Below are 57,423 nucleotides of genomic sequence, written 5' to 3'. Positions count from 1 at the left end.
GCTGCCGGACAGATTGCAGCTACATTAAAAGTACAAGAAAAAGAGATTTATTTTACCTCCGGTGGAACTGAGTCCAACAACTGGGCGCTAATCGGAACTGCTCTGGCGAACAGACGCCAGGGGAACCATATTATCATCAGTAGTATTGAACATCCGGCCGTATCTGCTCCTGCAGAATTTCTGGAGAGCCAGGGATTTGAAGTGACGAGACTGGGTGTGAATGCACAGGGACAGATTTCTCCGGAAGAACTGAAAGAAGCGATTCGCCCAGAGACGATTCTGGTATCGATAATGTTTGTAAATAACGAAATCGGAGCGGTGGAACCGATTGCAGAGATCGGAGAGCTGATCAAGCAGGTAAATCCGAAAACGTATTTTCATGTGGATGCGATTCAGGCCTACGGAAAGTTCCGGATCCTTCCGAAAAAGATGCATATCGATATGCTTTCCGCGAGCGGACATAAGATTCACGGACCGAAGGGAACCGGATTCTTATATATCAGTGAAAAAATGAAGATCGTTCCGATCATTTACGGTGGTGGACAGCAGAAAGGCATGCGTTCCGGTACGGACAATGTGCCGGGAATTGCAGGACTGGGATTGGCTTCCAAAATGGTTTATGATCATCTGGAAGAAAATGATAAGCATATGCGTGGGCTTCGTACGTATTTCGTCAGAGAACTTGCAAAGATGGATCAGGTCGTGGTACACGGTCCACAGGGAGAAGAAGCGGCACCGCAGATCGTAAGTGCTGCCTTCGTGGGCGTGAGAAGCGAAGTCTTATTACATACCCTGGAAGAAAGAGGTATCTACGTATCCGCCGGAAGTGCCTGCTCTACGCACAAAAGAAGTGGAAGTCCTACACTGACAGCTATTGGACTGCCGAAGAATCAGATGGAAGCAACCGTTCGGTTCAGCTTCTGTGAGACAACCACAAGGGAAGAACTGGATTACACGTTACAGGTGTTAAATGAAGTCATACCGATGCTGCGTCGATATGCGAGACATTAATCACAGCAAGTAGCAGAAGGAGAAAAGAGATGTTTAAAGCATTTTTAGTAAAATATGCGGAAATCGGCATCAAAGGAAAGAACAGATATCTGTTTGAAGATGCACTGATCCGTCAGATGGAATATGTATTGAAACCGGTAGAAGGAACCTTTCATGTAACCAAAGAGCAGGGGAGAATCTATGTGCTGACTGAGGGTGATTTTGATTATGAAGAAGCTCTGGAAGCATTAAAACGGGTATTTGGAATCGCGTATATCTGTCCGGTTGTGATTAAGGAAGATCAGGGTTACGAACAATTGGAAAAAGATGTGGTAGCTTATGTGGATCATGTATATCCGGATAAAAATAAATCATTCAAAATGCATGTCCGTCGTGCAAAGAAGACCTATCCTGGAACATCTATGGAACTGAATGCAGATCTTGGAGGAGCGATTCTGGACGCTTTTCCGGAGATGAAAGTGGATGTCCATAATCCGCAGCTGCTGATCACCGTTGAGATCCGCGAAAAAATCTATATTTACTCCGAGTCTATTCCGGGACCGGGCGGTATGCCGATCGGAACCAACGGAAAAGCGATGCTTCTGTTATCCGGTGGTATTGACTCTCCGGTAGCCGGATATATGATCGCAAAACGTGGCGTAAAGATTGACGCTGTTTATTTCCATGCACCGCCATATACTAGCGAACGTGCAAAACAGAAAGTTGTGGATCTGGCAAAACTGGTGGCAAGATACAGCGGACCGATCAATCTGTATGTGGTTAACTTTACGGATATTCAGCTGTATATCTATGATCAGTGCCCACACGATGAGCTGACGATCATTATGCGCCGGTATATGATGAAGATTGCGGAACGCATCGGAAAAGAGCAGGGATGCCTGGGACTGATCACAGGAGAGAGCATCGGCCAGGTGGCCAGCCAGACCGTGCAGAGTCTTGCTGCAACGAATGAAGTATGTACGATGCCGGTATTCCGTCCGGTGATCGGATTCGACAAACAGGAAATTGTGGATATTTCCCTGAAGATCAATACGTATGAGACATCCATACAGCCATACGAAGACTGCTGTACGATTTTTGTGGCAAAACATCCGGTAACAAAACCGAATATTCAGATGATCAAAAAATCAGAGAAAAAACTGGAAGAGAAGATTGATGAGATGATGGATCAGGCAGTCAATACTGCAGAACGCATTTACATTGAGGCATAAAATCTGACGAAACGCAGAAGTACAATATCATTCCATTCTGACTCGTAACTGCACAAGTGCTGAACAGTTACGAACAGTAAATATAAAAAGGGAGCCTGTTGCAAACAGACTCCCGATTTAAAAATTCAGACTCAGTCAATGATATATGGAGCAAGTACTTTTAATACTTCATCCAGGTTGTTTCCTTCTGCATGAACATTCAGATTGATCGGTTTGGAAAGATCCAGACTGAAGATACCCATAATGGATTTTGCATCGATGACATATCTTCCGGAAACCAGATCAAAATCGAAATCATATTTGGAAATATCGTTTACAAATGCTTTTACTTTGTCAATGGAATTAAGTGAAATACTAACAGTTTTCATGATAACTTCCTCCCGAAAATTCAGATTATTTTTTGGCCGTGCCGGAGGTAAATCTGTCAATAACAGTTCCTGGCAGCACATTTCAGCTAAATTTATCTTACCGTTTTGGATGGTAAAAGTCAAGGTGAAAGCATACAAAGATTCAAAGAAAACGAAAGAATAATTTGGCAGAAAAGAAAGAAGGTAGACAATGAAAGGAAAAGTTGCACTGCATAATCTGGGATGTAAAGTGAACGCATACGAGACAGAAGCAATGCAGCAGATGTTAGAGGCAGCAGGATATGAAATCGTACCCTTTGAACCGGGAGCAGACATCTATGTGATCAATACCTGTACTGTGACCAACATCGCTGACCGTAAATCGAGACAGATGCTTCATAAGGCCAAAAAGATGAATCCGGATGCTATTGTGGTGGCAGCCGGATGTTATGTCCAGGCGGATACAAAAAAAGCAGAAGCAGATGCGTCTATAGATATCATAATCGGGAATAATAAAAAACAGGAACTGATTTCCATACTGGAAAACTATCGATCAGGCCAGCAGAAAACCACGGAATGTGTGGATATCAATCATACAAAAGAATATGAAAAACTGGAGATCGACCGTACCGAAGAACATACAAGAGCATACCTGAAAGTCCAGGACGGCTGCAATCAGTTCTGTACGTATTGTATGATTCCGTATGCAAGGGGAAGGATCCGCAGTAAAAAAACAGAGGATGTTGTAGGGGAAGTGAAACGGCTTGCAGCATCCGGTTGTCAGGAAGTGGTACTGACAGGGATCCATCTGAGTTCTTATGGAAAAGAACGTCCGGAAGAACAGGAGAATCTGCTGACGCTGATTCAGGCAGTGCATGAGGTAGACGGTATCGAGAGGATTCGTCTTGGATCTCTCGAACCGGGGATTATTACGAAAGAATTCGCAAAAGCGATCAGCAGTCTGCCGAAAGTGTGTCCGCATTTTCATCTGTCACTGCAAAGCGGATGTACTGCTACACTGAAGCGAATGAATCGACGGTACACAGCGCAGGAGTACCGGGAAAAATGTGAAATCCTGAGAAAATATTATCCGGCACCGGCACTGACTACCGATGTGATCACAGGATTTCCGGGAGAAACAGAAGAAGAATTTGAGGAAAGCCGCAGTTTTGTGGACAGTATTCATTTTTATGAGACACATATTTTCCCGTATTCGAAGAGAGAAGGAACGAAAGCAGCAGTCATGCCGGATCAGCTTCCGGAACAGATAAAAAAAGAAAGAAGCAGAGTTTTGATCGCTCTCGGACAAGAACGCCAGAGAGAATATATGGAGCAGTTTTTGGGAAAGAAAAAAGAAGTTTTGTTTGAAGAACAACAGAAGATTCAGGGTCAGACCTACTGGACGGGGCATACGATGGAATACCTGAAAGTTGCGGTAATATCAGAAGAAAATCTGGAAAATAAACGTGTTATGGTACAACTGCAAAACATCATCGGTCAGGATCTCATTCTTGCAGAATAGCAAAATTATGTGGAACAAATCGGTGATCCGGCAGAATAACAGTAATCGGCAGAATGTTACAAAACTGATAAATAGCAATGGAAAGTTTAAAAAAACTGTAAACTTGATTGAATTTTTGCATCTTCTGTATTAGAATAGAATAGATATCAAGTATAGTCGAGGACGTGAAAAAATGGCAAATTTAAGCAATACACAGTATTTTAAAGTGAAAACAGAGCCGGAAGTACAGGTGAAAGAAGTCCTGGATGTGGTATACACAGCGATGGAAGAGAAGGGTTATAACCCGGTTAACCAGATTGTAGGTTATATTATGTCCGGAGATCCTACGTATATCACCAGTTACAAGGGTGCCAGAAGTATGATCATGAAAGTGGAACGTGATGAACTGGTAGAAGAACTTCTGAAAGAGTATATTAAAAACAGATCCTGGGAGAATCGCTGATGAGAATTCTAGGACTTGATTACGGCTCAAAGACAGTGGGAGTCGCAGTAAGCGACCCCCTTGGTTTTACTGCCCAGGGTGTGGAAATCATCCGCAGAAAATCAGAAAACAAGATGCGCCAGACGCTGGCAAGAATTGAAGAACTGATTGCACAGTATCAGGTAGAAGAAATCGTACTTGGTTTACCGAAGAATATGAATAATACACTGGGAGACAGGGCTGAGAAATCTCTGGAGCTGAAAGAAACGCTGGAGAGACGAACAGGTCTGCCTGTTGTGATGTGGGATGAGCGGCTGACAACTGTATCTGCCAACCGTGTATTGATGGAGACGGGAGTACGCCGGGAAAACCGGAAAGAACATGTGGATGAAATCGCTGCGGTATTTATTCTGCAGGGGTATCTGGATTATCTTGCGAATAAGAATGAAGAAACAGGACGGTAGAATCATTATGGATAAAATCAAATTTGTGACAGATGAAGGCGAAACAGTGGAATTCTATGTAGAAGAGCAGACCAGGGTGAACGGTACAGATTATCTGCTGGTAACAGACTCCATGGATGATGAAGCTAACGCCTACATCCTGAAAGACTCTTCTGAGGAGACGGATCCGGAAGCGGATTATGTGATGGTGGAAGATGACGTGGAACTGGAAGCCATGTCAAAAGTGTTCAGTCAGATGATGGATGATGTGGATATTGAGATGTAAGCAGTGACGGAGGTGCTATTTGAAAAAAAGTAACGGTGGAAAATTGAAAATCATTCCTCTGGGCGGACTGGAACAGATTGGAATGAACATTACTGCCTTTGAATACGAAGACAGTATTATTGTGGTGGACTGTGGTCTGGCGTTCCCGGAGGACGATATGCTGGGAATCGACCTGGTCATCCCTGATATTACCTATTTGAAAGATAATTATGAAAAAGTGAAGGGTTTTGTGATCACTCACGGACACGAGGATCATATCGGAGCTCTTCCTTATGTTTTGAGAGAAATTAATGCACCGATCTACGCAACCAAGCTGACGATCGGTCTGATAGAAAATAAATTAAAAGAACACAACTTACTTCGTACCACAAAAAGAAAAACCATCAAACACGGACAATCGATCAATCTGGGATGTTTCCGAATCGAATTTATAAAAACAAATCACAGTATTCAGGATGCTTCTGCACTTGCTATTTATTCTCCTGCCGGAATCGTTGTGCATACCGGTGACTTTAAAGTAGATTATACACCGGTATTCGGCGATGCCATTGATCTGCAGCGTTTTGCAGAGATTGGCAAAAAAGGTGTTCTTGCACTGATGTGTGACAGTACCAATGCAGAGAGAAAAGGATTTACCATGTCAGAACGTACCGTGGGAAAAACTTTTGATAATCTGTTTGCAGAGCATAAAAATACAAGAATCATCATTGCGACGTTCGCATCTAACGTAGACCGTGTACAGCAGATCATCAACTCTGCTTACAAATACGGAAGAAAAGTAGTTGTGGAAGGTCGAAGTATGGTCAATGTCATTGGAACAGCGTCTGAACTTGGCTATCTGAATGTGCCGGACAACACACTGATTGATATCGATGAAATGAAAAATTACCCGGATGAGCAGATGGTTCTGATCACAACCGGAAGCCAGGGAGAATCTATGGCAGCTTTGTCCCGTATGGCAGCAAATATTCATAAAAAAGTTTCCATTAAACCAGGTGATACCATTATTTTCAGTTCCAACCCGATTCCGGGTAATGAAAAAGCAGTATCCCGTGTCATCAATGAACTGTCAGCCAAAGGGGCAGATGTTATTTTCCAGGATGTACATGTATCAGGACATGCCTGCCAGGAAGAGATCAAATTGATTTACTCTCTGGTAAAACCGAAATATTCGATTCCGGTTCATGGAGAATTCCGTCATCTGAAAGCACAGGCAGGTATTGCAGAGAGCCTGGGTATTCCGAAAGAAAATATTTTCATCATGCACTCCGGTGATGTGATGGAATTAAATGATGAATCCGCGGAAATTACCGGTAAAGTGCATACCGGAGCAATCCTGGTAGATGGACTTGGTGTCGGTGATGTGGGAAATATCGTACTTCGTGACCGTCAGCATCTGGCAGAAGACGGTATTATGATCGTGGTACTGACACTGGAAAAATACAGTAACCAGCTTCTGGCAGGTCCGGATATTGTATCCCGTGGGTTTGTATATGTGAGAGAGTCCGAAGATCTGATGGGACAGGCAAAGAGTGTTGTAGAAGATGCTATTGATTCCTGCCTGGATCGAAGAATTTCTGACTGGGGAAAAATGAAAGGCGTGATCAAAGATTCTCTTGGTGACTTTTTGTGGAAGAGAACCAAGAGAAAACCGATGATTCTGCCAATTATAATGGAGGCGTAAGATACATGAACAAGATACAGGAATGCGTGGAAAAACTGCTGGAAGTAATCAGAGAGGATTCCGCATATCAGAGGTACCTTGCATGTGAGGAGATGCTGAAATCCAATCCGGAGCTGAAAAAACAGATTGATGAATTCCGTGTAGCTGTCTTTCATATGAACAATGACGATACACAGGAAGATTTGTACGATATTACAGATGAAGTAGAAAACAGATATGAAAAGCTTCGGAAAGTTCCGGAGGTGAATGCATATCTGGAGGCGGAGCTGGATGTCTGTCGGATGCTTCAGCAGGTACTGGAACAGTTTCGAAACGGGATTGATCTGAATATCCCGAATGTATGATCACACTGCCGGACATCCCCGCGTTATATGTGGGAAGGATAAGCAAGGAGTATAGATGGGTAGTAAGAAAAAGAAAAAAGATGCAACGTATCAGGCTGCCGTAAGTGGAGCCAAGGGGGCGATTCGGATTCTGCTCTATGTTTTGCTGATCTGTGGACTGATTTTTGTTGGAAAAACGGCATACAGTTTCGGGTATTTGATCTTCTATCAGGAACCGGAGGCTCATACACAGGCAGATGGGCAGGAGGTAACTGTGATTGTTCATGAAGACGATTCTGTCTATGATGTGGGGGAAACTCTGCAGGAAAAAGGATTGATTGAACGACCGGTTATCTTCTGGGCACAGGAAAAACTCTCCGATTATCGTGGTAAGATCAGGCCTGGTACTTATCTTTTGAATACGCATGAGACGGTTGATGAGATGCTTGCCATCCTGTCAGGGAAAAACACAGAGGGACAGCCGTCTAAGGAAGAAGAAAGCAGTAGTTCTGATGCGGAAGACCCAGAGTCAGGAGAGGAGAGTGCCTCATGATTGTAGACGAACGTATGGTGACTTTTATCAATTCTCTGGACGAAGGTCATACAGAATTCCTGGAACAGCTGGAAAAAGAAGCTAGGGAAGATGCGGTTCCTATTGTAAGAAGGGAAATGCAGAGCTTTTTAAAGTTTCTGATGGCAGCTGCCAGACCGAAACGGATTCTGGAGGTGGGAACTGCAGTTGGGTTTTCTGCTCTTTTGATGTGTGAATATAATCCGGAACCCTGTCAGATCATAACCATCGAAAATTACGAAAAGAGGATCCCGATTGCCCGGGATAATTTTAAAAAAGCGGGTAAAGAGGAGCAGATCGAACTTCTGGAGGGAGATGCAGCAGAGATTCTTCCCACGCTCACCGAACCCTTTGATTTTATTTTTATGGATGCAGCCAAAGGACAGTATCTTCATTTTTTACCGGAAGTGTTGCGACTTTTAAAGAGTGGAGGTCTTTTAGTGTCGGATAATATCTTGCAGGAAGGTGATCTGATTGAGTCACGGTTTGCGGTAGAACGAAGAAACCGGACCATCTATAAGCGGATGCGTGAGTATCTGTACGAATTGAAACACAATGACGAGCTGGTAACTTCCCTGCTCCCACTTGGAGATGGGGTTGCAATCAGCACGAAACGATAGGAGAAAGAATCATGAGAATTCCGGAATTACTTGTTCCGGCCAGCAGCCTGGAAGTACTGCAGGTTGCGGTTATATTTGGTGCGGATGCAGTCTATATCGGAGGCGAGGCTTTCGGTCTGCGTGCAAAAGCAAAGAACTTTTCAAAAGAAGATATGTCAGAAGGGGTACGGTTTGCCCACGAACATGGTGTAAAAGTATACGTCACAGCTAATATTCTGGCACATAATCAGGATCTGGAGGGCGTCCGGAAGTATTTTGAAGAACTCCGGGAAATCGGACCGGATGCACTGATTATTTCGGATCCGGGAGTCTATCAGATCGCAAAAGAAGTATGTCCTGAGATCGAACGTCACATTAGTACTCAGGCAAATAACACCAATTATGGTACATACCAGTTTTGGTATCAGATGGGAGCCAAGCGAGTGGTGACAGCAAGAGAATTGTCGCTGGAAGAGATTCGCGAGATTCGAAGCAGAATTCCTGAAGATATGGAGATCGAGACTTTTATTCATGGAGCGATGTGTATCTCATATTCCGGAAGATGTCTGTTAAGCAATTATCTGACAGGAAGAGATTCCAATCAGGGAGCATGTACTCATCCGTGTCGATGGAAGTACTCTGTTATGGAAGAAAGTCGTCCGGGAGAGTATTTTCCGGTCTATGAAAATGAAAGAGGAACTTTTATTTTCAATTCTAAGGATTTGTGCATGATCGAACATATTCCGGATCTGATCAATGCCGGAATCGACAGCTTTAAGATTGAAGGACGTATGAAGACTGCGTTGTATGTGGCAACAGTTGCCCGGACCTATCGGAAAGCCATCGATGACTATCTGAAAGATCCGGCACTGTATGAGGAAAATATGTCGTGGTATCAGGAACAGATTTCCAACTGTACTTATCGGCAATTTACCACCGGATTCTTTTACGGAAAACCAACTCAGGAAGCACAGATTTATGATAATAATACGTATATTAAAGAATATACTTATCTGGGTATTGTGGGAGAGACAAATGAAGAAGGAAAATATTGTATCTCTCAGAGAAACAAGTTCTCTGTAGGAGAACAGATCGAAGTTATGAAGCCAAATGGCGATAACATCGAAGCGACAGTAAAAAGTATTCAGGATGAAGAAGGCAACCAGATGGAGAGTGCACCACATCCGAAGCAGATTCTTTATATTGATCTGGGAATTAAACTGGATCGATATGATATTTTACGTAGAAAAGAACCGGTCACGGAGCTTTAATACAGCATTTTTTTCAATGCGGGAGACATAGGAACGGCTGATTCCCAGCCGTTTTCCAAGTGCCCGCTGTGTCAATTCTTTTTCACCGAAAAGCCCATAGCGGTATTTAATTACTTCATATTCCAATGGTGAAAGAACTTCCCTCAAACAACCATACAATTGAAGAATTCGTTCCTTATGGATACACTGATCAGTGATATCCTGTTCGTTAGCTTCCACAATATCCAGAAGATGAATCTCGTTCCCTTCTTTGTCTGTACCGATCGGTTCGTACAGGGAAACTTCTCTGGAAAATTTTTTTCGGCTGCGAAGCATCATCAACAATTCATTATCAATACAGCGGGCAGCGTAGGTAGCAAGTCTGCTGCCTTTTGTCATATCATAGGTGGACACGGCTTTGATCAGACCGATCGTTCCTATGGAAATCAAATCATCCAGATCTTCATCAACCCCCTGGTATTTTTTTACAATATGTGCAACCAGTCGCAGATTACGTTCGATCAACACATCTCGGGCAGCCTTATCACCCTGTCGGCATTTACGAAGATAGAAAGTTTCTTCTTGTGTGGTGAGGGGTTTCAGAAAGGTCTTCACATACACACCTCAAAGGGCTTTCTTTCTAATTTATGCCCTGGCGGAAGAATATGTGCTTTTCCCAAAATGTAGAATCAGAGCATATCAAAATATATAATCCCAAAACATACAGAAAATAAAGACAACTATACAGTAACCACTGCCCCGCGAGGTATTTTGCCCCGTAGCTGTGAAGGGGCTGAACAGTTACCAATAAAAAACAAGACGGTGATGGCAGTGCTAACCGTTATTACAGTGATATAACGCAGAGAAAGGAGAGAATATTTTATGTATACAAGTATATTATCGGCAACGATGCAGGGAATCAGGGCGATTCCGGTACAGGTGGAGGTGGATGTGAGTCCCGGGCTTCCCGGATTTTCCATGGTAGGGACAGTGAACAGTCAGGTTCGGGAGGCACAGGATCGGGTCAGAACAGCATTACATAATCTGGAGATACCGGTTCCGCCAAGAAGAATTACCATCAATCTTTCTCCGGCAGATGTACCAAAGGCCGGAACCGGTTTTGATCTTCCGATTACTGCGGCAATCCTGGAATCTCTGGGGCAGCTTCCGAAAGGGGGACTTGAGAGTGTCATGGTAACCGGCGAAGTGGGGTTGGACGGACAGATTAAAAAAGTGAGAGGAGTTCTTGCGATGGTTGAGGAGGCGAGGAAATCAGGATGTCAGGGGTGTATTGTTCCATGGGAAAACCGGAGAGAGGCACAGATGATCCAGGGGATTCGAAGCGTAGGAGTCAGGAATCTGGGAGAGTTTATGCGGACAGTGAGAGAACGGACATGGGAACATCCGGAGAAAGAAAGGGAAAAGATGGAGATTGCACCGGAAATAACAGCAGATTTCAGAGAAATCAAAGGACAGACTGCTGCAAAAAGGGGGGCACTTCTTGCAGCCGCCGGTTTTCATAATATATTACTGATGGGGCCTCCGGGTTCAGGAAAAACAATGGTGGCAAAAAGAATTCCCGGTTTGCTTCCGGCACTGAGTCATGAGGAGGCAATGGAAATTACTTCTATTTATAGTGTGGCAGGATTATTATCTTCAAAAGTCCCCTGGGTATCAAACAGGCCGTTCCGTTCTCCGCATCATACCATATCACCGCAGGCGCTTGCGGGAGGAGGAAAGATACCGATGCCAGGAGAAATCACATTGGCACACAAAGGTGTCTTATTTTTGGATGAACTTCCGGAGATGAAGAGGGAGACACTGGAGATTCTCCGACAGCCGCTTGAGGACGGAGAGATTCATATTGCGCGGGTGGGAGGAAGGTATAGTTTCCCGGCAGAATTTCTTCTGGTGGGTGCGATGAATCCCTGCCCCTGTGGCTACTATCCGGACAGAAACCGCTGCGATTGTGGAGAACATGAGATTAAAAGATATCAGCAGCGGATCAGTCAGGCTTTTCTTGACCGGATGGATATCTGTGTGACTACCAATGCGGCAACTTATGGTGAATTCAGGGGAGAGATACCCGACAGTGACAGTATACAGTGGAGTACAGAAAATATGCGAAAAGAAGTAGAGAGAGCCCGGTTAATACAAAAAGAACGTTTAAAAGAATCCGGAATCTGTTATAACAGCCAGATTCCGCCGGGTGAGATCAGTACATATTGCAAAACAAGTGAAGAAGCAGAAAAAATGTTACAGGGAGCTTTTGAAAAGTTACATCTAAGTGGACGGGCATGTAACCGGATCCTTCGCGTGGCGAGGACAGCAGCGGATCTGGCAGGAAAAGAACAGATTGAAGAAGAAGAGATCGCAGAAGCAATCGGATACCGAAGTTTTGACAAACATTCATGGAAATAGGGGGATAAATGATGAGCGAGAACATAAAAATATATAAGAAAACAGAAGAAGGCTACCCGAAAAATTTATTACAACTTCCGGATGCACCGTCACGGTTATATGTGCTTGGAGAATTACCGGATCCTATGCGGCCGGCGATTGCCATTGTCGGAGCAAGAAACTGTAGTTCTTATGGAAAAAATATGGCATATGAATATGCCAGAATTCTGACTCAAAGAGGAATACAGGTGATCAGTGGACTGGCCAGAGGTGTGGATGCAGCAGCTCATGCGGGAGCCCTGGCAGCAGGGGGAAAAACTTATGGTGTGATGGGATGCGGGGTGGATTTTTGCTATCCTACATCCAGCAGGAAGCTTTACCATGTCATGCAGCAGCAGGGTGGTATTTTGTCCGAATTCGCTCCTGGGACACCACCCCTTTCCTATCATTTTCCACTGCGCAACCGAATCATCAGCGGTCTCTCCGGGGCGATACTTGTGGTTGAGGCAAAAGAGAAAAGTGGTTCTCTGATTACTGCGGATGCCGCACTGGAACAGGGGCGTACGGTTTTCGCTCTTCCGGGGCGTGTAGGTGATCTTTTGAGTGAAGGATGTAACCGGTTAATCTACCAGGGAGCCATCCCGGCATGGAAGCCGGAGATCATTCTGGAAGAGATGGAATGGACGGGAAAGAAGGAAATAATACAGGAGGATTTTACACAGGAGAAAAAAATAGTGCTTGCAAGGGAAGATGATTTGGTGTATAGTTGTCTCGATTTAAACCCAAAAGCCGTGTCACAGTTACAGGACGAGACAGGACTGCCATCCGGAAGTCTGTTGAAGAGTCTATACTATCTGACAGCAAAAGATCTGGCCCGCGAAGTCTGGCAGAATTATTATATTCGCACAGAAAAGAGGTGGGCATAAAAGCACGGCAATACATGTGCTTTTGAAGCACATAATAAAAAATCAGGAGGAAGACATTGGCTAAATATTTAGTGATTGTGGAGTCACCTGCGAAGGTAAAGACGGTAAAAAAGTTCCTTGGGAGCAATTATGAAGTGGCAGCTTCCAACGGACATGTCCGGGATTTGCCGAAAAGTCAGTTGGGCATCGACATAGAGAATGATTATGAACCGAAATATATTACGATTCGGGGAAAGGGAGAATTGCTGGCAAGTCTGAGAAAAGAAGCAAAAAAGGCAGATAAAGTATATCTCGCAACTGACCCGGACCGTGAGGGAGAAGCGATTTCCTGGCATCTGGCAACAGCATTGAAGCTGGATGAAAAAAAGATGCGGAGAATCACTTTTAATGAGATCACCAAAAGCGCAGTGAAAGAGTCGATCAAACATGCCAGAGACATAGATATGAATCTGGTGGATGAACAGCAGACAAGACGAATCCTGGACCGTATGGTTGGTTATAGGATCAGTCCGGTGCTGTGGAAAAAGATCAAACGTGGACTGAGTGCCGGTCGGGTACAGTCTGTTGCGCTGCGGATCATAGCGGACAGAGAGGAAGAAATCAATGCATTTATTCCGGAAGAATACTGGTCACTGGATGCTGTATTTAAAATTCCGGGAGAAAAGAAACCGCTGGTTGCAAAGTTCTACGGAAAAGAAAAAGAGAAGATGACGATTTCCTCCAGAGAAGAAACAGATCGCATCATGGAAGAACTGAAAGGTGTATCTTATCAGGTCAGTGAAGTAAAAAAGGGAGAGAGAGGTAAAAAAGCTCCGCTTCCATTTACTACCAGCACTTTGCAGCAGGAAGCTTCCAAGGCACTGAACTTTTCTACTCAGAAGACAATGCGTCTGGCTCAGCAGCTGTATGAAGGAGTAGATATCAAAGGACAGGGTACCGTTGCTCTGATTTCCTACCTGCGTACCGATTCCACCCGTATCTCGGAAGAAGCAGATGCAATGGCAAGAAGCTTTATCGGCGAACATTACGGAGAATCCTATGTGGCAGTGCGGGAGAGTAAACAAAAAGAAGGAAAGAACATTCAGGATGCACACGAAGCAATCCGTCCGACGGATGTTTCCCGTATGCCGGCCCTTGTAAAAGAATCTCTTTCCAGAGACCAGTTCCGTCTCTATCAGCTGATCTGGAAACGATTTGTGGCAAGCCGTATGCAGCCGGCTATATACGAAACAACATCTGTAAAGATTTCCGGTGGAGAATACCTGTTTACGGTTGCCGCATCCAAGATCAAGTTCGATGGTTTCATGTCCGTTTATGTGCAGGAAGATGAGGAGAAAGCGCAGAACAATACATTGGTACGAAGCATTGACAAAGATACGGTTCTGAATTTTCAGGAATTTGATGAACAGCAGCATTTTACCCAGCCGCCGGCACATTATACGGAGGCTTCCCTGGTAAAAACTATGGAAGAACTGGGAATCGGTCGTCCAAGTACTTATGCACCGACCATCACCACAATTATTGCAAGAAGATATGTGGCAAAAGAGAATAAGAACCTGTATATGACAGAACTGGGTGAGGTGGTCAATCAGATGATGAAAGAAGCCTTTCCAAGTATTGTGGATGTCAACTTTACTGCTACGATGGAAGATCTGCTGGATAAAGTGGGTGACGGAACCGTAGACTGGAAAGTGGTAGTTCGGAACTTCTATCCGGATCTTGATGAATCTGTGAAAGAAGCAGAGAAAAATCTCGAGGAAGTTAAACTGGAAGATGAAGTCACTGATGTAATCTGTGAAAACTGTGGAAGAAACATGGTAATCAAATATGGCCCGCATGGAAGATTCCTGGCATGTCCCGGATTTCCGGATTGCAGAAATACCAAGCCGTATCTGGAAAAGATCGGTGTCAAATGTCCGAAGTGTGGAAAAGAAGTAGTTCTTCGCAAGACCAAGAAAGGCCGGAAATATTACGGCTGCGAGGATAATCCGGAATGTGATTTCATGTCCTGGGCAAAACCGATCAATGAAAAATGTCCGAAATGCGGCGGTTACATGGTAGAAAAGGGAAACAAAAAAGTCTGCGCGGACGAGCAGTGCGGGTATGTGGAAGTAAAAGAAAAATAGTAACTATTCAGTAGCCATTATCCCGCGAGGTGTTTGGCATAAATATGCCAAAATCCCGAGACATACAAGCAAAAATGCCATCACCGAAGGTGATTTTAAATGCATTTTTGCTCGTAACTGTGAAGGTACTGAACAGTTACGAAAAATAAATCTTACTGTGCAACGGAAAATTAAAAGATACAGATTTCGGCAAAGAATCTGTATCTTTTAATTTTCCGTTGCAGTGCATATCAATAATTGGTCCGGTGGACCAATTTTAGTTTTCATGGTTTTGATTAGGCAGATAAAACAGTCACAATAAATGAAAAAATTGAAATATTCAGAAAATATTATTGTTATTTAAAGAATATCATGGTACAATATTATAAAAGTATAAAAAAAACAAAAAATCCAGAAAGGAGTAGAAGATGAGCGTACAGTTATTGGACAAAACCAGAAAAATCAATAAATTACTGCACAATAATAATTCTACAAAAGTAGTGTTCAATGATATCTGCAAAGTAATGATGGAAACATTGGATTCCAATATTCTTGTGATCAGTAAGAAAGGAAAAGTTCTTGGCGTCAGTTTATGCCCGGGAGTAGAAGAAATCACAGAATTGATTGAGGATAAAGTCGGAAGTCATGTAGATCCGCTTCTGAATGACCGGTTTTTAAGCGTCTTGTCCACAAAGGAAAATGTGAATCTTCAGACTCTGGGATTTGAGAGGGATGATATCCAGCAATATTGTGCGATTATCAACCCGATTGATATTGCAGGAGAACGTCTTGGAACTGTATTTATGTACCGGAAAGAACGCCAGTACGATATTGAGGATATTATTGTCAGTGAGTATGGAACGACAGTAGTAGGGTTGGAAATGATGCGCTCCGTAAATGAAGAAAATGCAGAGGAAGCCAGAAAGGTTCACGTTGTAAAAGCAGCGTTCAGCACACTCTCGTTTTCGGAACTGGAAGCGATCATTCATATTTTCGATGAATTGGACGGAGATGAAGGAATCCTTGTGGCAAGTAAGATTGCTGACCGTGTGGGAATTACACGTTCAGTTATTGTAAATGCTCTCAGAAAATTCGAGAGTGCCGGTGTGATCGAATCCAGATCCAGTGGTATGAAGGGAACGTACATCAAAGTGTTGAATGATGTGATCTTTGATGAACTTGAAGAACTGAAAGCGAGAAAAAATCTGAAAGTGACAGAAAAGGACGACTGATACAACAACAGCTGAAAAGAAAAGGACAGAAGAAAGAAGAAAAGGAGAACCTCCTGGTCTTCTTTCTTTTTTGTTGCTTTGCATCTGAGAAAAAATGACAAAATGGAAAAAATATAGAAAAGTGAGAAAATAAGAGAAAAAATGAGTATATATTTAAAAATAAGAGAATATATTAAAAATACCAGCGAAAAGTGAAGTTGCGAAAACAGGGCAAAATTACTAATATAAGACCATCGGTAGCACTCGATACAAACGAGTGCTAATAAAACAGATTATACGCTTAAAGGAGGCAAATAGATATGAAATTAGTACCATTGGGAGACAGAGTTGTATTAAAACAGTTAGTTGCAGAAGAAACCACAAAGTCCGGTATTGTATTACCGGGACAGGCACAGGAAAAACCGCAGCAGGCAGAAGTCGTGGCTGTAGGACCTGGCGGAATGGTTGATGGAAAAGAAGTAAAGATGGAAGTTGCGGTTGGAGACCAGGTTATCTATTCCAAATATGCAGGAACTGAAGTAAAGCTGGACGGAGAAGAATATATCATTGTAAAACAGAATGATATTCTTGCCGTTGTAAAATAATCGATTTTCAGAAAGAAAAAGAGAGATAGAATCAGGAGGAAAAAATCATGGCAAAAGAGATTAAATTTGGAGCAGAAGCCAGAGCAGCTCTGGAGAGAGGTGTAAATCAGCTGGCTGATACAGTAAGAGTTACGCTTGGACCGAAAGGAAGAAATGTTGTACTGGCAAAACCATATGGTGCTCCATTGATTACAAATGATGGTGTTACGATTGCAAAAGAGATCGAACTGGAAGATGGATTTGAAAACATGGGCGCACAGCTGATCCGTGAAGTTGCATCCAAGACCAATGATGTAGCAGGTGATGGTACTACAACAGCAACTGTACTGGCACAGGCTATGGTAAATGCAGGTATGAAGAACCTGGCAGCAGGTGCAAACCCGATTGTTCTGCGAAAAGGCATGAAAAAAGCCACCGATAAAGCGGTAGAAGCAATTGCTTCCATGAGCAAACCGGTAGAAGGAAAAGAACAGATTGCAAAAGTTGCAGCAGTATCTTCCGGAGATGAAGAAGTTGGTAAACTGGTAGCTGATGCGATGGAAAAAGTTTCCAAAGACGGTGTTATCACCATTGAAGAATCCAAGACAATGAAAACAGAACTGGATCTGGTAGAAGGTATGCAGTTTGACCGTGGATATATTTCCGCATATATGGCAACAGATATGGATAAGATGGAGGCAACTCTGGATAATCCGTATATCCTGATCACAGATAAAAAGATCTCCAATATTCAGGAACTGCTGCCACTGTTAGAGCAGATTGTACAGTCCGGTTCCAAACTGCTGATCATCGCAGAGGATATCGAAGGTGAAGCTCTGACAACTCTGATCGTAAACAAACTGAGAGGAACTTTCTCTGTAGCAGCTGTAAAAGCACCTGGTTATGGTGACAGAAGAAAAGAAATGCTGCAGGATATCGCTATTCTGACAGGTGGTCAGGTGATCTCTGACGAACTGGGACTGGATCTGAAAGAAGCAACTCTGGAACAGCTTGGTCGTGCGAAATCTGTAAAAGTTCAGAAAGAAAGCACTGTTATTGTTGATGGTGAAGGCGATAAAGAAGCTATCAAAGCAAGAGTGAACCAGATCAAAGGACAGATCGAAGAGACAACATCTGAATTTGACCGTGAAAAACTGCAGGAAAGACTGGCAAAACTGGCAGGTGGTGTAGCAGTTGTACGTGTTGGTGCAGCTACTGAGACAGAAATGAAAGAAGCAAAACTGCGTATGGAAGATGCTCTGGCAGCTACCAAAGCAGCTGTAGAAGAAGGTATCATCGCAGGTGGTGGTTCTGCTTACATCCATACGACAAAAGTTCTGCAGGGACTGGTTGATACTCTGGAAGGAGACGAGAAGACAGGTGCTCAGATCATCATGAAAGCCCTGGAAGCTCCTCTGTTCCATATTGCTGCCAATGCAGGTCTGGAAGGATCCGTAATCATCAACAAAGTAAAAGAATCCGAAGTTGGCATTGGATTTGATGCATACAAAGAAGAATATGTAGATATGGTAAAAGCAGGTATTCTGGATCCGGCAAAAGTAACAAGAAGTGCACTGCAGAATGCTACCAGTGTTGCATCTACTCTGCTGACAACAGAATCTGTAGTATCTATTATCCCGGAAGAAGCACCGGCAGCACCGGCAGGTAACCCGGGAATGGGAATGATGTAATTTACGAAAGTAAGATAAGAATTGTATAACTGTTCGGTGTCTGCTGAATAGTCACCGGAGTTCATAAAGATTTAAGAAAAGCAGGAGCTGACCAGATAGACGGCGGCTCCTGTTTGTGTTAAAATGAAAATGGATCTGATTGGGTATCACAGCGGGCAGGGGGAAAGAAAAGTAAGGCGTCAGAAAGGAACAGGGATGGAACAGAAACGATACGAAAGCGACATGACCCCGAAAGAAAAAAGGGAACTGGAACGAAAAAAACTGAAACAGATGACAGCCGGGCAGAAACTGGAATATATCTGGGCTTACTATAAGCCACATATGGCAGTGGCGCTGGGAATTATTCTGCTTATTGTTTTTATCGGACAGATGATTTATCGGAGTCAGTTCGATACAGTTTTTTATGCAGCAATCATTAACGGAACAGCCGGAGACGGAGAGGCGCTTGCAGAAGATTTTAAAAATTATACCGGTGACACAGATAAATATCATGAATATACTATTGATAATTCCATGTATCTGATGAAAGATCAGGAAGACTATCAGATGGTTATGAAGTTGTCCACGATCATCGGTGCACAGCAGGTAGATGTATTGATTGCACCTGAATACAAATTTCAGGAGTATGTAGAACAGGATGGTTTTTATCCGATGTCGGAACTTCTTACGGATAAACAGCAGGAAGCATATAAAGATGATTTGACAGAGTACGGACTGCATGTGGGAGACAGCAAAGTACTTCAGTCTTTTGGAGTGGATGAAGATTCATATATGGGAGTACTTGTCTATTCGGATCATCTCGATGAAGCCAAATCATTTATTACATATATTATGGGTGATGGAAACACGCCTGATGAAAACGAAGGAGGACAAAAATGAGTGATTTGTATTTGGAAGAACTGGTAAAAAGAAGGAAAACAGGAACAGATCAGGCACTGCGGTATGTACTGATGGCACTCACTGCCATCGGGGTTGTTCTGTCGCTTCTTACCTGGAACCTGATCATTATTGCGGTTTCTATCGCGATCTGCGTGGCGGACATCTTTATTTTTCCGAGATTTCAGACAGAATGGGAATATCAGTATGTCAACGGGGAACTGGATGTGGATCGTATCATAAACAAGGCAAAGAGAAAACGAATGGCATCTTATGATATCTCAAAAGCAGAACTGATCGCGCCGGCAGCATCTCACAGGTTTGATTATTATAATAATAACCAGAAATTAAAGGTATGCGACTATTCATCCTGTAATCCGGAGAGAGAAAAACTGGTTTATGCCATGGTGATTCCGGAAAAAGAAGGACTGCTGAAAGTACTTTTTGAGCCATCGGAACATATGGTCAAAGATTTTCGGTTGAAAGCTCCACGGAAAGTGTTCTTTGATTAACATTGACACCACGGTTGTTTTTTGCTAAACTAATTCTCAACAATGTAAAGCATACGAAAGGAGAAAAAAATGGGTACAATTATTGGTGACGGAATTACTTTTGATGATGTGTTACTGGTTCCTCAGTATTCAGAAGTAACTCCCAACATGGTAGATTTATCTACACATTTAACAAAAAAAGTTAAACTAAACATCCCGATGATGAGTGCAGGAATGGACACAGTTACTGAACATCGTATGGCGATTGCCATGGCAAGACAGGGAGGTATTGGTATCATTCATAAAAACATGTCTATCGAGGCGCAGGCTGATGAGGTGGACAAGGTAAAGCGTTCAGAGAACGGAGTCATCACAGACCCATTTTTCCTTTCACCGGAACATACACTGGAAGATGCCAATAATCTGATGGCAAAATTCAGAATTTCCGGCGTACCGATTACGGAAGGCAGAAAACTGGTTGGTATCATCACTAACCGTGATCTGAAATTTGAAGAAGATTTTACAAAGAAAATCAAAGACTGTATGACATCCGAAGGACTGATCACAGCAAAAGAGGGTATCACTCTGGAAGAAGCCAAGAAGATTCTTGCACAGGCAAGAAAAGAAAAATTGCCGATCGTAGATGATGACTTCAATCTGAAAGGTCTGATCACCATCAAAGATATTGAGAAGCAGATCAAATATCCGTTGTCTGCAAAAGATGAAAATGGTCGTCTGCTCTGTGGTGCTGCCGTTGGAATCACAGCAAATGTTCTGGAGCGTGTGGATGCTCTGGTAAAAGCGAAAGTCGATGTTATTGTTATTGACTCTGCTCACGGACATTCCGCAAATATCTTTAAAACACTGCGTCAGATCAAAGCAAAATATCCGGATCTGCAGGTGATTGCAGGTAACGTTGCAACAGGCGCAGCAACCAGAGATCTGATCGAAGCCGGAGCCGATGCGGTAAAAGTAGGTATCGGACCTGGATCCATCTGTACAACCCGTGTGGTTGCAGGAATCGGTGTTCCGCAGATCACAGCCGTTATGGACTGTTATAATGCAGCAAAAGAATATGGTGTACCGATCATCGCAGATGGTGGTATCAAGTATTCCGGAGATATGACGAAAGCGATTGCAGCCGGAGCGAATGTATGTATGATGGGCAGCATGTTTGCCGGATGCGATGAGAGTCCGGGAAGCTTTGAACTGTATCAGGGTAGAAAATATAAAGTATACCGTGGTATGGGATCTATTGCAGCGATGGAGAACGGAAGTAAAGACCGTTATTTTCAGACCGATGCGAAGAAACTGGTACCGGAGGGTGTCGAAGGTCGTGTCGCATACAAAGGTCACCTGGAAGACACGGTATTCCAGTTAATCGGAGGACTTCGTTCCGGTATGGGATATTGCGGAGCAAAAGATATTGAGACATTAAAAGAAACCGGAAAATTTGTAAAGATTTCCTCAGCATCTTTAAAAGAATCTCATCCGCATGATATTCATATTACAAAAGAAGCACCAAACTATAGCATTGATGAGTAGTAACTATTCAGTGGAGAATCATCCGTAAGGTACTGAACCGTTACGAGGAATAAATAAAGCAGGCGGTCTCAGGGGTGGAGGCCGCCTTTTTGGGTATACAGGAGAAGTGTTATGAGTGGGAGAAGAACTGGGGGGAGAAACCGACAGGGGAGCAGAACAGTTCACAGAAGACGGATGACGAGACAGCGAAGAAGACAGCAATTGATCCGACGATCGATGATTGTACTGTGTATTGCTTTTTTATGTATTATTGGTCTGATATTTTTATGCAAAAAATTATTTTTTTCACAGACGGGAAAAAATATGGTACAGGAGACTGGACAGATTGACTGGACAGGCGCTCCGGAACTGGATGTGGAACTGCTGGATGTCAACGAATATTCCAGACCGGGAGCCACACTGAAACAGGTAAATGGAATTGTGATTCACTATACTGCGAATCCAGGAAGCAGCGCCATGGCAAACAGGGATTATTTTGAGGGACTTAAAGATGCACATACCACAAAAGCCAGCAGTCATTTTATTGTAGGGCTGGAGGGGGAAGTTGTGCAATGTATACCAACTACGGAAATTGCATATGCTTCTAATGATCGAAATGGGGATACCATATCCATCGAATGCTGTCACCCGGATGATACAGGCGCTTTTAACACAGTGACTTATCAGTCGATGGTACAGCTGACAGCCTGGCTGTGTAACAGATTCGGACTTACAAGTCAGGATGTGATCCGCCATTATGATGTGACAGGAAAAATCTGTCCGAAATATTTTGTGGAACACGAAGATGCCTGGGAACAGTTTAGGGCAGATGTGCAGCAACAGATTGGGGTTCTTGCATCTTAAGACAGGGGAAACAAATAAAAAACGCATAAAAAAGTACCGGAAGCGGTTGCAAAACAGAAAAAACATGTTACAATAGTGTTACGAAAAAATTAAAGGTGATAACATGAACTTATTTGAAGCAATTTTTGTCCGGAAATCCGTCCGGAGTTATACAAATGAAGGGATCAGCCCGAAAGTTCTGGAAGACATTCTGAAACAATTTGATGAAATTAACGGGCTGTTTGGAGGAGTAGAGACGGAACTGGCGATTTTTGACAATCGACAGAATGATTATAAGATGCTCAGTATTCTTGGAATCAAGGCACCATATTATCTGGTGTTGTATTCGGAAGAAAAAGACCGTGCGATGATGAACGCAGGGTATCTGATGGAGCAGCTTTCGTTATATATGTACACCAGAGGAATCGGAAGCTGTTTTATCGGCAATCCGATCATTAAGAAAAAATATCAATATCGCGATAAAAAGCGGATGATGGTGGTGATGGCATTCGGAAAGCCCAAGGGAAGCTGTTATCGGAAACAGGCGGAAGCGAAGAGGTTGAGTTTGGATGACCTGTGTGTATATAAAGAAACACCGAGACAGTGGATGAAACAGTTACTGGATGCAGCAAGGATGGCACCTTCAAGTATGAACAGCCAGCCGTGGCGTTTCGTAGTTTTTGACAGCCGAATCCATATTTTCTCCAAGAAACATCCAAGTGATAAACTGGGAAAATGGGATGAGGTAAATTTTGGTATTATGTTTGCCAATATGATGACGGCTGCAGAAGAAATGTGGTTGGATGTGGATCTGATTCGTCTGGATGAACTGAGCCAGAAAAATTTTCAGAACAATCAGTATGTGCTGAGTGCAATTTTGCGCCCTTAAAACAGTAAATAGATTGATTTGAAGAAAAAACACAAAAAATTACAACAATTTAGTTGACAGGTGTCGGAATTTATAGTATGATATCTTTGTTCGAAAGAACAAGGATATGCACGAGTGGCTCAGTGGTGGAGTATCGCCTTGCCAAGGCGAGGGTCGCGGGTTCGAATCCCGTCTCGTGCTTAGAACAAGGGCTTTGTCAGTGATGACAAAGCCTTTTTTACATTACAGGAAATTGATTTCCTGTAATGTAAAAAACGCTCCGCGAGGATGCGTACTGCGGCGTATAAGGTAGATGTCGCAAGTTGAGAGTATATAAAAAGTCAGGAGGAATGCTATGGAATACACAAAGATATCAAAGAAGATGAAATCTCCGGTTGACGGACTGGAACTGGATTTGCTGATACTGGTTCCGGAAGAAGCACCGAAAGCAATCCTGCAGATTCATCACGGTATGGCAGAGTATAAAGAACGCTATCTTCCATTTATGAAGTATTTTGCAGAAGCCGGATATGTTGCGGCGATCCATGACTGCCGTGGACATGGAAAAAGTGTACGGACGAAAAAAGATCTGGGTTATATGTATGGTGCCGGTATGGATGCGTTGATCGAGGATACGGCTGAAGTAACCAGAATGTTGAAAGAAGAATGGCAGGGAGTACCGTTGATCTTACTGGGGCACAGCATGGGTTCTATGGTGGTTCGCTGTTTTACAAAAAAATACGATGATCTCCTGAATATGTTGGTGGTCTGTGGATCGCCATCAAAGAATCCGGGAGCAAAAATAGGGATTGCACTGGCTGCTGTACAGGAAAAAATCAGTGGGGCACACCATGTCAGCCGTTTTCTGGAACTGCTTTCTCTGGGAAGCTATTCCGGGAAGTTTGCAGGTGAGGGAAGCCGCTTTGCCTGGTGCTGTTCGGATGAACAGGTTGTGCGTGCTTATGAAGCCTCGGAACTTTGCGGATTTACTTTTACCGTGGATGCGGATCAGGTACTGTTTCAACTGATGGATGAGACGTATCGGGAAACAGGATGGAAACTTTTCAATCCGGATCTGCCGGTGTTGTTTATCGGAGGATATGAAGACCCATGTATTGGCGGAGCAAGAAAATTTGCCCAGGCAGTACAGACGATGCGGCGAGTCGGATATATGGATACAAAAGGAAAATTGTATCCGGGTATGCGTCATGAGATTCTGAATGAGCGTGAAAAAGAAAAAGTATATCATGATGTAAAAAAATATATTGAAAAAAAATTGAATATTTGAGCTATACGGGTGAATAACGGGAACAGCAGAAAAAGGAAAAATGAATTCCTTCTCACTTTACATAGATTTAACAAAAGACTGTGAACAGATTTAACAGGGATTTAATACAATAGTGCCATCAAAAGAAAAACATTGGGAGGACAATAATGGACATATTCAGTGTATTAACGATGGTAGGAGGACTGGCTCTGTTTCTGTACGGTATGCAGGTTATGGGGGATGGGCTGGCAAAAGTATCCGGTGGAAAGCTGGAGAGGATTCTGGAAAATCTGACATCTAACCCGATCAAAGCAGTATTGCTTGGTGCCGGTGTGACGGCTGTGATTCAGTCGTCATCGGCGACGACCGTTATGGTTGTCGGATTTGTTAATTCGGGTATTATGAAGTTGAATCAGGCAGTGGGAATTATCATGGGTGCCAACATTGGTACGACCGTAACTTCCTGGATTCTCAGTTTATCCGGGTTGCAGGGAGATAACGTCTTTGTAAAATTATGTAAACCTAGTTCCTTTTCACCGCTCCTTGCAGTGATTGGTGTGATTTTTCTGCTCTTTATTAAAGATGAAAAGAAAAAGGATATCGGAGCAATCATGGTTGGGTTTGCTGTGCTGATGTTTGGTATGGAAACCATGAGCGATGCGGTTAAACCGCTGGCAAATGTACCGGAATTTACCGGTATTTTGACAGCGTTTTCCAATCCGGTCCTCGGTATGATAGCCGGAGCAGTGCTGACGGCGATCATACAGAGTTCTTCTGCGTCTGTCGGTATCCTGCAGGCACTTTGCGTGACCGGAGCGGTAAGCTATGGGGTCGCGATCCCGATCATTATGGGACAAAATATCGGTACCTGCGTGACGGCACTGTTATCAAGTATCGGAGCAACTAAAAACGCAAAGCGTGCTGCCATGGTACACCTGTATTTTAATATTATCGGAACGGTTGTTTTCATGGTGCTCTTTTACACGGTCAATGCAGTCGTTGGATTTTCCTTTCTTGGCACGGCAACAAATGCAGCAGGAATTGCTGTGATACACAGTCTGTTTAATGTATTTGCTACGATGCTGTTACTTCCGTTCGGCAAAGGACTGGAAAAACTTGCATGTCTTACCATCCGTGATGATGTACAGCCGGCGGAAGTAGAAGAAGAAAGAAAAGAATTACAGCTTCTGGATTCCAGATTTCTGGAAAAACCGGCGTTTGCCATGGAACAGAGTGTTCATGTGGCAAACAAAATGGCGGAAGAATCCAAGCGAACCTTATTCACTGCTATGGATCTCCTGTGGAATTATACGGAGGATGGAGCAAAAAAGGTAGGTGAGCTGGAAAATCTGGTAGATCAGTATGAAGATGAACTGGGAACGTATCTGGTAAAACTTTCCAGACAGAATCTCAGTGTCCACGATAGTCATACGCTGTCTATCGTGCTGCATTGTATCGGGGATTTTGAACGAATCTCAGACCATGCGATCAACATCATGGAGGCAGCACAGGAGATGCATGATAAAAAGCTGATATTTTCTCCGAAGGCAGAAGAAGAGTTGAAAGTTTTCAGCAGAGCGGTGCAGGATATTGTGGAGAAAGCTTATGCGGTATTCCGTGATCAGGATGAGAAACTGGCACAGAAAGTAGAACCGTTGGAGGCAGTAGTGGATGAGCTGAACCAGGAAGTGAAAAAGCGTCATATCCGCAGACTGAGAGAGGGAAAATGTACGATTGAACTTGGATTTATTCTTTCGGATATTACGACCAGTCTCGAGCGAGTGGCAGATCATTGTTCCAATATTGCGGTGTGCGTGACACAGGTAAGAGAAGATACTTATGATACACATGGATATCTGAACAGCGTAAAAAATGAAGACAGTGAGATATTCCGCGGACTGGTATTAGAAGAAGAAGAAAAGTATTTGCTGCCATAAAAATAGGAGAGACATATGATTTACTGTGTTGAGGATGAAAGAAACATTCGGGAACTGCTGGTGTATACCCTGCATTCCACGGGATTTGAGGCTAAGGGGCTGGAAAATGGTACACAGTTATTTGAAGAATTGGGTAATCTGATTCCGGATCTGATACTGCTGGATATCATGCTTCCGGGAGACGATGGTTATACGATTTTGGAAAAAATCCGTCAGATGCCGGAAGTACGTGATGTCCCGGTGATTATGGTTACTGCAAAAGGTGCGGAATTTGATAAAGTAAAAGGTCTGGATCTTGGTGCGGATGATTATATTACTAAACCATTCGGCATGATGGAATTTATCTCCCGCGTGAAGGCGGTACTTCGAAGAGGGGGAAGCCGGACGGAGGAGACATTGGTTCATGGTCCGATCCAGATTCGAATTCAGCGCCATGAAGTGCTGGTGCACGGACAGAAGGTAGAACTGACTCTGAAAGAATTTGAATTGTTAAAATATCTGGTGGAAAACAGAGGAATTGTCCTGACACGTGACCAGTTGCTTACCAGAATCTGGGGATACGATTTTGATGGGGAGACCAGAACTGTGGATGTCCATGTACGTACTCTGCGTCAGAAACTCGGCGAAGCAGGTGCATGTATTGAAACTGTCCGTGGTGTAGGTTATCGTATGGGAGACGAAGCATGAGACAGAAAATTTTAAAGCAGGTTGGAGTCCTTTTGACGGTCTCCATTCTGCTTACCTTTTTAGTTGTCAGCCTGACAATGTACAGTAAATTTAACGGATACATGCACGACAGTGTACGGGAAGAAGCGGAATACATCAGAGTAGCAATTGAGGAAACGGAAGGCGACTATCTGAACGAGAAAATCAGCAGTCTGAAGTCGGATAACAGGATCACACTGTTAAATACGGATGGTACGGTGTTGTACGATTCGCTGGAAGATGCATCTGCCATGGGAAACCACGGTAACCGCCCGGAAGTAAAGGAAGCAGAAAAAAAAGGCTCCGGTGAGATGCTGCGATATTCGGAAACACTGGACAAACAGACTTTTTACTACGCTATCCTGCTGGAGGACGGAAAAATTCTCCGTGTATCAAGAAGCATCGATTCTGTTCTTGGGTATCTGCAGTCAGGGATTACACTGGTGGCTGTTTTGGTGTTGGCAATCATCGGAATAGCGTTTTTTGTGATTCAGAACCAGACAAAAAAACTAGTGGAACCAATCAATACGATGGATCTGGAACACCCGCTGCGACATGTGGAATATGAAGAATTACGACCGCTTCTGATGCGTGTACATGAACAGAACAGACAGATTGCCGGACAGATCCAGGAATTGAAAGAACGTCATGAAGAATATCTGGCAATTACAGAAAATATGAAAGACGGTCTTGTGGTTGCAAGTCAGACAGAAGTATTGTCGATCAACAAAGCGGCCCAGGAACTGTTCCAGGTACAGGCGAGCGATTGTATCCGAAGACCAATCAGCCGTGTAAGCCGGAATAAAGAATTGAAAAAAGCACTGGATGGAGCATTGGCAGGCGAGCATATCGAGACGGTGCTTGAAACTCATGGACGATTCTACCAGCTTCTTGCCAATCCGGTAAAGGTAACGGGAAAAACGTATGGTGCAGTAATTATGGTGTGGGATATCACAGAAAAAAATGCCGCGGAACAGATGCGGAGAGAATTTTCTGCTAACGTATCTCATGAATTAAAAACTCCGCTGATGTCGATCTCCGGATATGCGGAACTGATTGAAAATGGCATGGTTCAGCCGGCAGACATTCCGGAATTCGCCTCCAGGATCCATCAGGAAGCCAATCGACTTACTGCATTGGTACAGGATATTATCCAGTTATCAAAACTGGAAGAGGGAACCAGTCAGATGCAGGAAGAAGTTGTGGATCTCTATGAACTGACGGAAGACATCGGAGCTACCCTTCATCATGCGGCCAAGAAAAAAGATATCACGATGAAAATCGAAGGAGCAACACAGGAAATTACAGGTGTGCGTCAGATCTTATATGAGATGTTGTATAATCTGATGGATAATGGTATTAAGTACAATGTGGAACATGGAATATTATGGGTACGGATGTGGAAAACTACAGATAAAATATACTGGCAGGTGGAGGACACCGGAATAGGAATTGCCAAAGAAGAACAGGAGCGAGTTTACGAACGCTTTTATCGTGTAGATAAAAGTCATTCCAGGCAGACCGGCGGTACAGGACTGGGACTGTCTATCGTAAAACACGGCGCAGCCCTTCATCATGCCCAGATCCGAACCGAAAGCCAGCCGGGCCAGGGAACCAAAATCACCATAGGATTTCCTCTGGATCCAATATAATGATGATACCAGGGTCAAAAGATCTGAAATCTGATGCAGGCTTGCTTGTAGGAAGATTTCAGACCATTTGACTCTGGTATCTTTTTTACCAACTTTCCGTTTTCCCTCTACATCTTATAAATTATCACAGGAATCGGCGGATGATTCGGTCGATTATAATAACAGGAAAGTACCACCAGATATTTCTTTGAATCCAATCCCTTCAGATAATCCAGTACACCGTCCCGTTCCTCAAAGCCACTATCACCTCCACTGTAAATACAAAGACTGATGCATCCGCCTGTCTTTAAAAGTTCCAGTCCTTGTTCCAGTGCTACAATTGTTGACTCTTTGTGGGTGGCGATCGAATGATCTCCCGAAGGAAGATATCCAAGATTAAAAACGATACAGGAAACCGTTCCCGGGTCTGCGTAAGAAGACATGTGTGCATGGCTGTCCAGTAAAAGTTGTACGGGTGCCAGATGTTCGTGTTCCTGTAAAAGTGCTTTGGTGGAATCAAGGGCAGCCTGCTGAATATCAAAAGCCAGGACACATCCGGACGGACCAGCCAGCTGGCTTAAAAATAATGTATCATGGCCGTTTCCCATGGTAGCATCGATACACAGATCTCCCGGCTTTATTTGGGTACGGATGACAGAACGGTACCATTCGGTGACCTGATATGGGTTTGTCTTTTTCATAAAACATTTACCTTTCTGTGAAGAATGGTAACTGTTCAGTACCTTCACAGTTACGTGCCAAAATGCATTTAAACGATAAAAATACGCTTTGCGAGTTTTTATCGTTTAAATGCATTTTGGCTTGTATGTCTTGGGATTTTGGCATATTTATGCCAAAACACCTCGCGGTACAGTGGTTACTGAATAGTTACGAAGAATGTTACAAATATTATAAACATCTGAAAGAAAAAAGTAAACGGAAAAAGAAGTAGAATACTTGCAGTTTCAGACAAAAGCAGGTATCATGAAGAATAAGCATGGAAAAACAATACATCAGAAGAAGCAAAGAGTACAGACAGAAAGTTGGCGATAAAATGGATAAAAAACGGCAAAGAAAAAAATCTAGGAGACGGCGATTGAGTCATCGACAAAAAATTGTGTACATGCAGATCGGAGCCATCACCGTTGCTATTTTTCTGGCACTTCTTGTGGGAGCAGCAGCACTTACCAAAGTGCTGAATCGGCGAGAGGTACAGACGGATCAAAAAAATGCAAAACAAGAACAGCAGGAAGAAAAAATAGCATCGGAAGATGACAATTCTGCGGACAGTACGTCCGGAGACTCCCGGAATGAACCAACGACACCCGAACCGACAGGTGAACCGGTTTCTATCACGGTCAGTATGGTGGGTGACTGTACGCTGGGAACGGATATAAACTTTGATCCGAGCACCAGTTTTGATGCATTTTATCAGATGAAAAACGATCCGGGATACTTTTTCCAGAATGTAAAAGAAATATTTACAGCGGACGATCTCACTGTGGCAAATATGGAAGGAACGCTGACAACCTCCGATGCCCGACAGGAAAAAACATTTGCTTTCAAAGGTGATCCTTCTTATACAGAGATCCTTACCCGGGGTGGCGTGGAGGCCACCAACCTTGCCAACAACCACAGTCATGATTACGGAGATCAGAGTTATGAAGATACGATTCAGTATCTGGAGGCAGCCGGAATTACGACTTTTGGCTATGATCGGACAGCTGTGATGGATGTAAAAGGCATCAAAGTGGGACTGATCGGAATCTATGAACTGAAAGACGGGATCGGTAGACAACAGCAGGTTATTGATACCATACAGGAGGTAAAGAATCAGGGAGCCCAGGTAATCATTGTAAGCTTCCACTGGGGAACGGAAAAATCGAACATTCCGGACGATGCCCAGAAAACACTGGCTCATCTGGCAATTGATCAGGGAGCAGATCTGGTAGTAGGACATCATCCACATGTTCTTCAGGGAATAGAAAAATATCAGGGAAAAAATATTGTATACAGTCTTGGAAACTTCTGCTTTGGCGGAAACAAGAATCCGTCAGATAAGGATACGATGATTTTTCAGCAGACCTTTACCGTTGAAAACGGGAAACTGGCAGAAGACGATGTGACCAATATTATCCCCTGTTCTCTTTCTTCGGAGTCCGGGTATAATAATTATCAGCCCATGGTTCTGGAAGGAAGTGAAAAAGAGCGTGTACTTCAGAAGATAGAGGATTTCAGTACAGCCATCAATCAGTAACCAGATGAGTGACAGAAAAAAGAGGATAACGATGAGAAAAGAAGAATTTTTGGAAAAACTGCGGGCACGGCTGTCTCAGACCATGTCTCAACAGGAAGTGACAGCACAGATCCGTTATTATGAAAACTATATTCAGGAACAGATGCAAAATGGCAGATCAGAGGAAGAAGTACTGACAGAGCTCGGAGATCCTCTGCTGATTGCGAAAACACTGATGGATGTACAGGAGACGCAGGAAGAGTACAGCCATCCGGAGAGCAATATTTATGAGGAACGGGGTGGACAGGAGAGCGGTGATACACAGAGAGAACTGCATCGTATGGAAATAAAGACCAGGGGAGGCAGCCTGCTGGCGGCTGTCATTTTTGTTGTGGTTGTGGCAATGATCCTGTGGGCAGCCGGGACAGTGCTCATTCATCTGCTCCCGATATTGATCCCGTTAATGATAGTTTTATTGGTTGTGGCATATTTTAAACAAAAATAAGAAAAAGCAGAAGTTACGTGAAAAAAACGAAACTTCTGCTTTTTTCCTGCAGAGAAAGAAAATAATAAAACAGAAAAGTGGGGACAAATCCCAGAAAAACATGGTTTCAGACAAAGAGAAAGACCAGTAGGGGAGCTACTGGCCTTTCGAGGGGAGTATAAATAATTAATAAGGGGTTATTAATTGTAAAAAAAATTTTTGAAGGGTAAATTCTTTTTACAGGTTTGATTATAATACAGATCATTTGAAAATGCAACAAAGAAATGAATAAAGTCCCTTATTTTTGACATACTAACTCTGTAAATGAAACCGATGATTCAACGGAACATTTACAAAACAAGGATGAGCAGGAGGAAATACACATGTCTAAAAACTACAACAGGTGCAGCGAAGAGAACAAAGAAACTGACAAATACGGTATGACAGACAAGACAAATGAGAATGTCAAAACACAGAAAAAAGAAAATCGTTATGGCTCTGACAGCTATGACAAGAGCAGCACCAATCGTTACAGCGATAAAAACAGACAGTAAAAAAACAGTCTGTCCCGGAATTTGCCACCGGGACAGACCGGTACATAAAAGATTACGGATGTGCGGTCGGTGGAACGTGTGCATAAGATAAGAAAAAAGGAGTTTGGTTGTGGATATACCTCTGGTCTCTCCACGAAAGCTGGACCAGTACGTAGCCCGTTATCCGGGGGTCTGGATCGTTGATGTACGTTCCGGGGAAGAATACCGCAGATCACATATCCGATACGCAGTGAACATCCCTTATGAACCTGGAAAGGAGTGGGATCTGCCGGGAGAAAAAGAGATTGTGGTGTACTGTGAACGGGGAGCTACCAGCATGGCGGCAGTCCGGGAGATGATACGACAGGGATACCGTGCCCTTTCCGTGGCAGGAGGAATTACAGAATATAAAGGAAGAAATCTTGTGTTTTCCGAATAATCATAGTAGAATAAAGCATAATGTAAACGTAACTGTGAGGGTACTGAACAGTTACTATGTAAATTTTAAAATGTAGAAAAAGAGGACGGTACTGCCGTCCTCTGACAAAGGAGAAAAGTCAATGAAATATATGATTGCCTCAGATATTCATGGATCTGCCTGGTATTGCAGAAAAATGATGGAAGCTCTGGAAAAAGAGCAGGCAGATCGTCTGATTCTGCTGGGGGACCTGTTGTATCATGGTCCGCGAAATGATCTTCCCAAGGAATATGCACCAAAAGAAGTGATTCGGATGCTGAATAAAGAAAAGAACCGGATCTATAATGTGAGAGGAAACTGTGATGCGGAAGTGGACCAGATGGTACTGGAATTTCCGGTACTGGCAGATTATGGCTGGATGGAAATTGACGGGAAAACATTCTATATGAGCCATGGGCATATTTATAACGAACATAATCTGCCACCGTTAAAACCGGGCGATATTTTCATGCATGGGCATACTCATGTACTCAGGGCGGAAAAAGTAGGGGATATCACGATCCTGAATCCGGGTTCCGTGTCGATTCCGAAGGAAGGGAATCCGCCTACCTATGCAATACTGGAAAACAGTCGATTCACCATCAAAACATTCGATGAAGAAATAATAAAGGAATATGATTTATGAGACAATTTGAACTGATTGCCCCCTGTCACTTCGGACTGGAAGCAGTATTAAAAAGAGAAATCCTGGATCTTGGTTATGAGATCAGCAAGGTAGAAGATGGAAAGGTAAGTTTCTGGGGAGATGAGGAAGCGGTGGCTTATGCCAATATGTTTCTTCGAACCGCAGAGAGAGTTCTGTTAAAAGCAGGAGAATTTAAGGCGTGTACCTATGATGAGCTGTTTGAGAAAACGAAAGCTCTCCCGTGGGAAGAATATATCCCGGAAAACGGAAAGTTCTGGGTGAAAAAAGCTTCTTCGATCAAAAGCAAACTTTTCAGTCCTTCTGATATCCAGTCAATCATGAAAAAAGCCATGGTAGAACGGATGAAGCAGAAATATCACAGAGAGCATTTTGAAGAAGATGGTGTCAGCTATCCGGTGCGCGTATCGCTGATGAAAGATATCGTAACCGTGGGAATTGACACAACAGGGGTATCTCTTCATAAGCGAGGATATCGGAAATTACAGTCAAAAGCACCGATCTCCGAGACGCTTGCAGCGGCACTGATCATGTTGACTCCGTGGAAGAAAGACCGGATCCTGGTGGATCCTTTCTGTGGAAGCGGAACCTTCCCGATCGAAGCTGCGATGATGGCATGTAATATTGCGCCAGGTATGAACCGTTCCTTTCTGGCAGAAGACTGGACGAACCTGATTCCGCGCAAACACTGGTATAATGCGCTGGAAGAAGCGCAGGATCTGGTACATATGGAAGAAAGTCTGGATCTGCAGGGATACGATATCGATCCGGAAGTGGTAAAAAATGCAAGAGAAAATGCAGTGGCAGCAGGCGTGGATCATCTGATTCATTTTCAGCAGAGAGAAGTGGAGAAACTGCGTCATCCGAAAAAATATGGATTTATAATTACCAATCCGCCGTACGGCGAACGTCTTGAAGAAAAAGAGATGCTTCCCGGACTGTATCGTCAGATCGGTGAGGTATATGAAAAACTGGATGCCTGGTCGATGTATCTGATCACCAGTTACCAGGATGCAGAACGCTATATTGGAAGAAAAGCAGATAAGAACCGGAAAATTTATAACGGTATGATCCGGACCTATTACTATCAGTTCCTTGGCCCAAAACCACCGAAACGCAGAGAGGGAGAGACACGATGAAACGTTTGATATTTGCCACAGGCAATCAGAATAAGATGCGGGAAATCCGGGAGATTCTGGCAGATCTTCCGGTAGAGATCCTGTCCATGAAACAGGCAGGGATCGAAGCGGATATTGTGGAAGACGGAAAAACCTTTGAGGAAAATGCCATCATCAAGGCAAAAACGATCATGGAACTGACCGGAGAACTGGTGCTGGCAGACGATTCCGGACTGGAAATTGACTATCTCAATAAAGAGCCTGGAATTTATTCCGCAAGATATATGGGAGAAGATACCTCTTACAGGGTAAAAAATACCAATCTGATCGAACGGCTGACAGGTGTACCGGATGAAAAAAGAACGGCACGCTTTGTCTGTGCAATTGCAGCAGCATTTCCGGATGGAACCATAAAGACAACCGAGGGTGTGATCGAAGGCCGGATCGGATATGAAGAACGTGGTGAGAACGGATTTGGTTATGATCCTATCTTTTATGTACCGGAATTCGGCTGTACAACAGCTGAACTATCGGAAGAACAGAAGAATGCAGTAAGTCACAGAGGAAAAGCCCTGGAAAAGATGAGGGAGATTCTGAAAGAAAGTGTGAATGCAGAATGAAGATTTTGGTAGTCAGTGATACACACGGACATGACGAAAATCTGATGCGTGTCCTGCAGCGGGAATGGCCGATTGATGCGCTGATCCACTGCGGAGATCTGGAAGGATCAGAGGATTATATCCCGGAGGCTGTAGAATGTCCCTGTTTCTTTGTGAGAGGAAATAACGATTTTTTCAGCGATTTGCCAAAGGAAGAAGTATTCAGTCTGGAAAATTATCGCATTATGGTAACACATGGACATATGCACGGTGTTTCGTTAAGTACCTGTCAGCTGGAAGAAGAAGCCAGGAGTCGTCAGGTACAGGTTGTAATGTTTGGACATACCCATTATCCTTACCTGGACGAAGAGGAGGATCTGACAGTTTTAAATCCGGGCAGTCTTTCTTACCCGCGCCAGCCGGGACGAAAACCGAGTTATCTTGTTATGCAAATTGATGAACAGGGAAAGGCACATTACGAACACAGATACCTCGAGAAATCCTGAAAAATAAGGAAAAATCAGGAAAATAAAAAAAATTAAAAAAAGGTGTTGACTTTTAGCAAACTATACACTATAATACTCCTTGTGCTGAGCGAGAGAGCTCAACACGAGGAACAAAACGGGGTGTGGCTCAGCTTGGCTAGAGCGCCTGGTTTGGGACCAGGAGGTCGCAGGTTCGAATCCTGTCACCCCGACTTACGCGAACAACGAGTAAAAGTCCGTGCTTGCATGAGGACTTAACGAGTGTCGCGATGACGAGTAAAATCTGCGAAGTGTATTTTGTCTCGTTTAACAACTAAATAATTCCTATGCGGGTGTAGTTCAATGGTAGAACACCAGCCTTCCAAGCTGGATACGTGGGTTCGATTCCCATCACCCGCTTCCATCAGACATATCTGATGAGTACGTGTTTGTAGCTCAGTTGGATAGAGCAACGGCCTTCTAAGCCGTGGGTCGGGGGTTCGAATCCCTCCAAGCACGTTTCTTTTCTCTAAAGAGGAAAGGTATGGTGGGTATAGCGCAGTTGGTTAGCGCGCCAGATTGTGGCTCTGGAGGCCCAGGGTTCGAATCCCTGTATCCACCCTGCCGTAAGGCGTACGTTGGGCTATCGCCAAGCGGTAAGGCACAGGACTTTGACTCCTGCATTCGGCAGTTCGAATCTGCCTAGCCCAGGTTATGGGATATTAGCTCAGTTGGTAGAGCACTTGACTTTTAATCAAGTTGTCCGGGGTTCGAATCCCCGATGTCTCATCGGACAAGCCTAGTGCTTGTCCTTTTTTCGTTTTCTGTGCAGAACACATACACAGGCGGTTATGGCGGAATTGGCAGACGCGCTGGTTTTAGGTGCCAGTGGGCAACCGTGTGGGTTCGAGTCCCACTAACCGCATTTTATAGAAATTGCTGATGTTCATATCTTAGATTCTCATTGATTTCCCGGATAATAAAACATGATAGAAAAATGAAAAAGGAGGCCATTGTATGATAAAAGAAAGAAAATGGCTGGTGGATCTTGCAGGGGGTGCAGCAGTATATCCGGCAGCATACCAGGACATGGGAATCGAGATGTGTCCGTGTAGTGATTTTCAGACAAAAACGATCAGAGAAGGGGAAGAATATCCGCCTGCATTATTTCTGGGGAAATTTTCCAGGGTAAAGCAGAGGCATAAGTTGACAAACCACAGACACGATGGTAGGCTAGAACCATCTCAGGTGTCAGATCAGACATATAGAAAGGAATCATGCGATGAGAGAAAAATACGAATCATTATCAGCAGGAGAGCTTCGGGAAGTAGCCAAAGCAAGAGGACTGAAAGGAATCTCTGCTCTGAGAAAAGATGAACTGGTACAGCGGATGCTGGAGGAGGATGCGAAAGAGCAGGAAAAACAGATCGAGGATAAAAAAGCAGAATTTGGACAGCTGGACAGTGGAATCGAGGCAAACGGTATTCTGGAAGTGCTTGCTGATGGTTATGGATTTATCCGCAGTGATAATTATATGCCGGGTGAGAATGATGTGTATGTATCCCCTTCACAGATCCGCCGCTTTAATCTGAAAACGGGAGATATTGTACGGGGAAGTACAAGAGTAAGAAAAGAAAATGAAAAGTTTGGAGCACTGCTGTATGTGACTTCTATCAACGGTATGTCACCGAATGAAAATACGAAACGATATAGCTTTGAAGATATGACCCCGATCTTTCCGGATTCCCGTCTTCGTCTGGAACGCCCTGGCGGAAGTATGGCGATGCGGATCGTAGATCTGATCAGTCCAATCGGAAAAGGTCAGAGAGGTATGATCGTATCTCCGCCGAAGGCAGGTAAAACGACCCTGTTGAAAGAGGCTGCACAGTCCATTCTTCGAAACAGCCCGGATATGCATCTGATCATTCTTCTGATTGATGAACGCCCGGAGGAAGTAACGGATATCAGGGAAGCGATTCGCGGGGATAACGTGGAAGTCATCTATTCTACGTTTGATGAGCAGCCGGAACATCACAAACGGGTGTCTGAGATGACTATTGAACGAGCAAAACGTCTGGTAGAACATAAAAAAGACGTTACAATCTTTATTGACAGTATCACACGACTGGCAAGGGCATACAATCTGACTGTTCCACCAAGCGGAAGAACACTTTCCGGTGGTCTTGATCCGGCAGCTCTGCATATGCCGAAACGATTCTTCGGTGCGGCAAGAAATATGAGAGAGGGCGGAAGCCTTACTATCCTTGCCACAGCACTTGTGGATACCGGAAGTAAGATGGATGATGTGGTATATGAAGAATTTAAGGGCACTGGCAATATGGAGCTGGTACTGGATCGGAAACTGCAGGAAAAGAGAGTGTTCCCGGCCATTGATATTGCAAAATCCGGAACAAGAAGAGAGGATCTTTTACTGAGTCAGGATGAACAGGAAGCTGTCTATATCATGCGAAAAGCGTTGAATGGTATGAAAGCAGATGAGGCGGTGGAGAACATACTGAACATGTTTACAAAAACCAGAAACAATCAGGAACTGGTAAATCAGGTAAAGAATCAGAAATTTATCTAAAAGCACTTGCTTTTTTATAGAGCATATGTTATACTTTACAAGCTGTTTAAATTTGAGAAAATAGTAAAATATATATAAGAAAATTGGAAGAGGTGAAAGAAATGAGAGAAGGAATCCATCCAGATTATTATCAGGCAACAGTAACCTGCAACTGTGGTAACACATTTGTAACAGGTTCTACAAAGAAAGATATCCACGTAGAAATCTGCTCCAAATGTCATCCATTCTACACAGGTCAGCAGAAAGCTGCTGCAGCTCGTGGACGTATTGATAAGTTCAACAAAAAATACGGTATTAACGCATAAGACAATAAGAAAAGACAAGCGGGTTGAGGTTTTTACAAATCTCAACCTGTTTTTCTCTATAGGAATGTAAGGGAGAAACGATGAAATCTTCAAATATAGGTGGTCAGGCTGTCATGGAAGGTATCATGATGCGCAGTGGAGATCAGTATTCCATTGGTGTCAGAAAACCGGACGGTGAGATCGAGGTGAAGGTGGAGCCATACAGGAGCTGGGCAAAAGACAGTAGCATTTGGAAACTGCCTGTTTTCCGGGGTGTGGCTTCTTTTTTTGAATCTTTGGTTGTGGGGATCCGGTGTCTGATGTATTCGGCAAGTTTTATTGAGGACGAAGAAGAGGATGCGAAGAAACCAGGGAAAGAAAAGACAGAAGAACAGAAAGAAAAAGAAGAAAAATGGCTGATGTATGGGACAATGACATTTTCTGTGATATTTTCCATAGCCCTGTTTATCATGCTGCCGTATTTTCTGGCAGGCTTTCTTCGGAATGTGACGACGTCCGAAGGCGTGATCGCTGTTGCAGAAGCATGTGTACGCATGATTCTGTTTCTCGGTTATCTGGTGCTGATTTCCAGAATGAAAGATATTCAGAGAGTATTTATGTATCACGGAGCGGAACATAAGTGTATTAACTGTGTGGAACACGGACTGGAACTGAATGTGGAAAATGTAATGAAAAGTTCCAGAGAACATAAACGCTGCGGAACCAGCTTTTTGCTGTTTGTCATGATCGTCAGCATTATTTTCTTTTTGTTTATCCGGGTGTCTTCACCGGTACTGCGGGTAGTGATCCGTCTGCTTCTGATGCCGGTTATCGCCGGAGTATCTTATGAGATTATCCGGCTGGCAGGAAAAAGTGATAACAAAATTGTAGCATTGTTGAGTAAACCGGGGCTGATGTTACAGCATCTGACAACGAGAGAGCCGGAACCGGAGATGGCAGAGGTTGCTATCGCAGCGGTAGAAGCGGTATTTGACTGGAGAAGTTATCTGAAAGAAAACTTTCCGGAACAATACGGAGAAAAGTCATGAGTACATTGAGACAATTGCTTTCATGGGGAAGCGAAACACTGGAGAAAGCCGAAGTACCGGACAGCGGACAGGATGCATGGATGTTGATGGAAGAAGTCTTCGGAATAGAAAAAAGCTATTATTTTCTTCACGGAACTGATAAAATAGACCTGGATGTACAAAAAAGATATGAAGAGATGATCCGGGACCGGGCAAAACGGATTCCGGTACAATATCTGACCGGAAAAGCCTGGTTTATGGGGTATGAATTTCTGGTTAATTCCAGTGTGCTGATTCCACGATTTGATACGGAAGTTCTGGTGGAGGAGACAATAAAACATATTATGCCGGGATGTCGGTTATTAGATGTATGTACCGGAAGCGGCTGTATTTTGCTGAGCTTGCTGGAAGAATGTAAGGGCAGGATCAGCGCGGCAACAGGTGTAGATATTTCCAAAGATGCACTGCAGGTTGCAATTGCAAACAGAAACAGGATGGGACTCACAGCGGATTTCAGAGAGAGTGATCTGTTTTCGGATGTTGAGGGAGTTTATGATGTGATCGTGTCGAATCCACCGTATATTGCCACGAAAGAACTGGAGGGACTGATGCCGGAGGTACGGGAGCATGAGCCGATATTGGCACTTGACGGAATGGAAGACGGGTTATATTTTTACCGGGAGATTGTGGCGCAGGCAGGTGAATATCTGGAACAGGGAGGATGGCTCTGCTTTGAGATCGGATATGATCAGGGAGAGGCACTGAAAGAGATGATGACAGAAGCCGGCTATGGACAGGTAAAGATCATCAAAGATCTGGCAGGACTTGACCGGGTAGCCATTGGACAGAAAAACAATAATTGGAATGAATTTTGAATCGTAACTGTGAAGGTACTGAACAGTTACGAAATATACCAGGAGGAAGAGAAATGTTTGATAAATTAGAAGATCTGCTGGTTCGTCTGGAAGAAATTTTAAGTGAATTAAACGAGCCGGGAGTTGCAAATGATCCTGCACGTTTTCAGAAGCTGATGAAGGAACAGAGCGAACTGCAGCCAATTGTGGATGCATACAAAGAATATAAAGCGTGTCAGCAGACGGTGGAAGAGAGTCTGATGATGCTGGATGAAGAATCTGACGAAGAGATGCGTGAGATGCTGAAAGAAGAGCTGGCAGATGCAAAAAACAGAATTGAAGAACTGGAGACAGAACTGAAGATCCTGTTGTTGCCTAAAGATCCGAATGACAGTAAAAATGTTATCGTTGAGATACGCGCCGGCGCCGGTGGTGACGAGGCTGCTTTATTTGCCGCTGAAATCTATCGTATGTATGTAAAATATGCAGAGTCCCGCAGATGGAAGACCGAGCTGATGTCTCTGAATGAAAACGGGATCGGCGGTTTCAAGGAAGTTACTTTCATGATCAATGGTGCAGGAGCATATTCCCGTCTGAAGTACGAAAGTGGTGTGCACCGTGTACAGCGTGTACCGGAGACAGAGTCCGGTGGACGTATCCATACTTCTACGATTACTGTAGCAATCATGCCGGAAGCAGAAGAAATTGATTTCCAGCTGGATCTGAATGACTGTAAGTTTGATGTATTCCGTGCATCCGGTAACGGTGGACAGTGTGTCAACACCACAGACTCCGCGGTACGTCTGACTCATATCCCGACCGGTATTGTAATTTCCTGCCAGGATGAAAAATCACAGCTCAAAAACAGAGATAAGGCACTGCGTGTTCTGCGCTCCCGTCTGTATGATATGGAGTTACAGAAACGTCATGACGAAGAAGCGGAAGCAAGAAGAAGCCAGGTAGGTACGGGAGACCGTTCCGAGAAGATCCGTACCTATAACTTTCCGCAGGGCCGTGTGACAGATCACAGAATCAAACTGACCCTGCATCGTCTGGATACAATCTTAAATGGTGATCTTGATGAGATCATTGACAGCCTGATCGCAGCAGACCAGACAGCCAAGCTGGCAAAAATGAACCAATAAACAAAATATGTAAATAAAAGGATCGGAGGAAACATCATGGGAAAATATTTTGGTACCGATGGTTTTCGTGGAGAAGCGAATGTGGATCTGACTGTGGAACATGCTTATAAAGTAGGAAGATTCCTTGGATGGTATTACGGAAGAGAACACAAAGCACAGATTGTGATCGGAAAAGATACAAGAAGAAGCAGCTACATGTTTGAGTATTCTCTGGTTGCAGGACTGACTGCTTCCGGTGCGGATGCGTATCTGCTTCATGTAACCACCACACCAAGCGTTTCCTATGTAGTGCGGACGGAAAATTTTGACTGTGGAATTATGATTTCTGCCAGTCACAATCCATTTTATGATAACGGCATCAAGATCATTGGCGGAAACGGGCAAAAGATGGATGCGGAAGTGGAAGCCATGATTGAAGGATATATTGATGATGATGTTCCGAAGATTCCGTTTGCAACAAAAGAAAAGATTGGTCGGACGGTGGATTTTGCGGCCGGACGAAACCGGTACATCGGTTATCTGATTTCCATTCCTACCCGTTCGTTCAAAAACTACAGAGTAGGACTGGACTGTTCTAATGGAAGTGCTTCCTCGGTAGCCAAGAGTGTGTTTGATGCACTGGGAGCAAAAACCTATGTCATCAATAATGAGCCGGATGGAACGAACATCAATACGAACTGCGGATCAACGCATATCGAAGTGCTGCAGCAATTTGTCAAAGAAAAACATCTGGATGTGGGATTTGCATATGACGGAGATGCGGATCGGTGTATCGCTGTGGATCATCTGGGAAATGTAGTCGACGGAGATCTGATCCTGTATATCTGTGGAAAATATATGAAAGAGACCGGAAAACTGGAAAATAATACGATCGTCACTACGATTATGTCCAACCTTGGTCTTTATAAAGCCTGTGACAGGGAAGGTATCCGGTACGAAAAAACAGCAGTAGGAGATAAATATGTCTGTGAAAACATGATGGCAAACGGACACAGTCTCGGCGGTGAACAGTCCGGACATATTATTTTCAGCAAACATGCTACTACCGGAGATGGTATCCTGACATCTTTGATGCTGATGGAAGTTATTATTGAAAAAAAACAGTTATTAAATACTCTTGCATCAGAAGTTTCCATTTATCCTCAGCTTCTGGAAAATGTTCGTGTTGCCAATAAAACAGCTGCAAGAAACAACGAAGAAGTAAAGAAGGCAGTTGCCTCGGTGGAGAAAGAATTAGGAGAAGACGGAAGAATTCTTGTGCGGGAGAGTGGCACTGAACCGGTCATTCGTGTTATGGTAGAAGCGAAAAAAGATGCGATCTGTCGTGAAATGGTACAGCGCGTGATTGAAGTGATGGACAAAGAGGGACTGATTTTGTCATGAGAAAAGAGGTACTGGCGGTTGGATGTGCGCTGATGGTGTTCTGCGGCTGTGGGAAAAATAATGCGGCACAACATTATGAAAGCGGCTGGGCGGCTATGGAAAAAAAAGATTACACTACTGCAGTAAACGAATTTCAGCAGGTAATCGATCAAAACAGCAGACTGGCAGAAAGTTACCGGGCAGAAGGAATTGCCTATTATTCAGAAAAGGCCTATCCGGAGGCGATTGCTGCTTTTTCGCGAAGTCTGAACAATATGGATGATCCGGATAAGGAATTTAAAAAAGATGTACAGTTTTATCTTGCCCAGGCACGCATGGATTATGGCGAGGTAGATAAAGCGATTGAAGTGTACAGCGAGATACTGAAGGCCGGGGAAGACGAACAGGCATTCTTTCTGAGAGGAAAGGCATATATTTCCATGGAAGATTATAAAAATGCCGAAAAAGACTTTCAGAGAGCACTGGAAGGCTGTGAAGATTATAATCTGTATATCAATATTTATCAGATTTATGTGGATCACAACAAGGCAGTAGATGGTGATGCCTATCTGAAGATGGCTCTGGAGTTAGAACCTCAGGACGGAGAAGATTGCTATCACAGAGGAAGAATCTACGAATATGAAAAAAATTATGAGGCAGCCAGAGATGAATTGAAAACAGCGATGGAACAGGGATATGAGGATGCCATGCTGCTTTTGGGCCGGGTATATCTGGAGATGGAAGATCCGGCAAGTGCCAGATCCATGTATCAGGAATATCTGCAAAAGAGTGAGAAGGGTGCCAAGGCCTATAACGGACTGGCAATGTGTGATATTTATGATGGTGCATATGATAGCGCACTGGAGAATATCGCACAGGGTCTGAAGGAAAATTCCAAAGAGGACGAACAGGGTCTGCTTTATAATGAAATTGTGGCCTATGAATATAAACGAGATTTTGCTGCAGCAAAAGAAAAGATGAAGATATATCTGGAACAGTATCCGGAAGATGAGGCGGCTCTTCGGGAGAACGAGTTTCTTTCTACAAGATAGGAGGAAAAAGCATGTATGAGATGGGGGAACAGCTGGAACGGGTGATTCTGGCAGGCGTACAGACATATGAGTCTGATGATACCGTACAATCTTTATATGAACTGAGAGAACTGGCTGAGACAGCCGGGGCCGTAACTGTTGGGACGATCATGCAAAGCAGAGAGACCATTCATCCGGCAACCTATCTGGGAAAAGGAAAGCTGGAAGAACTGAAAGAGTTGTTGTATGATTTGGATGCCACTGGTGTGATCTGTGATGATGAACTCTCACCGGCACAGCTAAATAATCTGGAGCAGGAACTGGAATGTAAGGTGATGGACAGAACCATGGTGATTCTGGACATCTTTGCGCAGCGTGCAAAGACCAGCGAAGGAAAGATCCAGGTAGAACTTGCACAATTAAAGTACCGGGCGGCAAGACTGGTCGGTATGCGTGCCTCGCTGTCCCGTCTCGGAGGTGGCATTGGTACCCGTGGCCCGGGTGAGAAAAAGCTGGAGATGGACCGTCGACTGATCCACAGCCGGATCGGTCAGCTGAAAGAACAGCTGGAGCAGGTGCAGAAGCACAGGGAACTGATTCGCAGCCAGCGGGATAAGAGTCAGGTGAAGGTGGCGGCAATCGTGGGATATACTAACGCAGGAAAATCTACACTGCTCAATACAATGACGCAGGCAGGGGTTCTGGAGGAAAACCAGTTATTTGCCACGCTGGATCCAACGACAAGGGCGCTGGATCTTCCGGGCAGACAGCAGATTCTTCTGACAGATACGGTAGGATTTATTCGAAAACTGCCGCATCATCTGATCGAGGCCTTTAAAAGTACATTGGAGGAAGCCAAATATGCAGATATGATCCTCCATGTGGTAGACGCTTCCAATCCCCAGATGGATGAACATATGCAGGTAGTTTATGATACATTGCGCCAGCTGGGGGTGTCGGATAAGAAAATGATCACTCTGTTTAACAAACAGGACCTGTGTACGGATAAAGAACAGCTGAGAGATTTTCAGGCTGATCATGTACTTCAGATTTCGGCAAAGAATGGACAGGGACTTGAGGAACTGAAAGAACTTCTTGCGGATGTTTTGCGGGAAGGACAGATTTATATTGAACGTCTGGTTCCGTATGATCAGGCAGGAAGTATTGCCAGGATCCGAAAATATGGACAGGTGGTGCAGGAAGAATTTCTGGCAGAAGGAATTTCTGTGAAGGCTTATGTTCCGATGGAGGTTTACAGTCAGATCTGAGAAAAGAAGAAAAAAGAGGGCAAACCCTTATAGTAAGGTGCTTTTCCCTCTTTATAAGGTTACATAACGTTCATACCATATATTGTACGAGTAGAAATTGAGACACAATATATGGTAGTTTTTTGTATTGACAGAGGATAATTGGTTTGCTACTATAGTAATCGACACATCCGTAAAGGAATAATTGCGAGAGGGTCAAAAAGCAGGTGAACGTATAAAATACAGCCTGTAAAAGCAACAGGAAAAGAGGATGGAATAATGTTTAATGTGATAAAACGTGATGGAGAAGTTGCAGCATTTCAGCTGAGTAAGATTACCCAGGCGATCGAGAAAGCTTTCCAGGCACAGGAAAAACAGTATACACCGGATATGATGGAGATGCTGGGACTACGGGTAACCGCAGATTTCCAGAAAAAGATAAAAAAAGATCAGGTATCTGTGGAGGATATTCAGGACAGCGTGGAAAATGTGCTGATCCAGTGCGGATATTCTGAGGTGGCGAAAGCCTATATCCTGTATCGCAAGCAGAGAGAAAAAGTAAGAAATATGAAGTCCACGATCCTGGATTATAAAGAAATCGTAAACAGTTATGTGAAAGTAGAAGACTGGCGTGTAAAAGAAAATTCTACGGTTACCTATTCCGTAGGCGGACTGATCTTAAGCAATTCCGGAGCAGTAACGGCAAATTACTGGTTGTCTGAAATCTATGACAAAGAGATTGCAGATGCGCACCGAAATGCAGATATCCATATTCACGATCTTTCCATGCTTACCGGATATTGTGCCGGCTGGTCATTAAAACAGCTGATTAAAGAAGGATTAGGAGGAATAGAAGGCAAGATTACTTCTGCTCCGGCGAAACACCTGAGTGTTCTGTGTAACCAGATGGTCAATTTCCTTGGCATCATGCAGAATGAATGGGCAGGTGCACAGGCATTTTCTTCTTTTGATACTTATCTGGCACCTTTCGTAAAGACAGACCATCTGACTTATCCGGAAGTGAAAAAATGTATCGAAGCCTTTATCTATGGTGTGAACACACCAAGTCGCTGGGGAACACAGGCTCCATTTTCCAATATCACACTGGACTGGACTGTACCGGATGATCTGGCAGAACTTCCGGCAATCGTTGGCGGAAAAGAGATGGACTTTAAGTATAAAGACTGTAAACAGGAGATGGATATGGTCAACAAGGCGTTTATCGAGACCATGATCGAAGGAGATGCCAATGGCAGAGGCTTCCAGTATCCGATTCCGACTTACTCCATCACAAAAGAATTTGACTGGTCCGATACAGAAAACAACCGTCTGCTCTTTGAGATGACATCCAAATACGGAACTCCGTATTTTTCCAACTATATTAACAGCGATATGCAGCCAAGCGATGTAAGAAGTATGTGCTGTCGTCTGCGTCTGGATCTGCGAGAACTGCGTAAAAAGACCGGAGGATACTTCGGTTCCGGCGAAAGCACCGGTTCTGTGGGCGTGGTAACCATCAATATGCCGCGGATCGCTTATCTGTCTCAGGATGAGGATGAATTTTATCAGCGTCTGGACCGCCTGATGGATATTTCCGCACGTTCCCTGCATATCAAGAGAGAAGTGATCGGAAAACTGCTGGATGAGGGGCTGTATCCGTATACCAAGCGCTATCTGGGAAGCTTTGACAATCATTTTTCCACCATCGGTCTGGTTGGAATGAATGAAGCAGGACTGAATGCAAGATGGCTTCGTGCAGACATGGCTGATGAGAAGACACAGAAGTTTACAAAAAATGTTCTGAATCATATGAGAGAACGGTTGTCCGATTATCAGGAAGAATACGGAGAACTGTATAACCTGGAAGCAACACCGGCAGAATCCACCGCATATCGTCTGGCAAAACATGATAAGAAACATTATCCGGATATTATTACTGCAGGTCATGAAGGAGATACCCCGTACTATACCAACAGCTCTCACCTGCCGGTAGACTATACTTCTGATATCTTTGATGCATTGGATGTGCAGGATGAACTGCAGACCCTGTATACGTCCGGTACGGTCTTTCATGCGTTTCTGGGAGAAAAACTTCCGGACTGGAAGGCAGCAGCCACACTGGTAAGAAAGATTGCAGAAAATTATCGTCTGCCTTATTATACCCTGTCACCGACTTATTCGGTATGTAAAGAACATGGTTATATTGCGGGAGAACATTTCACTTGTCCGACCTGTGGCAAGAAGGCAGAGGTCTACAGTCGAATTACAGGATATTACCGTCCGGTACAGAACTGGAATGACGGAAAAGCGCAGGAATACAAGAACAGAACCGTGTATGATATCCTTCACTCCGGTGCACCGGCAGAAAAACCGGTGGAAGCAGTGAAAGAGGAGCGGCCGGTGATGGGCGGAAAACATCCTACCAGAACGATGGTAACTATGACAAAAGACGATGTGAAGATCCAGCATCCGGACAGTGTGAAATATCTGTTCACCACAAATACCTGTCCGAACTGTAAGATTGCGAAACAGATGCTTGCAGAAGCGGAAGAAGAGTATCAGCTGATCGATGCCGAGAAAAACCCGGAACTGGTATCAAGATACGGCATCATGCAGGCACCGACACTGGTAGTCATCGAAGGAGAAGAGACAAAGAAATATGTAAATGCTTCGAATATTCAGAAGTATGTGGAAGAGAACGAGTAAAAATAGAAATAAGCGTGGTAACGAGAAAATCCTGAAAACCACAGACAAAGATATAAAAAATCCCCGGCAGAAATCATTCTGCCGGGGATAACTGTTTTGCATTATTTATTATTGTTTTTTACTTCCTGCATCATCAGTGCACGAACCTTCAGTGGAAGTCCGAACAGAGTGATGAATCCGTCAGCATCGTGGTGATCATACATATCACCGGTTGTGAAGGATGCCAGAGACTCGTTGTACAGGCTATATGGAGAAGTTGTACCGGCTTTGATGATGTTGCCTTTGTACAGTTTGAATTTTACTTCACCGGTTACATATTTCTGTGTGGATTCTACGAAAGCCTGGATCGCTTCACGCAGTGGTGTGAACCATTTTCCTTCATATACAACCTGTGCGAACTGGCTGCCCAGTTTTTTCTTAGTTTCCATGGTTTCACGATCCAGAATCAGTTCTTCCAACTGATCGTGAGCTTCCATCAGGATAGTTCCGCCAGGAGTTTCGTATACACCACGAGATTTCATACCAACGACACGGTTTTCTACGATATCGATGATACCGATACCATGTTTTCCACCCAGTGCATTCAGCTCGGTGATGATCTCAGAAACTTTCATTGCTTTTCCGTTCAGTGTTTTCGGAACACCGGCTTCAAACGTCATGGTTACATATTCCGGCTGATCCGGAGCATCTTCCGGGGAAACACCGAGAACCAGCAGATCTTTGTAGTTTGGCTCATTTGCCGGATCTTCCAGTTCCAGACCTTCATGGCTGATGTGCCACAGGTTACGGTCACGGCTGTAGCTGTGTTTTGCATCGAATGGCAGGTCGATGCCGTGCTGTTTTACGAATTCCAGCTCGTCTTCACGGGACTGCATAGTCCATACATCAGTCATACGCCATGGAGCGATAATTTTCAGATCAGGAGCCAGTGCTTTGATGCCCAGTTCAAAACGGATCTGGTCATTTCCTTTACCGGTAGCACCGTGGCAGATCGCGGTAGCACCTTCTTTTCTGGCAATTTCCACCAAACGTTTGGCGATAGCCGGACGAGCCATGGAAGTACCCAGCAGATATTTGTGTTCGTATACGGCACCTGCCTGTACACAAGGCACGATATATTCATCACAGAACTCGTCTACGATATCTTCGATATATAATTTAGAAGCACCGGACATGGCAGCTCTCTTATCCAGCCCGTCCAGTTCGGCACCCTGACCACAGTTTACACAGCAGCAGATAACTTCATAATCAAAAGTTTCTTTTAACCACGGGATCAGTGCGGTAGTATCCAGTCCGCCGGAATACGCTAAGATTACTTTTTCTTTCATTATAATATCCTCCTTACAGATATATGTTATTGTTCAGTCCTGTTAATCGGTATACAATGTATTTTTATGCATTTGATTGTATATCTTATCGGGACAAAATCAAATTCAGATGAATTTCACAAGGCATAATATACATCATATAAATAGAAAAAGCAAGAGAGAAATGGAAAAAAATAAAAAAACTTGCATATTATTCACTGATGTTGTATAATTATGCAACTGTAAAGAGAAAAAAGAAAGATCTCATCTCAGGCACTTTACTTTGGCAGTGGAAGAGAGTAGAATAAATTAACGTTATGAAAGAAAGAGGAGATTGAAGAAATGATTAAAGTTGGTATTATTGGAGCAACCGGATATGCAGGGTCGGAACTGGTTCGTATTCTTCTGGGGCATAAGGATGTGGAAATCAAGTGGTACGGATCGAGAAGTTACATTGATAAAAAATATGCGTCCATTTATCAGAACTTCTTCCAGCTGGTAGATGCAAACTGCATGGATGATAATATGGAAGTCCTGGCAGATCAGGTGGATGTGATTTTCACAGCAACGCCGCAGGGGCTGTGTGCATCTTTAGTCAATGAAGAGATTCTTTCGAAAGTAAAGATCATCGATCTGAGTGCGGATTTCCGTATCAAAGATGTAAAGGTATATGAAGAATGGTACAAACTGGAGCACAAATCACCGCAGTTTATCGAAGAAGCTGTGTACGGACTGTGTGAGATCAACCGTGAGGATGTAAAGAAAGCCCGTCTGGTAGCCAATCCGGGATGCTATACAACCTGCAGTATCCTGACTTGCTATCCGCTGGTAAAAGAAGGCATCATCGATCCGAACACGATTATCGTAGATGCAAAATCCGGTACCTCCGGTGCAGGACGCGGTGCGAAAGTGGACAATCTGTTCTGCGAAGTCAATGAAAATATGAAAGCGTATGGTGTGGCGACCCACCGTCATACCCCGGAGATTGAAGAACAGCTGGGTTATGCATGTGGCGAAAAGATCACGATCAACTTCACTCCGCATCTGGTACCGATGAACCGTGGGATTCTGGCAACGGCCTATGCAAGCCTGAAAAAAGATGTGACGTATGAAGAGGTAAAGGCAATTTATGATAAATATTACGCAGATGAAAAATTCGTCCGTGTGCTGGAAAAAGATGTCTGCCCGCAGACAAAATGGGTGGAAGGCAGCAACTATGTGGATGTAAACTTCAAGATCGATCCGAGAACCAACCGGATCATCATGATGGGAGCCATTGATAACCTGGTAAAAGGAGCGGCTGGACAGGCCGTACAAAACATGAACCTGATGTTTGGGTTGAAAGAGAGTGAAGGACTTGAACTGGTTCCAATGTTCCCGTAGGAGAGAAAAAACTACAGAACGAAAGAGTCTCAAAGGAGAGTTGACATGATGAAGATTATTGACGGCGGAGTTACCGCAGCAGAAGGATTTCAGGCAGCAGGACTGGCAGCCGGGATCAAAAAAGGAAATACAAAAGATATGGCACTGGTATACAGCGAGAAACCGTGTGTGGCAGCAGGAACTTTCACGACTAATGTGGTGAAGGCAGCCCCGGTAAAATGGGATCAGCATATTGTATACGATGCACCGACAGCACAGGCAATCGTATGCAACAGCGGTGTGGCAAATGCATGTACCGGTGAAGAGGGATATGGTTACTGCAAAGAAACCGCAAAGATCGCAGCTGAAAGCCTACAGATTCCGGAAGATTCTGTACTGGTGGCATCCACCGGTGTCATCGGGAAACAGCTTCCGATGGATCTTCTGGGTGCAGGCATAAAGAATCTGGTACCGCTGTTATCTCATACAAGAGAGGCAGGAAAACTGGCAGCACAGTCAATCATGACCACAGATACCGTATCGAAAGAAGTGGCAGTGACCATGGAGATCGGAGGAAAGACCGTAACACTTGGAGGTATGTGCAAGGGATCCGGTATGATCCATCCGAATATGTGTACGATGCTTGGTTTTCTGACCACCGATGTGGCAATTTCCAAGGAACTGCTGCAGAAAGCACTGAGTACCGTGGTAAAAGATACTTATAATATGGTTTCGGTAGACGGAGATACCTCCACAAACGACACCGTACTGCTTCTGGCAAACGGAGCTGCAGGCAATGATGAGCTTACAGAAGAAAATGAAGACTATCAGACCTTTCTGGATGCGCTGCTCTATGTCAATACCTGTCTGGCAAAGAAAATTGCCGGAGACGGAGAGGGAGCAACCGCATTATTTGAAGTAAAAGTAGTTGGCGCTGAGAGCAAAGAACAGGCGGTAACTTTAAGTAAATCCATCATCACTTCCAATCTGACCAAGGCAGCCATCTTTGGTCATGATGCGAACTGGGGACGAATCCTGTGTGCGATGGGATACTCCGGGGCACAGTTTGATCCGGAAAAAGTAGATCTGTATTTTGAGAGTAAAGCAGGAAAACTGCAGATCATCAAAGACGGTGTAGCGACTGATTACAGTGAAGAGGAAGCGACAAAGATTCTTTCCGAAAAAGAAGTAACAGCGATTGCAGATGTGAAGATGGGAGAGGCGACAGCTACCGCATGGGGCTGCGATCTGACCTATGATTATGTAAAGATCAACGCGGACTATCGTTCATAAATAGATATACAAGAACCAGAAAGAGGAGAACAAAAGAAAATGGTAAAGACAGAATATCTGGAAAAAGCACAGGTGTTAATCGAAGCACTGCCTTATATTCAGCGGTTTAACCGGAAAATTATTGTGGTAAAATACGGCGGAAGTGCAATGGTGGATGAAAATCTGAAACGTCAGGTCATCCAGGATGTGGTACTTCTGAAACTGGTAGGATTCAAGCCGATCATTGTACACGGTGGTGGAAAAGAGATAAGCCGCTGGGTAGGAAAAGTCGGTATGGAACCAAGATTTGTCAACGGTCTTCGCGTAACCGATAAAGATACCATGGAAGTTGCAGAGATGGTTCTTGGCAAAGTCAACAAAGAACTGGTAACACTGGTAGAATCTCTCGGTGTAAAGGCAGTGGGTATCAGCGGAAAAGACGGTGCCCTGTTAAATGTAGAAAAGAAATATTCCAACGGGGAAGATATCGGATATGTGGGAAATGTAACTTCCGTGAATCCGAAGATCATCGAAGATCTGCTGGAAAAGGATTTTCTTCCAATTATCTGTCCGATTGGTCTGGATAAAAACTTTGATACTTACAATATCAATGCAGACGATGCGGCATGTGCGATCGCGAAGGCAGTCCATGCAGAAAAACTGGCATTCCTGACCGATATCGAAGGCGTATATCTGGATCCGAATGATCCGTCCACCCTGCTGTCCAAATTATTTGTAAAAGAAGCAAAAGAACTGATCGATAACGGCAATGTAGGCGGTGGCATGATCCCGAAATTACAAAACTGCATCGATGCGATCGAAGAAGGTGTTTCAAGAGTACATATTCTGGACGGAAGAATCCCGCACTGTCTGCTGCTGGAAATCTTTACAAATAAAGGAATCGGAACCGCAATTCTGAGAAAGGATGAGATCAAAGATTATGACGTACAGTAAAGAATATATCGATCGGGCAGAAGAAGTCATTCTGCATACCTATAATCGTTTCCAGATCGTTCTGGACAAAGGAAACGGTGTCCATCTGTATGATGTAGATGGCAAAGAATATCTGGACTTTGCAGCAGGAATCGCTGTATTTGCCCTGGGATACAATAATCAGGCATACAATCAGGCACTGAAGGATCAGATCGATAAAGTGATCCATACCTCCAACCTGTATTACAATGTACCAATGATGGAAGCAGCAGAGAAACTGGTAAAAGCAACCGGACTTTCCAAAGTGTTTTTCACAAACAGCGGAACTGAGGCCATTGAGGGTGCGATCAAAGTAGCAAGAAAATACGCTTACCTGAAAGATGGCTCCAACGATCATGAGATCATCGCGATGAACCATTCTTTCCATGGAAGAAGTCTGGGAGCCTTATCCGTAACCGGTAATACCCACTATCAGGATCCATTCAAACCACTGATCGGAGGAATCAAATTTGCAGATTTCAATGATCTTGAAAGCGTGAAAGCACAGATTACCGACAAGACCTGTGCGATCATCATGGAAACCGTACAGGGTGAGGGCGGTATCTATCCGGCAGAACCGGAATTCCTTCAGGGCGTACGGAAACTGTGCGATGAGCACGATATTCTGCTGATCCTCGATGAGATCCAGTGCGGTATGGGACGTACCGGAAACATGTTTGCCTGCCAGGCTTACGGCGTACAGCCAGATGTTATGACCTGCGCGAAAGCCCTGGGCTGCGGTGTTCCGGTAGGAGCCTTTGTCCTGAATGAAAAGACAGCCAACGCATCTTTAGTACCTGGCGACCACGGAACCACATACGGTGGCAACCCTCTGGCATGTGCGGCAGTCAGTAAAGTATTTGACTTGTTTGAATCTGAAAAAATTGTGGAGCATGTCAATAAAGTTGCACCGTATCTGGAGAAAAAACTGGATCAGTTGGTGGAAAAATATGATTTTATTACCACAAGACGTGGAAAAGGTCTGATGCAGGGACTGGTACTGGAAGGAAAACCGGTAGGAGAAGTGGTTACGAAAGCAATTGAAAACGGTCTGCTGGTTATTTCCGCAGGGACGAACGTGCTTCGTATGGTACCTCCGCTTGTGATTACGGAAGCAGATATCGACGAGATGATCGAAAAACTGGAAAAAGCACTTGTTTAAGATAGTGATGTTGGGTATAAAAACAGAACATGTGCACATACTAGAGCATGCCCGGATTAGAAAGCAGTCCGGACATGCTCTTTATTATTAAGAAGAAGGAGGTATGTGCAATGCCAGTATTACAGTGTTCAGCGGTAAAATGTATGTATAATAAGGATAATCTTTGTTCCAAAGGAGATATCCAGGTAAAAGGAGATCATGCAGCTACGGAAAATGAAACCTGGTGTTCAAGTTTTGTGGAAAAGACCGGAATGTCCAATGCTTATACATGCGGAGGCGGCTGCAGCTCTATTCAGGTCGGATGTACAGCCCATGATTGTACCTATAACAGACAGGAGATATGCCAGGCGGATCATGTACACATCGATGGAAGCCAGGCCTGTATCTGTGAAGAAACCTGCTGTGGAACGTTCCGGTGTGAATAAAGCAAGATGATTCTGCAATAAGATAAGAAAAACTCTCCGGTCTTTGAGGCGAAACACAAAGACGGAGAGTTTTTTGAAAAAGAGTAACTGTTCAGTACCTTCACAGTGGCTACTGAATAGTTACGAAAAAGATAACATTATGAAACAGATGCGGAAACCTGGAATGGGAATGCGATCTGAGCTCCATCCACATAGATGGTCACTTCATTACAGGAAGCACTGATGCCGTAAGCTGCGGTAGCAGTTACTGCATCGCCACCGGTAGTGGCAAGATCCGGTGAAGTCAGATCTGCCAGATAATAAGGAAGACATACAGTATCACCGTCAAGCACACGAAAACTCATCTGATCATATAAGAGAGGATCATCAAATGCCAGATTTTTATATGTGTATGTAATGACAATAACTTTATCAGGATTAGAAGTATCATATTCACTGCGGTCATCCGTAACTTCTACTTTGTCAATCGTAAATGTAGCAACGTCTTTTCCGTCACTTTGAATAGTTATCGCATCACCCACTTTATAAGCTGGTGTACTTTCCAGATCCTTCGGATATTCCATATTCGGAGCTCCCTCAGACTGGCTGTTAGCGATATCTTCTGCGGTTACCTGGGCAGGTGTTCCGGTGGTTCCATCAGCAGAAGGATTCAGAGAGGCAAGATCAATCAGAGCATTTTTCAGAGTGGTCATATCGTCAGAAGAAATACTCCACTGCTCGGAATCATCTTTCTGAAGAGTTACAGTAACAGATTCCGGATCGTTGTACTCTGCTTTGTCAAGGGCGGTCTGATAAGATTCCAGCATCAGAGAGTATACATCTTCGATATACTGGTCACTGTCTACGCTGTTATCCTTTAGATAATCGGCAAGTTTCTCATCATAAATCGGTTCCATGGCAGTGTAAAGCTGCATTTGTTGGGTATCTACAGTTATCTGATAGGTGTTCTCTTTTTTATCTGCTTTTTTTACATCGTATTTTGTGTTACTGAAAGCCTGTTTCCAGAAATCAGTATAGTCCTGACGCAGCTGTGGAGAAATCTGTGTACTTCCGGGACTACTTCCGTCGCCGCCAATGGAAGAAGACACAAGATCATCGATCATGGAATTGAAGGTGGCTGTAAGATCATCAGAAGAAACTCCTGACAAGGAAGAAAGTGTATCCACATTTCCGCGGATCATACCGTCGAGATATGCAGTTGTATAAGCAACAGCATCAAAATCATCTGCTTTATTTCCGGAGCAGCCACTGATTAATAACATACAGGAACAGGCGAGAGCCGTGGAAGCCATCCATTTTTTTTTCATAAATATTCCCCTCCTTAGATTAGAAAAAGCCAGATGCATCTCTATCGGAACATGCATTCTGATTTAAACTCATGGTCATTATACCAGATTTTACGGCAGATACAAGACAGGGAGAGAAAAATACAGGGAAGCGTAAGGAAAATGTCAGAAGTACTACAGTATATACAAAGAAAAGATTTTATAAGAGTAAAAATAATAAAATAAAAAAACAGGAAAAACATCAAAAATATATTGACAGAAAAAAGAATCTATGCTATCCTATGCAAGTATGAAAACAAAGAAGAGTATCCGCTCTCACCTTAGCACAAGAGTGACTATGGTTAATACTTAAGTGGAAAGAGTAATCTTAGGGGAAATTTGCGGATAGTCGGTCTATCTGCTTTTTTTATGCGGCTATGCTGCAGGGCAGTGAATGCGAATCATATGGAAAGGTTATCTAAGAATAATGGAGGTGCACTACTATTAGCGATTTAATGATTAATGAGCAGATCAGAGACAGAGAAGTTCGTCTGATTGGCGAGAATGGGGAACAGTTGGGAATCATGTCTTCCAGAGATGCATACAAACATGCTCAGGAAGCAGGACTGGATCTGGTGAAGATTGCACCGACGGCTAAGCCACCGGTTTGCAAGATTATCGATTACGGAAAATATCGATATGAGATGGCCAGAAAAGAAAAAGAAGCAAAGAAAAAACAGCGTACAATTGATGTTAAAGAAGTTCGTCTGTCTCCCAATATCGATACAAACGATCTGAACACTAAAGTAGGTGCTGCAAGAAAGTTCATTTCCAAAGGTGACAAGGTAAAAGTTACTCTTCGTTTCCGTGGAAGAGAGATGGCACACATGCACAACAGCAAATATATTCTGGATGATTTCGCAGAAAAACTGGCTGACATTGCAGTGGTAGAGAAAGCACCAAAAGTGGAAGGCAGAAGCATGACTATGTTTTTAACTGAAAAACGTTAAAATAACAGAGTAAATCTAAGGAGGACTATAAAATGCCAAAAATCAAAACAAGCAGAGCAGCTGCTAAACGTTTCAAAACTACAGGTACAGGTAAAATCGTAAGAAATAAAGCTTATAAAAGCCATATCTTAACAAAGAAAACTCAGAAGAGAAAAAGAAATCTGAGAAAAGCTACCGTGCTGGATCAGAGCAACGTTAAGAACATGAAAAAAATCTTACCGTATTTATAAGATTGAGTTTGAAGGAGGAATATAAGAGATGGCAAGAATTAAAGGCGGATTAAACGCAAAGAAAAAACACAATAGAGTTCTGAAACTGGCTAAAGGTTACAGAGGAGCAAGATCCAAACAGTACAGAGTTGCAAAACAGTCTGTAATGCGTGCTCTGACAAGTGCATACGCTGGAAGAAAACAGAAAAAACGTCAGTTCAGACAGCTGTGGATCGCTCGTATCAACGCAGCAGCAAGAATGAACGGACTGTCTTACAGCAAATTTATGTACGGTCTGAAACTGGCTGGTGTTGAACTGAACAGAAAAGTTCTGGCTGATATGGCAATCAACGATGCAGAAGGATTTGCTACACTGGCAGAGCTGGCTAAAAGCAAATTAGCTTAATAGAATTTCAAAACCCCGGAAACCCTTATTTTCCGGGGTTTCTTTATGTTCAGATTTGGGAAAAATGGTACTGTTTTTCTGCCGTAATATACACACAATATACGCGCAATATACACACATCAGCTTTCCGGGATCTGGATTTTTTGCATTTCTGCCAGCAATTCAGAAGGGAGCTTGTGAGTGTAAGTGCCCTTTGTCAGATCCTTTACGGTATGTCCGATGATCAGCTTCAGACACAGATCATCCATCTTGTACCGGTCCGCCAGTGTTGCGAACGTGTGCCTGGTATCGTGAGGTGTGTGATCCATCTTTAATTCATTCATCAGGTTTTTCCATACAGTATTCCGGAAGAGCGTATAGTAATAGGCGTGCCCTTTGGTATTAGGGAAAAGATACTTGTTAGTCTCCTTATAGTATCTCCGGATGAAAGGAAGGATAGCATCGTGGATCGGGACCACACGGTTCCTGCCGGCATCGGTCTTTTTTCCACAGATGATATACTGCTCA

At 43.8% G+C, this 57,423-nt stretch carries 59 protein-coding genes and 8 tRNA genes (1 of these 67 only partly in view); 61 read left to right on the top strand and 6 right to left on the bottom strand.

What is annotated here, in order from left to right; genetic code table 11:
• Both MSA64_RS05425 and thiI read left to right on the top strand, forming a co-directional pair.
• A protein-coding gene (locus tag MSA64_RS05425) for a cysteine desulfurase family protein (RefSeq protein ID WP_287890896.1) crosses the window boundary here: on the top strand, positions 1–1,011 show its 3' portion. Its footprint begins 144 nt before the window's first position; only the last 1,011 of its 1,155 coding nucleotides appear in the window; its start codon lies off the left edge, out of view; the stop codon is at positions 1,009–1,011.
• 29 nt (positions 1,012–1,040) lie between these two features.
• Positions 1,041–2,222: a tRNA uracil 4-sulfurtransferase ThiI gene (gene thiI / locus MSA64_RS05420; protein ID WP_117525662.1), complete on the top strand. Its 1,182-nt coding sequence runs from the start codon at positions 1,041–1,043 to the stop codon at positions 2,220–2,222.
• A gap of 131 nt (positions 2,223–2,353) precedes the next feature.
• Here thiI and MSA64_RS05415 read toward each other — a convergent pair whose 3' ends face one another.
• Positions 2,354–2,590 carry an HPr family phosphocarrier protein gene (locus tag MSA64_RS05415; protein WP_022171296.1) on the bottom strand — a complete coding sequence of 79 codons (237 nt, stop codon included), beginning with the start codon at positions 2,588–2,590 and terminating at the stop codon, positions 2,354–2,356.
• A 190-nt stretch (positions 2,591–2,780) separates the two neighbouring features.
• Here MSA64_RS05415 and mtaB point away from each other — a divergent pair, with 190 nt between their 5' ends.
• The 9 genes from mtaB to MSA64_RS05370 all read left to right on the top strand — a co-directional run bounded on the left by mtaB (position 2,781) and on the right by MSA64_RS05370 (position 9,689).
• A complete protein-coding gene (gene mtaB, locus MSA64_RS05410; RefSeq protein ID WP_154432308.1) occupies positions 2,781–4,091 on the top strand; it encodes a tRNA (N(6)-L-threonylcarbamoyladenosine(37)-C(2))-methylthiotransferase MtaB in 1,311 nt (436 codons plus the stop codon).
• A gap of 172 nt (positions 4,092–4,263) precedes the next feature.
• On the top strand, positions 4,264–4,533 hold the full coding sequence (locus MSA64_RS05405) for an IreB family regulatory phosphoprotein (protein WP_022008878.1): 270 nt from the start codon (positions 4,264–4,266) through the stop codon (positions 4,531–4,533).
• Positions 4,533–4,976: a Holliday junction resolvase RuvX gene (gene ruvX, locus MSA64_RS05400; protein ID WP_022171298.1), complete on the top strand. Its 444-nt coding sequence runs from the start codon at positions 4,533–4,535 to the stop codon at positions 4,974–4,976. Before MSA64_RS05405 ends, ruvX begins: the two co-directional genes overlap by 1 nt.
• Before the next feature lie 7 nt (positions 4,977–4,983).
• Positions 4,984–5,241, top strand: coding sequence for a DUF1292 domain-containing protein (locus tag MSA64_RS05395; protein WP_022171299.1), 258 nt, complete (start codon positions 4,984–4,986; stop codon positions 5,239–5,241).
• Positions 5,242–5,260: 19 nt separating this feature from the next.
• Positions 5,261–6,925, top strand: a complete 1,665-nt coding sequence (locus MSA64_RS05390) for a ribonuclease J (protein ID WP_022171300.1) — start codon at positions 5,261–5,263, stop codon at positions 6,923–6,925.
• 5 nt (positions 6,926–6,930) lie between these two features.
• A complete protein-coding gene (locus MSA64_RS05385; protein WP_154432309.1) occupies positions 6,931–7,269 on the top strand; it encodes a YlbF family regulator in 339 nt (112 codons plus the stop codon).
• A gap of 55 nt (positions 7,270–7,324) precedes the next feature.
• On the top strand, positions 7,325–7,801 hold the full coding sequence (locus tag MSA64_RS05380) for a hypothetical protein (protein WP_277663914.1): 477 nt from the start codon (positions 7,325–7,327) through the stop codon (positions 7,799–7,801).
• Complete coding sequence (locus MSA64_RS05375; RefSeq protein ID WP_022171303.1) at positions 7,798–8,439, top strand: O-methyltransferase; 642 nt, start codon at positions 7,798–7,800, stop codon at positions 8,437–8,439. The genes MSA64_RS05380 and MSA64_RS05375 overlap by 4 nt, the downstream gene beginning before the upstream one ends.
• A gap of 11 nt (positions 8,440–8,450) precedes the next feature.
• On the top strand, positions 8,451–9,689 hold the full coding sequence (locus tag MSA64_RS05370) for a peptidase U32 family protein (RefSeq protein ID WP_022171304.1): 1,239 nt from the start codon (positions 8,451–8,453) through the stop codon (positions 9,687–9,689).
• Here MSA64_RS05370 and sigK read toward each other — a convergent pair.
• Entirely contained in the window at positions 9,657–10,283 is a 627-nt protein-coding gene (gene sigK / locus MSA64_RS05365; RefSeq protein WP_022171305.1) for an RNA polymerase sporulation sigma factor SigK, read from the bottom strand. The genes MSA64_RS05370 and sigK overlap by 33 nt on opposite strands.
• A 267-nt stretch (positions 10,284–10,550) precedes the next feature.
• On the opposite strand from sigK, the gene MSA64_RS05360 reads away from it, so the two are divergent.
• The 17 genes from MSA64_RS05360 to MSA64_RS05280 all read left to right on the top strand — a co-directional run bounded on the left by MSA64_RS05360 (position 10,551) and on the right by MSA64_RS05280 (position 28,748).
• A complete protein-coding gene (locus tag MSA64_RS05360; RefSeq protein WP_118568081.1) occupies positions 10,551–12,089 on the top strand; it encodes a YifB family Mg chelatase-like AAA ATPase in 1,539 nt (512 codons plus the stop codon).
• Positions 12,090–12,097: 8 nt separating this feature from the next.
• A complete protein-coding gene (dprA, locus tag MSA64_RS05355; protein ID WP_235904509.1) occupies positions 12,098–12,994 on the top strand; it encodes a DNA-processing protein DprA in 897 nt (298 codons plus the stop codon).
• 56 nt (positions 12,995–13,050) lie between these two features.
• Positions 13,051–15,120 carry a type I DNA topoisomerase gene (topA, locus tag MSA64_RS05350; protein ID WP_154432312.1) on the top strand — a complete coding sequence of 690 codons (2,070 nt, stop codon included), beginning with the start codon at positions 13,051–13,053 and terminating at the stop codon, positions 15,118–15,120.
• 407 nt (positions 15,121–15,527) lie between these two features.
• On the top strand, positions 15,528–16,331 hold the full coding sequence (gene codY, locus MSA64_RS05345; RefSeq protein WP_022172700.1) for a GTP-sensing pleiotropic transcriptional regulator CodY: 804 nt from the start codon (positions 15,528–15,530) through the stop codon (positions 16,329–16,331).
• A gap of 299 nt (positions 16,332–16,630) precedes the next feature.
• Positions 16,631–16,915, top strand: coding sequence for a co-chaperone GroES (gene groES, locus MSA64_RS05340; RefSeq protein ID WP_022398993.1), 285 nt, complete (start codon positions 16,631–16,633; stop codon positions 16,913–16,915).
• Between the two features lie 47 nt (positions 16,916–16,962).
• Complete coding sequence (gene groL / locus MSA64_RS05335) at positions 16,963–18,585, top strand: chaperonin GroEL (protein WP_277663913.1); 1,623 nt, start codon at positions 16,963–16,965, stop codon at positions 18,583–18,585.
• A gap of 195 nt (positions 18,586–18,780) precedes the next feature.
• Complete coding sequence (locus MSA64_RS05330; RefSeq protein ID WP_287890889.1) at positions 18,781–19,464, top strand: hypothetical protein; 684 nt, start codon at positions 18,781–18,783, stop codon at positions 19,462–19,464.
• Positions 19,461–19,973 (top strand): DUF6106 family protein, encoded by a 513-nt coding sequence (locus tag MSA64_RS05325; RefSeq protein ID WP_022172696.1) that lies wholly within the window; start codon positions 19,461–19,463, stop codon positions 19,971–19,973. Before MSA64_RS05330 ends, MSA64_RS05325 begins: the two co-directional genes overlap by 4 nt.
• 69 nt (positions 19,974–20,042) lie before the next feature.
• The gene (gene guaB / locus MSA64_RS05320) at positions 20,043–21,497 is read left to right on the top strand and encodes an IMP dehydrogenase (RefSeq protein WP_154432315.1); all 1,455 of its coding nucleotides are present in this window, start codon (positions 20,043–20,045) and stop codon (positions 21,495–21,497) included.
• Positions 21,498–21,586: 89 nt separating this feature from the next.
• The gene (locus MSA64_RS05315) at positions 21,587–21,826 is read left to right on the top strand and encodes a hypothetical protein (protein WP_227617398.1); all 240 of its coding nucleotides are present in this window, start codon (positions 21,587–21,589) and stop codon (positions 21,824–21,826) included.
• A complete protein-coding gene (locus MSA64_RS05310) occupies positions 21,714–22,340 on the top strand; it encodes a peptidoglycan recognition protein family protein (protein ID WP_287890906.1) in 627 nt (208 codons plus the stop codon). The genes MSA64_RS05315 and MSA64_RS05310 overlap by 113 nt, the downstream gene beginning before the upstream one ends.
• A 103-nt stretch (positions 22,341–22,443) precedes the next feature.
• Positions 22,444–23,208: a nitroreductase family protein gene (locus MSA64_RS05305; RefSeq protein ID WP_154432317.1), complete on the top strand. Its 765-nt coding sequence runs from the start codon at positions 22,444–22,446 to the stop codon at positions 23,206–23,208.
• A gap of 108 nt (positions 23,209–23,316) precedes the next feature.
• Positions 23,317–23,388, top strand: a tRNA-Gly gene (locus tag MSA64_RS05300).
• Positions 23,389–23,542: 154 nt separating this feature from the next.
• Positions 23,543–24,475 carry an alpha/beta fold hydrolase gene (locus tag MSA64_RS05295; protein WP_277663911.1) on the top strand — a complete coding sequence of 311 codons (933 nt, stop codon included), beginning with the start codon at positions 23,543–23,545 and terminating at the stop codon, positions 24,473–24,475.
• A gap of 146 nt (positions 24,476–24,621) precedes the next feature.
• Positions 24,622–26,391, top strand: coding sequence for a Na/Pi cotransporter family protein (locus tag MSA64_RS05290; protein WP_287890885.1), 1,770 nt, complete (start codon positions 24,622–24,624; stop codon positions 26,389–26,391).
• A gap of 15 nt (positions 26,392–26,406) precedes the next feature.
• Positions 26,407–27,078 carry a response regulator transcription factor gene (locus tag MSA64_RS05285; RefSeq protein ID WP_106492801.1) on the top strand — a complete coding sequence of 224 codons (672 nt, stop codon included), beginning with the start codon at positions 26,407–26,409 and terminating at the stop codon, positions 27,076–27,078.
• Positions 27,075–28,748: a sensor histidine kinase gene (locus MSA64_RS05280; RefSeq protein WP_173885412.1), complete on the top strand. Its 1,674-nt coding sequence runs from the start codon at positions 27,075–27,077 to the stop codon at positions 28,746–28,748. Before MSA64_RS05285 ends, MSA64_RS05280 begins: the two co-directional genes overlap by 4 nt.
• A 107-nt stretch (positions 28,749–28,855) precedes the next feature.
• On the opposite strand, the gene MSA64_RS05275 is transcribed toward MSA64_RS05280, so the two are convergent.
• The gene (locus tag MSA64_RS05275; RefSeq protein WP_022172687.1) at positions 28,856–29,428 is read right to left on the bottom strand and encodes a class I SAM-dependent methyltransferase; all 573 of its coding nucleotides are present in this window, start codon (positions 29,426–29,428) and stop codon (positions 28,856–28,858) included.
• Between the two features lie 353 nt (positions 29,429–29,781).
• Here MSA64_RS05275 and MSA64_RS05270 point away from each other — a divergent pair, with 353 nt between their 5' ends.
• The 25 genes from MSA64_RS05270 (at position 29,782) to MSA64_RS05150 (ending at position 47,526) form a co-directional block, all read left to right on the top strand.
• Positions 29,782–30,984 carry a CapA family protein gene (locus MSA64_RS05270; protein ID WP_442945310.1) on the top strand — a complete coding sequence of 401 codons (1,203 nt, stop codon included), beginning with the start codon at positions 29,782–29,784 and terminating at the stop codon, positions 30,982–30,984.
• A 31-nt stretch (positions 30,985–31,015) separates the two neighbouring features.
• Positions 31,016–31,468 carry a DUF1700 domain-containing protein gene (locus tag MSA64_RS05265; protein WP_287890880.1) on the top strand — a complete coding sequence of 151 codons (453 nt, stop codon included), beginning with the start codon at positions 31,016–31,018 and terminating at the stop codon, positions 31,466–31,468.
• Between the two features lie 362 nt (positions 31,469–31,830).
• On the top strand, positions 31,831–32,001 hold the full coding sequence (locus MSA64_RS05260; RefSeq protein ID WP_154432323.1) for a hypothetical protein: 171 nt from the start codon (positions 31,831–31,833) through the stop codon (positions 31,999–32,001).
• A 109-nt stretch (positions 32,002–32,110) separates the two neighbouring features.
• Positions 32,111–32,419 carry a rhodanese-like domain-containing protein gene (locus tag MSA64_RS05255; RefSeq protein ID WP_270532965.1) on the top strand — a complete coding sequence of 103 codons (309 nt, stop codon included), beginning with the start codon at positions 32,111–32,113 and terminating at the stop codon, positions 32,417–32,419.
• Positions 32,420–32,540: 121 nt separating this feature from the next.
• Complete coding sequence (gene yfcE, locus MSA64_RS05250; RefSeq protein ID WP_106492796.1) at positions 32,541–33,083, top strand: phosphodiesterase; 543 nt, start codon at positions 32,541–32,543, stop codon at positions 33,081–33,083.
• Positions 33,080–34,240 carry a THUMP domain-containing class I SAM-dependent RNA methyltransferase gene (locus MSA64_RS05245; RefSeq protein WP_118575558.1) on the top strand — a complete coding sequence of 387 codons (1,161 nt, stop codon included), beginning with the start codon at positions 33,080–33,082 and terminating at the stop codon, positions 34,238–34,240. Before yfcE ends, MSA64_RS05245 begins: the two co-directional genes overlap by 4 nt.
• Positions 34,237–34,839: an XTP/dITP diphosphatase gene (locus MSA64_RS05240; RefSeq protein WP_287890875.1), complete on the top strand. Its 603-nt coding sequence runs from the start codon at positions 34,237–34,239 to the stop codon at positions 34,837–34,839. Before MSA64_RS05245 ends, MSA64_RS05240 begins: the two co-directional genes overlap by 4 nt.
• Positions 34,836–35,324 (top strand): metallophosphoesterase family protein, encoded by a 489-nt coding sequence (locus tag MSA64_RS05235; protein WP_154432326.1) that lies wholly within the window; start codon positions 34,836–34,838, stop codon positions 35,322–35,324. The genes MSA64_RS05240 and MSA64_RS05235 overlap by 4 nt, the downstream gene beginning before the upstream one ends.
• Positions 35,325–35,440: 116 nt before the next feature.
• Positions 35,441–35,515: transfer RNA gene (locus MSA64_RS05230), tRNA-Pro, on the top strand.
• Between the two features lie 116 nt (positions 35,516–35,631).
• Positions 35,632–35,702, top strand: a tRNA-Gly gene (locus tag MSA64_RS05225).
• 25 nt (positions 35,703–35,727) lie between these two features.
• Positions 35,728–35,801 (top strand) — tRNA-Arg (locus MSA64_RS05220).
• Between the two features lie 28 nt (positions 35,802–35,829).
• Positions 35,830–35,903: transfer RNA gene (locus MSA64_RS05215), tRNA-His, on the top strand.
• A gap of 18 nt (positions 35,904–35,921) precedes the next feature.
• Positions 35,922–35,993, top strand: a tRNA-Gln gene (locus MSA64_RS05210).
• Positions 35,994–35,998: 5 nt separating this feature from the next.
• Positions 35,999–36,071: transfer RNA gene (locus MSA64_RS05205), tRNA-Lys, on the top strand.
• 56 nt (positions 36,072–36,127) lie between these two features.
• Positions 36,128–36,207 (top strand) — tRNA-Leu (locus MSA64_RS05200).
• A gap of 92 nt (positions 36,208–36,299) precedes the next feature.
• Entirely contained in the window at positions 36,300–36,659 is a 360-nt protein-coding gene (locus MSA64_RS05195) for a hypothetical protein (RefSeq protein ID WP_154432327.1), read from the top strand.
• Complete coding sequence (gene rho, locus MSA64_RS05190) at positions 36,565–37,869, top strand: transcription termination factor Rho (RefSeq protein WP_106492793.1); 1,305 nt, start codon at positions 36,565–36,567, stop codon at positions 37,867–37,869. The genes MSA64_RS05195 and rho overlap by 95 nt, the downstream gene beginning before the upstream one ends.
• Before the next feature lie 101 nt (positions 37,870–37,970).
• Positions 37,971–38,174, top strand: a complete 204-nt coding sequence (gene rpmE, locus MSA64_RS05185) for a 50S ribosomal protein L31 (protein WP_022170964.1) — start codon at positions 37,971–37,973, stop codon at positions 38,172–38,174.
• 80 nt (positions 38,175–38,254) lie between these two features.
• Entirely contained in the window at positions 38,255–39,202 is a 948-nt protein-coding gene (locus MSA64_RS05180) for a DUF1385 domain-containing protein (protein ID WP_106492792.1), read from the top strand.
• The gene (prmC, locus tag MSA64_RS05175) at positions 39,199–40,056 is read left to right on the top strand and encodes a peptide chain release factor N(5)-glutamine methyltransferase (RefSeq protein ID WP_154432328.1); all 858 of its coding nucleotides are present in this window, start codon (positions 39,199–39,201) and stop codon (positions 40,054–40,056) included. Before MSA64_RS05180 ends, prmC begins: the two co-directional genes overlap by 4 nt.
• 53 nt (positions 40,057–40,109) lie before the next feature.
• A complete protein-coding gene (gene prfA / locus MSA64_RS05170; protein ID WP_154432329.1) occupies positions 40,110–41,180 on the top strand; it encodes a peptide chain release factor 1 in 1,071 nt (356 codons plus the stop codon).
• Between the two features lie 36 nt (positions 41,181–41,216).
• Positions 41,217–42,563: a phosphoglucosamine mutase gene (gene glmM, locus MSA64_RS05165; RefSeq protein ID WP_022170968.1), complete on the top strand. Its 1,347-nt coding sequence runs from the start codon at positions 41,217–41,219 to the stop codon at positions 42,561–42,563.
• Positions 42,560–43,594, top strand: coding sequence for a tetratricopeptide repeat protein (locus MSA64_RS05160; protein ID WP_287890870.1), 1,035 nt, complete (start codon positions 42,560–42,562; stop codon positions 43,592–43,594). The genes glmM and MSA64_RS05160 overlap by 4 nt, the downstream gene beginning before the upstream one ends.
• An 11-nt stretch (positions 43,595–43,605) precedes the next feature.
• A complete protein-coding gene (gene hflX, locus MSA64_RS05155; protein WP_287890868.1) occupies positions 43,606–44,841 on the top strand; it encodes a GTPase HflX in 1,236 nt (411 codons plus the stop codon).
• A gap of 258 nt (positions 44,842–45,099) precedes the next feature.
• Positions 45,100–47,526, top strand: coding sequence for a ribonucleoside triphosphate reductase (locus MSA64_RS05150; RefSeq protein ID WP_154432331.1), 2,427 nt, complete (start codon positions 45,100–45,102; stop codon positions 47,524–47,526).
• A gap of 101 nt (positions 47,527–47,627) precedes the next feature.
• Here MSA64_RS05150 and MSA64_RS05145 read toward each other — a convergent pair whose 3' ends face one another.
• Complete coding sequence (locus MSA64_RS05145; RefSeq protein ID WP_022170972.1) at positions 47,628–48,854, bottom strand: argininosuccinate synthase; 1,227 nt, start codon at positions 48,852–48,854, stop codon at positions 47,628–47,630.
• Positions 48,855–49,175: 321 nt separating this feature from the next.
• On the opposite strand from MSA64_RS05145, the gene argC reads away from it, so the two are divergent.
• The 5 genes from argC (at position 49,176) to MSA64_RS05120 (ending at position 54,026) form a co-directional block, all read left to right on the top strand.
• Positions 49,176–50,216, top strand: coding sequence for an N-acetyl-gamma-glutamyl-phosphate reductase (gene argC / locus MSA64_RS05140; protein WP_022170973.1), 1,041 nt, complete (start codon positions 49,176–49,178; stop codon positions 50,214–50,216).
• Positions 50,217–50,264: 48 nt separating this feature from the next.
• Entirely contained in the window at positions 50,265–51,488 is a 1,224-nt protein-coding gene (argJ, locus tag MSA64_RS05135) for a bifunctional glutamate N-acetyltransferase/amino-acid acetyltransferase ArgJ (protein WP_022170974.1), read from the top strand.
• A 39-nt stretch (positions 51,489–51,527) separates the two neighbouring features.
• The gene (argB, locus tag MSA64_RS05130; RefSeq protein WP_022170975.1) at positions 51,528–52,421 is read left to right on the top strand and encodes an acetylglutamate kinase; all 894 of its coding nucleotides are present in this window, start codon (positions 51,528–51,530) and stop codon (positions 52,419–52,421) included.
• On the top strand, positions 52,408–53,601 hold the full coding sequence (locus MSA64_RS05125) for an aspartate aminotransferase family protein (protein WP_154432333.1): 1,194 nt from the start codon (positions 52,408–52,410) through the stop codon (positions 53,599–53,601). Before argB ends, MSA64_RS05125 begins: the two co-directional genes overlap by 14 nt.
• Before the next feature lie 110 nt (positions 53,602–53,711).
• A complete protein-coding gene (locus MSA64_RS05120) occupies positions 53,712–54,026 on the top strand; it encodes a DUF1540 domain-containing protein (RefSeq protein ID WP_154432334.1) in 315 nt (104 codons plus the stop codon).
• A 137-nt stretch (positions 54,027–54,163) separates the two neighbouring features.
• Here the strand turns inward: MSA64_RS05120 and MSA64_RS05115 are convergent, their stop codons facing one another.
• A complete protein-coding gene (locus MSA64_RS05115) occupies positions 54,164–55,333 on the bottom strand; it encodes a hypothetical protein (protein ID WP_277663556.1) in 1,170 nt (389 codons plus the stop codon).
• A 473-nt stretch (positions 55,334–55,806) separates the two neighbouring features.
• Here MSA64_RS05115 and infC point away from each other — a divergent pair, with 473 nt between their 5' ends.
• From infC to rplT, 3 genes are read left to right on the top strand one after another with little or no spacing between them, the layout of a single operon-like run.
• Positions 55,807–56,301 (top strand): translation initiation factor IF-3, encoded by a 495-nt coding sequence (infC, locus tag MSA64_RS05110; protein ID WP_022170979.1) that lies wholly within the window; start codon positions 55,807–55,809, stop codon positions 56,299–56,301.
• 32 nt (positions 56,302–56,333) lie between these two features.
• Positions 56,334–56,531 carry a 50S ribosomal protein L35 gene (rpmI, locus tag MSA64_RS05105; protein WP_022170980.1) on the top strand — a complete coding sequence of 66 codons (198 nt, stop codon included), beginning with the start codon at positions 56,334–56,336 and terminating at the stop codon, positions 56,529–56,531.
• A gap of 28 nt (positions 56,532–56,559) precedes the next feature.
• Positions 56,560–56,916 carry a 50S ribosomal protein L20 gene (gene rplT / locus MSA64_RS05100; protein ID WP_022170981.1) on the top strand — a complete coding sequence of 119 codons (357 nt, stop codon included), beginning with the start codon at positions 56,560–56,562 and terminating at the stop codon, positions 56,914–56,916.
• A 119-nt stretch (positions 56,917–57,035) separates the two neighbouring features.
• Here the strand turns inward: rplT and MSA64_RS05095 are convergent.
• A partial coding sequence (locus MSA64_RS05095; RefSeq protein ID WP_287890861.1) for a tyrosine-type recombinase/integrase occupies positions 57,036–57,423 on the bottom strand: 388 nt, incomplete at its 5' end.

Source organism: Oliverpabstia sp. (genome assembly GCF_022785585.1).
Lineage (GTDB): Bacteria > Bacillota > Clostridia > Lachnospirales > Lachnospiraceae > Oliverpabstia > Oliverpabstia intestinalis.
The sequence above is the reverse complement of the archived record's forward strand: the minus strand, read 5'-3'. Positions and strand labels throughout refer to the sequence as shown.

Bases quoted from the DNA above. Each gene is read 5' to 3' on its own strand.
- thiI (WP_117525662.1), top strand. From the start codon at position 1,041: ATGTTTAAAGCATTTTTAGTAAAATATGCGGAAATCGGCATCAAAGGA.
- MSA64_RS05415 (WP_022171296.1), bottom strand. From the start codon at position 2,590: ATGAAAACTGTTAGTATTTCACTTAATTCCATTGACAAAGTAAAAGCA.
- mtaB (WP_154432308.1), top strand. From the start codon at position 2,781: ATGAAAGGAAAAGTTGCACTGCATAATCTGGGATGTAAAGTGAACGCA.
- MSA64_RS05405 (WP_022008878.1), top strand. From the start codon at position 4,264: ATGGCAAATTTAAGCAATACACAGTATTTTAAAGTGAAAACAGAGCCG.
- ruvX (WP_022171298.1), top strand. From the start codon at position 4,533: ATGAGAATTCTAGGACTTGATTACGGCTCAAAGACAGTGGGAGTCGCA.
- MSA64_RS05395 (WP_022171299.1), top strand. From the start codon at position 4,984: ATGGATAAAATCAAATTTGTGACAGATGAAGGCGAAACAGTGGAATTC.
- MSA64_RS05385 (WP_154432309.1), top strand. From the start codon at position 6,931: ATGAACAAGATACAGGAATGCGTGGAAAAACTGCTGGAAGTAATCAGA.
- MSA64_RS05380 (WP_277663914.1), top strand. From the start codon at position 7,325: ATGGGTAGTAAGAAAAAGAAAAAAGATGCAACGTATCAGGCTGCCGTA.
- MSA64_RS05375 (WP_022171303.1), top strand. From the start codon at position 7,798: ATGATTGTAGACGAACGTATGGTGACTTTTATCAATTCTCTGGACGAA.
- MSA64_RS05370 (WP_022171304.1), top strand. From the start codon at position 8,451: ATGAGAATTCCGGAATTACTTGTTCCGGCCAGCAGCCTGGAAGTACTG.
- MSA64_RS05360 (WP_118568081.1), top strand. From the start codon at position 10,551: ATGTATACAAGTATATTATCGGCAACGATGCAGGGAATCAGGGCGATT.
- dprA (WP_235904509.1), top strand. From the start codon at position 12,098: ATGATGAGCGAGAACATAAAAATATATAAGAAAACAGAAGAAGGCTAC.
- codY (WP_022172700.1), top strand. From the start codon at position 15,528: ATGAGCGTACAGTTATTGGACAAAACCAGAAAAATCAATAAATTACTG.
- groES (WP_022398993.1), top strand. From the start codon at position 16,631: ATGAAATTAGTACCATTGGGAGACAGAGTTGTATTAAAACAGTTAGTT.
- groL (WP_277663913.1), top strand. From the start codon at position 16,963: ATGGCAAAAGAGATTAAATTTGGAGCAGAAGCCAGAGCAGCTCTGGAG.
- MSA64_RS05330 (WP_287890889.1), top strand. From the start codon at position 18,781: ATGGAACAGAAACGATACGAAAGCGACATGACCCCGAAAGAAAAAAGG.
- MSA64_RS05325 (WP_022172696.1), top strand. From the start codon at position 19,461: ATGAGTGATTTGTATTTGGAAGAACTGGTAAAAAGAAGGAAAACAGGA.
- guaB (WP_154432315.1), top strand. From the start codon at position 20,043: ATGGGTACAATTATTGGTGACGGAATTACTTTTGATGATGTGTTACTG.
- MSA64_RS05310 (WP_287890906.1), top strand. From the start codon at position 21,714: ATGATTGTACTGTGTATTGCTTTTTTATGTATTATTGGTCTGATATTT.
- MSA64_RS05305 (WP_154432317.1), top strand. From the start codon at position 22,444: ATGAACTTATTTGAAGCAATTTTTGTCCGGAAATCCGTCCGGAGTTAT.
- MSA64_RS05295 (WP_277663911.1), top strand. From the start codon at position 23,543: ATGGAATACACAAAGATATCAAAGAAGATGAAATCTCCGGTTGACGGA.
- MSA64_RS05290 (WP_287890885.1), top strand. From the start codon at position 24,622: ATGGACATATTCAGTGTATTAACGATGGTAGGAGGACTGGCTCTGTTT.
- MSA64_RS05285 (WP_106492801.1), top strand. From the start codon at position 26,407: ATGATTTACTGTGTTGAGGATGAAAGAAACATTCGGGAACTGCTGGTG.
- MSA64_RS05280 (WP_173885412.1), top strand. From the start codon at position 27,075: ATGAGACAGAAAATTTTAAAGCAGGTTGGAGTCCTTTTGACGGTCTCC.
- MSA64_RS05275 (WP_022172687.1), bottom strand. From the start codon at position 29,428: ATGAAAAAGACAAACCCATATCAGGTCACCGAATGGTACCGTTCTGTC.
- MSA64_RS05270 (WP_442945310.1), top strand. From the start codon at position 29,782: ATGGATAAAAAACGGCAAAGAAAAAAATCTAGGAGACGGCGATTGAGT.
- MSA64_RS05265 (WP_287890880.1), top strand. From the start codon at position 31,016: ATGAGAAAAGAAGAATTTTTGGAAAAACTGCGGGCACGGCTGTCTCAG.
- MSA64_RS05260 (WP_154432323.1), top strand. From the start codon at position 31,831: ATGTCTAAAAACTACAACAGGTGCAGCGAAGAGAACAAAGAAACTGAC.
- yfcE (WP_106492796.1), top strand. From the start codon at position 32,541: ATGAAATATATGATTGCCTCAGATATTCATGGATCTGCCTGGTATTGC.
- MSA64_RS05245 (WP_118575558.1), top strand. From the start codon at position 33,080: ATGAGACAATTTGAACTGATTGCCCCCTGTCACTTCGGACTGGAAGCA.
- MSA64_RS05240 (WP_287890875.1), top strand. From the start codon at position 34,237: ATGAAACGTTTGATATTTGCCACAGGCAATCAGAATAAGATGCGGGAA.
- MSA64_RS05235 (WP_154432326.1), top strand. From the start codon at position 34,836: ATGAAGATTTTGGTAGTCAGTGATACACACGGACATGACGAAAATCTG.
- MSA64_RS05195 (WP_154432327.1), top strand. From the start codon at position 36,300: ATGATAAAAGAAAGAAAATGGCTGGTGGATCTTGCAGGGGGTGCAGCA.
- rho (WP_106492793.1), top strand. From the start codon at position 36,565: ATGAGAGAAAAATACGAATCATTATCAGCAGGAGAGCTTCGGGAAGTA.
- rpmE (WP_022170964.1), top strand. From the start codon at position 37,971: ATGAGAGAAGGAATCCATCCAGATTATTATCAGGCAACAGTAACCTGC.
- MSA64_RS05180 (WP_106492792.1), top strand. From the start codon at position 38,255: ATGAAATCTTCAAATATAGGTGGTCAGGCTGTCATGGAAGGTATCATG.
- prmC (WP_154432328.1), top strand. From the start codon at position 39,199: ATGAGTACATTGAGACAATTGCTTTCATGGGGAAGCGAAACACTGGAG.
- prfA (WP_154432329.1), top strand. From the start codon at position 40,110: ATGTTTGATAAATTAGAAGATCTGCTGGTTCGTCTGGAAGAAATTTTA.
- glmM (WP_022170968.1), top strand. From the start codon at position 41,217: ATGGGAAAATATTTTGGTACCGATGGTTTTCGTGGAGAAGCGAATGTG.
- MSA64_RS05160 (WP_287890870.1), top strand. From the start codon at position 42,560: ATGAGAAAAGAGGTACTGGCGGTTGGATGTGCGCTGATGGTGTTCTGC.
- hflX (WP_287890868.1), top strand. From the start codon at position 43,606: ATGTATGAGATGGGGGAACAGCTGGAACGGGTGATTCTGGCAGGCGTA.
- MSA64_RS05150 (WP_154432331.1), top strand. From the start codon at position 45,100: ATGTTTAATGTGATAAAACGTGATGGAGAAGTTGCAGCATTTCAGCTG.
- MSA64_RS05145 (WP_022170972.1), bottom strand. From the start codon at position 48,854: ATGAAAGAAAAAGTAATCTTAGCGTATTCCGGCGGACTGGATACTACC.
- argC (WP_022170973.1), top strand. From the start codon at position 49,176: ATGATTAAAGTTGGTATTATTGGAGCAACCGGATATGCAGGGTCGGAA.
- argJ (WP_022170974.1), top strand. From the start codon at position 50,265: ATGAAGATTATTGACGGCGGAGTTACCGCAGCAGAAGGATTTCAGGCA.
- argB (WP_022170975.1), top strand. From the start codon at position 51,528: ATGGTAAAGACAGAATATCTGGAAAAAGCACAGGTGTTAATCGAAGCA.
- MSA64_RS05125 (WP_154432333.1), top strand. From the start codon at position 52,408: ATGACGTACAGTAAAGAATATATCGATCGGGCAGAAGAAGTCATTCTG.
- MSA64_RS05120 (WP_154432334.1), top strand. From the start codon at position 53,712: ATGCCAGTATTACAGTGTTCAGCGGTAAAATGTATGTATAATAAGGAT.
- MSA64_RS05115 (WP_277663556.1), bottom strand. From the start codon at position 55,333: ATGAAAAAAAAATGGATGGCTTCCACGGCTCTCGCCTGTTCCTGTATG.
- infC (WP_022170979.1), top strand. From the start codon at position 55,807: ATGATTAATGAGCAGATCAGAGACAGAGAAGTTCGTCTGATTGGCGAG.
- rpmI (WP_022170980.1), top strand. From the start codon at position 56,334: ATGCCAAAAATCAAAACAAGCAGAGCAGCTGCTAAACGTTTCAAAACT.
- rplT (WP_022170981.1), top strand. From the start codon at position 56,560: ATGGCAAGAATTAAAGGCGGATTAAACGCAAAGAAAAAACACAATAGA.